Annotated in this window: 62 protein-coding genes (1 of these 62 running past the window's edge); 22 read left to right on the top strand and 40 right to left on the bottom strand. The window is 37.0% G+C overall.

Annotated features, from left to right (window positions below; translation table 11 throughout):
- The 4 genes from ES948_RS01340 to ES948_RS01325 form a co-directional block, all read right to left on the bottom strand.
- On the bottom strand, positions 1-1064 hold the 5' portion of the coding sequence (locus ES948_RS01340; RefSeq protein ID WP_152183130.1) for an efflux RND transporter periplasmic adaptor subunit. Its footprint begins 22 nt before the window's first position; the window shows 1064 of its 1086 coding nt (coding positions 1-1064); it begins with the start codon at positions 1062-1064; its stop codon lies off the left edge, out of view.
- Entirely contained in the window at positions 1054-2223 is a 1170-nt protein-coding gene (locus tag ES948_RS01335; RefSeq protein ID WP_152183129.1) for a TolC family protein, read from the bottom strand. The genes ES948_RS01340 and ES948_RS01335 overlap by 11 nt, the downstream gene beginning before the upstream one ends.
- A gap of 69 nt (positions 2224-2292) precedes the next feature.
- Positions 2293-2607 (bottom strand): hypothetical protein, encoded by a 315-nt coding sequence (locus ES948_RS01330; RefSeq protein ID WP_152183128.1) that lies wholly within the window; start codon positions 2605-2607, stop codon positions 2293-2295.
- Positions 2608-2620: 13 nt separating this feature from the next.
- Positions 2621-3691, bottom strand: a complete 1071-nt coding sequence (locus tag ES948_RS01325) for an SO_0444 family Cu/Zn efflux transporter (protein ID WP_152183127.1) — start codon at positions 3689-3691, stop codon at positions 2621-2623.
- A gap of 69 nt (positions 3692-3760) precedes the next feature.
- Between ES948_RS01325 and ES948_RS01320 the strand changes: the two genes are divergently transcribed.
- From ES948_RS01320 to rpsU, 6 genes are all read left to right on the top strand, one after another.
- The gene (locus tag ES948_RS01320; protein ID WP_152183126.1) at positions 3761-4063 is read left to right on the top strand and encodes an ArsR/SmtB family transcription factor; all 303 of its coding nucleotides are present in this window, start codon (positions 3761-3763) and stop codon (positions 4061-4063) included.
- Between the two features lie 3 nt (positions 4064-4066).
- On the top strand, positions 4067-4666 hold the full coding sequence (locus tag ES948_RS01315) for a Crp/Fnr family transcriptional regulator (RefSeq protein WP_152183125.1): 600 nt from the start codon (positions 4067-4069) through the stop codon (positions 4664-4666).
- Complete coding sequence (locus tag ES948_RS01310) at positions 4647-5273, top strand: Crp/Fnr family transcriptional regulator (RefSeq protein WP_152183124.1); 627 nt, start codon at positions 4647-4649, stop codon at positions 5271-5273. The genes ES948_RS01315 and ES948_RS01310 overlap by 20 nt, the downstream gene beginning before the upstream one ends.
- Before the next feature lie 70 nt (positions 5274-5343).
- Complete coding sequence (locus ES948_RS01305; protein ID WP_152183123.1) at positions 5344-5535, top strand: YgaP family membrane protein; 192 nt, start codon at positions 5344-5346, stop codon at positions 5533-5535.
- A gap of 9 nt (positions 5536-5544) precedes the next feature.
- Positions 5545-5733, top strand: coding sequence for a hypothetical protein (locus ES948_RS01300; RefSeq protein WP_152183122.1), 189 nt, complete (start codon positions 5545-5547; stop codon positions 5731-5733).
- Between the two features lie 44 nt (positions 5734-5777).
- Positions 5778-5990 (top strand): 30S ribosomal protein S21, encoded by a 213-nt coding sequence (gene rpsU, locus ES948_RS01295; protein ID WP_152183121.1) that lies wholly within the window; start codon positions 5778-5780, stop codon positions 5988-5990.
- A 107-nt stretch (positions 5991-6097) separates the two neighbouring features.
- Here the strand turns inward: rpsU and ES948_RS01290 are convergent, their stop codons facing one another.
- The 6 genes from ES948_RS01290 to ES948_RS01265 form a co-directional block, all read right to left on the bottom strand.
- Positions 6098-7324: a DUF481 domain-containing protein gene (locus ES948_RS01290; protein WP_188109414.1), complete on the bottom strand. Its 1227-nt coding sequence runs from the start codon at positions 7322-7324 to the stop codon at positions 6098-6100.
- The gene (locus tag ES948_RS01285; RefSeq protein WP_152183119.1) at positions 7311-8378 is read right to left on the bottom strand and encodes a deoxyguanosinetriphosphate triphosphohydrolase family protein; all 1068 of its coding nucleotides are present in this window, start codon (positions 8376-8378) and stop codon (positions 7311-7313) included. Before ES948_RS01285 ends, ES948_RS01290 begins: the two co-directional genes overlap by 14 nt.
- Complete coding sequence (locus ES948_RS01280; protein ID WP_152183118.1) at positions 8378-8908, bottom strand: PhnA domain-containing protein; 531 nt, start codon at positions 8906-8908, stop codon at positions 8378-8380. The genes ES948_RS01285 and ES948_RS01280 overlap by 1 nt, the downstream gene beginning before the upstream one ends.
- A gap of 151 nt (positions 8909-9059) precedes the next feature.
- The gene (locus ES948_RS01275) at positions 9060-9287 is read right to left on the bottom strand and encodes a hypothetical protein (protein ID WP_152183117.1); all 228 of its coding nucleotides are present in this window, start codon (positions 9285-9287) and stop codon (positions 9060-9062) included.
- Between the two features lie 8 nt (positions 9288-9295).
- Entirely contained in the window at positions 9296-10129 is an 834-nt protein-coding gene (locus ES948_RS01270) for an FAD-dependent thymidylate synthase (protein ID WP_152183116.1), read from the bottom strand.
- 48 nt (positions 10130-10177) lie between these two features.
- Positions 10178-10816 (bottom strand): protein-L-isoaspartate(D-aspartate) O-methyltransferase, encoded by a 639-nt coding sequence (locus ES948_RS01265; RefSeq protein WP_152183115.1) that lies wholly within the window; start codon positions 10814-10816, stop codon positions 10178-10180.
- 378 nt (positions 10817-11194) lie between these two features.
- Between ES948_RS01265 and ES948_RS01260 the strand changes: the two genes are divergently transcribed.
- The gene (locus tag ES948_RS01260; RefSeq protein WP_152183114.1) at positions 11195-12571 is read left to right on the top strand and encodes a DUF3373 family protein; all 1377 of its coding nucleotides are present in this window, start codon (positions 11195-11197) and stop codon (positions 12569-12571) included.
- Between the two features lie 35 nt (positions 12572-12606).
- On the opposite strand, the gene ES948_RS01255 is transcribed toward ES948_RS01260, so the two are convergent.
- On the bottom strand, positions 12607-13347 hold the full coding sequence (locus tag ES948_RS01255; protein ID WP_152183253.1) for a carbon-nitrogen hydrolase family protein: 741 nt from the start codon (positions 13345-13347) through the stop codon (positions 12607-12609).
- Positions 13337-14359, bottom strand: coding sequence for a ribonucleotide-diphosphate reductase subunit beta (locus ES948_RS01250; protein WP_152183113.1), 1023 nt, complete (start codon positions 14357-14359; stop codon positions 13337-13339). The genes ES948_RS01255 and ES948_RS01250 overlap by 11 nt, the downstream gene beginning before the upstream one ends.
- Positions 14360-14432: 73 nt before the next feature.
- Here ES948_RS01250 and ES948_RS01245 point away from each other — a divergent pair, with 73 nt between their 5' ends.
- A complete protein-coding gene (locus tag ES948_RS01245) occupies positions 14433-15449 on the top strand; it encodes a hydrolase (RefSeq protein WP_152183112.1) in 1017 nt (338 codons plus the stop codon).
- Here ES948_RS01245 and ES948_RS01240 read toward each other — a convergent pair.
- Both ES948_RS01240 and typA read right to left on the bottom strand, forming a co-directional pair.
- Entirely contained in the window at positions 15385-15648 is a 264-nt protein-coding gene (locus ES948_RS01240) for a hypothetical protein (RefSeq protein WP_152183111.1), read from the bottom strand. The genes ES948_RS01245 and ES948_RS01240 overlap by 65 nt on opposite strands.
- 125 nt (positions 15649-15773) lie before the next feature.
- On the bottom strand, positions 15774-17582 hold the full coding sequence (gene typA, locus ES948_RS01235; protein WP_152183110.1) for a translational GTPase TypA: 1809 nt from the start codon (positions 17580-17582) through the stop codon (positions 15774-15776).
- Positions 17583-17734: 152 nt separating this feature from the next.
- Between typA and ES948_RS01230 the strand changes: the two genes are divergently transcribed.
- Positions 17735-18979, top strand: coding sequence for a CCA tRNA nucleotidyltransferase (locus tag ES948_RS01230; RefSeq protein WP_152183109.1), 1245 nt, complete (start codon positions 17735-17737; stop codon positions 18977-18979).
- On the opposite strand, the gene ES948_RS01225 is transcribed toward ES948_RS01230, so the two are convergent.
- The 6 genes from ES948_RS01225 to dnaA form a co-directional block, all read right to left on the bottom strand.
- Positions 18953-19441: a hypothetical protein gene (locus tag ES948_RS01225; RefSeq protein ID WP_152183108.1), complete on the bottom strand. Its 489-nt coding sequence runs from the start codon at positions 19439-19441 to the stop codon at positions 18953-18955. The two genes, ES948_RS01230 and ES948_RS01225, sit on opposite strands and share 27 nt — an antisense overlap.
- Before the next feature lie 10 nt (positions 19442-19451).
- Positions 19452-19838, bottom strand: a complete 387-nt coding sequence (gene queF, locus ES948_RS01220; protein ID WP_152183107.1) for a preQ(1) synthase — start codon at positions 19836-19838, stop codon at positions 19452-19454.
- A 12-nt stretch (positions 19839-19850) separates the two neighbouring features.
- Positions 19851-21233: a bifunctional diguanylate cyclase/phosphodiesterase gene (locus tag ES948_RS01215; protein ID WP_188109413.1), complete on the bottom strand. Its 1383-nt coding sequence runs from the start codon at positions 21231-21233 to the stop codon at positions 19851-19853.
- Positions 21234-23555, bottom strand: coding sequence for a DNA topoisomerase (ATP-hydrolyzing) subunit B (gene gyrB, locus ES948_RS01210; RefSeq protein WP_152183106.1), 2322 nt, complete (start codon positions 23553-23555; stop codon positions 21234-21236). It abuts the gene before it with no gap.
- Between the two features lie 111 nt (positions 23556-23666).
- The gene (gene dnaN / locus ES948_RS01205; protein ID WP_152183105.1) at positions 23667-24734 is read right to left on the bottom strand and encodes a DNA polymerase III subunit beta; all 1068 of its coding nucleotides are present in this window, start codon (positions 24732-24734) and stop codon (positions 23667-23669) included.
- Between the two features lie 183 nt (positions 24735-24917).
- A complete protein-coding gene (gene dnaA / locus ES948_RS01200) occupies positions 24918-26225 on the bottom strand; it encodes a chromosomal replication initiator protein DnaA (RefSeq protein ID WP_152183104.1) in 1308 nt (435 codons plus the stop codon).
- Positions 26226-26345: 120 nt separating this feature from the next.
- Here dnaA and ruvC point away from each other — a divergent pair, with 120 nt between their 5' ends.
- Both ruvC and ppnP read left to right on the top strand, forming a co-directional pair.
- A complete protein-coding gene (gene ruvC, locus ES948_RS01195) occupies positions 26346-26822 on the top strand; it encodes a crossover junction endodeoxyribonuclease RuvC (protein WP_152183103.1) in 477 nt (158 codons plus the stop codon).
- 115 nt (positions 26823-26937) lie between these two features.
- The gene (gene ppnP / locus ES948_RS01190) at positions 26938-27249 is read left to right on the top strand and encodes a pyrimidine/purine nucleoside phosphorylase (RefSeq protein ID WP_152183102.1); all 312 of its coding nucleotides are present in this window, start codon (positions 26938-26940) and stop codon (positions 27247-27249) included.
- A gap of 4 nt (positions 27250-27253) precedes the next feature.
- On the opposite strand, the gene trxC is transcribed toward ppnP, so the two are convergent.
- The 8 genes from trxC to purB form a co-directional block, all read right to left on the bottom strand.
- Entirely contained in the window at positions 27254-27679 is a 426-nt protein-coding gene (trxC, locus tag ES948_RS01185) for a thioredoxin TrxC (protein WP_152183101.1), read from the bottom strand.
- 48 nt (positions 27680-27727) lie between these two features.
- On the bottom strand, positions 27728-28933 hold the full coding sequence (locus tag ES948_RS01180) for a PAS domain-containing sensor histidine kinase (RefSeq protein WP_152183100.1): 1206 nt from the start codon (positions 28931-28933) through the stop codon (positions 27728-27730).
- The gene (locus ES948_RS01175; protein ID WP_152183099.1) at positions 28888-29487 is read right to left on the bottom strand and encodes a chemotaxis protein CheX; all 600 of its coding nucleotides are present in this window, start codon (positions 29485-29487) and stop codon (positions 28888-28890) included. The genes ES948_RS01180 and ES948_RS01175 overlap by 46 nt, the downstream gene beginning before the upstream one ends.
- 1 nt (position 29488) lies before the next feature.
- Positions 29489-29842 (bottom strand): response regulator, encoded by a 354-nt coding sequence (locus tag ES948_RS01170; RefSeq protein ID WP_152183098.1) that lies wholly within the window; start codon positions 29840-29842, stop codon positions 29489-29491.
- Between the two features lies 1 nt (position 29843).
- Positions 29844-30230: a flagellar assembly protein FliW gene (gene fliW, locus ES948_RS01165; protein ID WP_152183097.1), complete on the bottom strand. Its 387-nt coding sequence runs from the start codon at positions 30228-30230 to the stop codon at positions 29844-29846.
- An 11-nt stretch (positions 30231-30241) separates the two neighbouring features.
- A complete protein-coding gene (locus ES948_RS01160) occupies positions 30242-30607 on the bottom strand; it encodes a hypothetical protein (RefSeq protein ID WP_152183096.1) in 366 nt (121 codons plus the stop codon).
- Position 30608: 1 nt separating this feature from the next.
- Entirely contained in the window at positions 30609-32975 is a 2367-nt protein-coding gene (locus ES948_RS01155; protein ID WP_152183095.1) for a ribonucleoside-diphosphate reductase subunit alpha, read from the bottom strand.
- 263 nt (positions 32976-33238) lie between these two features.
- Positions 33239-34567 carry an adenylosuccinate lyase gene (gene purB / locus ES948_RS01150; protein ID WP_152183094.1) on the bottom strand — a complete coding sequence of 443 codons (1329 nt, stop codon included), beginning with the start codon at positions 34565-34567 and terminating at the stop codon, positions 33239-33241.
- A gap of 110 nt (positions 34568-34677) precedes the next feature.
- On the opposite strand from purB, the gene ES948_RS01145 reads away from it, so the two are divergent.
- Complete coding sequence (locus ES948_RS01145) at positions 34678-35595, top strand: RluA family pseudouridine synthase (protein ID WP_152183093.1); 918 nt, start codon at positions 34678-34680, stop codon at positions 35593-35595.
- Positions 35596-36007: 412 nt separating this feature from the next.
- Here the strand turns inward: ES948_RS01145 and ES948_RS01140 are convergent, their stop codons facing one another.
- The 4 genes from ES948_RS01140 to hisF form a co-directional block, all read right to left on the bottom strand.
- Positions 36008-36244, bottom strand: a complete 237-nt coding sequence (locus ES948_RS01140; RefSeq protein WP_152183092.1) for a hypothetical protein — start codon at positions 36242-36244, stop codon at positions 36008-36010.
- 260 nt (positions 36245-36504) lie between these two features.
- Entirely contained in the window at positions 36505-37578 is a 1074-nt protein-coding gene (gene rlmN / locus ES948_RS01135; protein ID WP_152183091.1) for a dual-specificity RNA methyltransferase RlmN, read from the bottom strand.
- The gene (locus ES948_RS01130; protein WP_152183090.1) at positions 37575-38117 is read right to left on the bottom strand and encodes a phosphorylase family protein; all 543 of its coding nucleotides are present in this window, start codon (positions 38115-38117) and stop codon (positions 37575-37577) included. Before ES948_RS01130 ends, rlmN begins: the two co-directional genes overlap by 4 nt.
- A 3-nt stretch (positions 38118-38120) precedes the next feature.
- Positions 38121-38885 carry an imidazole glycerol phosphate synthase subunit HisF gene (gene hisF / locus ES948_RS01125; RefSeq protein WP_152183089.1) on the bottom strand — a complete coding sequence of 255 codons (765 nt, stop codon included), beginning with the start codon at positions 38883-38885 and terminating at the stop codon, positions 38121-38123.
- Positions 38886-39202: 317 nt separating this feature from the next.
- On the opposite strand from hisF, the gene ES948_RS01120 reads away from it, so the two are divergent.
- From ES948_RS01120 to fliI, 5 genes are all read left to right on the top strand, one after another.
- Complete coding sequence (locus tag ES948_RS01120) at positions 39203-39688, top strand: CZB domain-containing protein (protein ID WP_152183088.1); 486 nt, start codon at positions 39203-39205, stop codon at positions 39686-39688.
- Positions 39689-39753: 65 nt separating this feature from the next.
- Positions 39754-40527: a 16S rRNA (adenine(1518)-N(6)/adenine(1519)-N(6))-dimethyltransferase RsmA gene (gene rsmA / locus ES948_RS01115; RefSeq protein WP_152183087.1), complete on the top strand. Its 774-nt coding sequence runs from the start codon at positions 39754-39756 to the stop codon at positions 40525-40527.
- A gap of 15 nt (positions 40528-40542) precedes the next feature.
- Entirely contained in the window at positions 40543-42486 is a 1944-nt protein-coding gene (locus ES948_RS01110) for a ribonuclease J (protein WP_152183086.1), read from the top strand.
- A 100-nt stretch (positions 42487-42586) separates the two neighbouring features.
- Entirely contained in the window at positions 42587-43168 is a 582-nt protein-coding gene (folE, locus tag ES948_RS01105) for a GTP cyclohydrolase I FolE (protein WP_152183085.1), read from the top strand.
- On the top strand, positions 43169-44488 hold the full coding sequence (gene fliI / locus ES948_RS01100) for a flagellar protein export ATPase FliI (RefSeq protein WP_152183084.1): 1320 nt from the start codon (positions 43169-43171) through the stop codon (positions 44486-44488).
- Here the strand turns inward: fliI and ES948_RS01095 are convergent.
- Genes ES948_RS01095 through pyrG form a run of 3 tightly spaced genes read right to left on the bottom strand, consistent with a single transcriptional unit; the run spans position 44478 to position 49795 of the window.
- Positions 44478-46601 (bottom strand): WD40 repeat domain-containing protein, encoded by a 2124-nt coding sequence (locus ES948_RS01095; RefSeq protein WP_152183083.1) that lies wholly within the window; start codon positions 46599-46601, stop codon positions 44478-44480. The two genes, fliI and ES948_RS01095, sit on opposite strands and share 11 nt — an antisense overlap.
- Entirely contained in the window at positions 46588-48186 is a 1599-nt protein-coding gene (gene recJ / locus ES948_RS01090; protein ID WP_152183082.1) for a single-stranded-DNA-specific exonuclease RecJ, read from the bottom strand. Before recJ ends, ES948_RS01095 begins: the two co-directional genes overlap by 14 nt.
- The gene (pyrG, locus tag ES948_RS01085) at positions 48176-49795 is read right to left on the bottom strand and encodes a CTP synthase (protein ID WP_152183081.1); all 1620 of its coding nucleotides are present in this window, start codon (positions 49793-49795) and stop codon (positions 48176-48178) included. Before pyrG ends, recJ begins: the two co-directional genes overlap by 11 nt.
- Before the next feature lie 76 nt (positions 49796-49871).
- Between pyrG and ES948_RS01080 the strand changes: the two genes are divergently transcribed.
- The gene (locus ES948_RS01080) at positions 49872-51494 is read left to right on the top strand and encodes a cation:proton antiporter domain-containing protein (RefSeq protein WP_152183080.1); all 1623 of its coding nucleotides are present in this window, start codon (positions 49872-49874) and stop codon (positions 51492-51494) included.
- A gap of 8 nt (positions 51495-51502) precedes the next feature.
- Here the strand turns inward: ES948_RS01080 and pyrE are convergent, their stop codons facing one another.
- From pyrE to secG, 3 genes are read right to left on the bottom strand one after another with little or no spacing between them, the layout of a single operon-like run.
- Entirely contained in the window at positions 51503-52111 is a 609-nt protein-coding gene (pyrE, locus tag ES948_RS01075) for an orotate phosphoribosyltransferase (protein ID WP_152183079.1), read from the bottom strand.
- 4 nt (positions 52112-52115) lie between these two features.
- On the bottom strand, positions 52116-52673 hold the full coding sequence (gene frr, locus ES948_RS01070; protein ID WP_152183078.1) for a ribosome recycling factor: 558 nt from the start codon (positions 52671-52673) through the stop codon (positions 52116-52118).
- A 13-nt stretch (positions 52674-52686) separates the two neighbouring features.
- Entirely contained in the window at positions 52687-53019 is a 333-nt protein-coding gene (gene secG / locus ES948_RS01065; RefSeq protein WP_152183077.1) for a preprotein translocase subunit SecG, read from the bottom strand.
- A 107-nt stretch (positions 53020-53126) separates the two neighbouring features.
- Between secG and ES948_RS01060 the strand changes: the two genes are divergently transcribed.
- Genes ES948_RS01060 through ES948_RS01045 form a run of 4 tightly spaced genes read left to right on the top strand, consistent with a single transcriptional unit; the run spans position 53127 to position 56313 of the window.
- Positions 53127-54062 carry a metal ABC transporter substrate-binding protein gene (locus ES948_RS01060; RefSeq protein ID WP_152183076.1) on the top strand — a complete coding sequence of 312 codons (936 nt, stop codon included), beginning with the start codon at positions 53127-53129 and terminating at the stop codon, positions 54060-54062.
- Positions 54053-54823, top strand: coding sequence for a metal ABC transporter ATP-binding protein (locus ES948_RS01055; RefSeq protein ID WP_152183075.1), 771 nt, complete (start codon positions 54053-54055; stop codon positions 54821-54823). Before ES948_RS01060 ends, ES948_RS01055 begins: the two co-directional genes overlap by 10 nt.
- A gap of 9 nt (positions 54824-54832) precedes the next feature.
- Positions 54833-55630, top strand: a complete 798-nt coding sequence (locus ES948_RS01050) for a metal ABC transporter permease (RefSeq protein WP_152183074.1) — start codon at positions 54833-54835, stop codon at positions 55628-55630.
- Positions 55627-56313 (top strand): methyltransferase domain-containing protein, encoded by a 687-nt coding sequence (locus ES948_RS01045; RefSeq protein ID WP_152183073.1) that lies wholly within the window; start codon positions 55627-55629, stop codon positions 56311-56313. The genes ES948_RS01050 and ES948_RS01045 overlap by 4 nt, the downstream gene beginning before the upstream one ends.
- Here ES948_RS01045 and ES948_RS01040 read toward each other — a convergent pair.
- Complete coding sequence (locus ES948_RS01040; RefSeq protein WP_188109412.1) at positions 56300-56710, bottom strand: thiamine-phosphate pyrophosphorylase; 411 nt, start codon at positions 56708-56710, stop codon at positions 56300-56302. The genes ES948_RS01045 and ES948_RS01040 overlap by 14 nt on opposite strands.
- Positions 56700-57398 carry a Bax inhibitor-1/YccA family protein gene (locus ES948_RS01035; RefSeq protein ID WP_152183071.1) on the bottom strand — a complete coding sequence of 233 codons (699 nt, stop codon included), beginning with the start codon at positions 57396-57398 and terminating at the stop codon, positions 56700-56702. Before ES948_RS01035 ends, ES948_RS01040 begins: the two co-directional genes overlap by 11 nt.
- Between the last annotated feature and the right edge of the window lie 273 nt (positions 57399-57671).

Genomic DNA, 57671 nt, shown 5'->3' with positions numbered 1-57671 from the left:
GAGGATTTTAGCAGGAGTGATTTTGTATAATAACTTTTATCACTCACATACTCCTCTCCCTCACGCAGACCCAAAACACCGACATAATTTTCATCACTTGCTATAATTTGCACAACTTTTAGGCTGTAAGGTACTTCATGATGTTCTTCATCTTCACCATGTTCATCCTCTTTGGAAGGGACAAAAACAACCCATTCATTTTGAAAAAATGAGAGCGCTGATTTTTTGACTGCTACAAAAGAGTCTGCTTGAGCAAAGTAGAGTGTAGCTTTGAGATAAACACCTAAGAAAAGTCTCTGGGTAGGCTCATCAACACTTGAGAGAACAATTACTCTCTGTGTTGTTGCATCTACCTTTGGCATTATCTGCGTTATATGTGATGTCAGTTTTTTCCCAGCATAATCAACAACTATTTTATCTCCAGCTTGTACTTTTGTAGCATATTCCAAAGGAAGATAGGACTTAATATAATAGGCCTGGTTTTTAACGATACTCACAACTGCTTCATCTGTTGAGACAGAAGAGTGCAGAGGTTTGAGCAGTGCTGCAACACGACCATCACTGTGTGCATACAAAATAAAGTTCGATGTTGCTTTATGCAGTTTTTGTGTATCAATTCCCAAGGTTTCAAGTTGTGACTGCAAAGTTGTAAGTTGTGCAGCGATATTGCTCTTTTTAATCAATTCAGCATTCAGCTGTGCCATTGAGCTCATCCCTTTTTCATAAAGCTTTTTAACGGACTCATAATTTTTTTCAGCTGATGCATACTGTTTTTTAAGTGCAATGTACTCTGCGCTCATCCGAGAGAGTTCAATAGACTCAATTAAAGCAATTTTGTCCCCTTTTTTCACATCTTCTGCCGGCTTGACAAAGTACTTCTCAAGATGTCCGCTGACAAGGGAGGTGATGGATTGCTGTGCGTTGGAGAGCTGGATTACTTTGGCATTGAGTGCGAGTGATTTTTTAAAGCTGTGCAGTGTTGCTTTTTGCGTTGGAAGGACTGCCTCATTTGCAAAGAGTACAGCACCAAATGTTAGTAAAACTGTTAGTATCTTATTTTTCATTATATGCTCCTGCATTATAGTTGTAATTGACTATGTTTGTATCTATTTGACTCTGCAATAAAATCGCTTTTTCTTTCGTCTCTATCATCTGAGATTTAAGGTTTTGCAGTTCAATAAGTTTGATATTTGCTATTTTGTACCCATCTTCATACATCGCAAGCATCTCTTTTTGCGCATTGTAAAGCTCTGTTGTTCTGCTTTTAAGTTTCTGAAGTTGTTGTAACTCTTGTTCCATTCGTTTTAGGGCAATAAAGAGCAGTCGTTTTTGGTTTTGTAAAAGGAGGCTGTTTTGTTTTGCTTGAACTCTTGCAAGCGCTTTTTCCTCTTTTTTTGTATTGAAAACAGCTAAGGGAATATCTAAACCAAGTCGTGTGATTTTTTGATCCGGCTCTTTTTCATACTCCATATAGAGATTCACCCACTCTATTTTATTGCCTTGCAGTTTTGCATCTGCCAATGCTTTTTGCTTCTGCGCTTCTTGGTAAGAGAGTTCGGCAGAGTTCTGAAATGAATCAGTTCGCAAAAGTTTAAACTCATACCTACTCTCCAAACTTGGCTCTTCTTCCACACCACTGAGTGCTAGCAGGTCATAATAGGCAGTAACTCTTTGCAGTGCTTTTTGTGCATAGCTATTATCTGCACGTTTTGTATCAAGTTTTGCCAAGAGATATTTTACCTTTGCACTACTGCCTGCTTGGTAGCGCTCTTTTGCAATTGACTCGATCTTTTTTGCAATACCCAGCTCCTCACGTGAGAGCTCTTCTAAGGCAACTGCTTGCTTATAGTCAATATAAAGCAAAGAGAGTCTTTGGATAAAACGTGCACGTTGCAGTGTGAAAAACTCTCTACTCTCTTGTTTCGTAGCAGAAGCTAACATCTCTCTGTCATCACCAACACCCCAAAGGCGCAAAGGTTGTGCTAGGGCTACTCTATAGCCGCCATCACTGCTTAACCCATCAGCTTCAAACCTTGAAGCCTCTAAAGAGAGTATCGGATTTTTATATCGTTGCAGCAGGCTAGCCTCTTCTTGTGCACGCTCAATCGTTAGTCTATTTGCTTGCAGGTAGGGTGATTGTTTTAGTGCTGTTTCTAAAAAATCTTCAAAAGTTTGTGCCTGCAGGCTTATAATCAGTAATAGGGTTATCCATAATTTTTTCATTTATTTCCTTTTTTTGCATACGAAATGCTTTATGCTGTTCATTTTTTACAGAACTATAGGTTGAGAAAATTATGAATTGATAGGTGGTTTTAAGAAGTTATCGTATGAGCTGTACTCATAGATTTTATTACGAGATAGAGGTTTTTGAGAAAAATTTTGATAGCAAAGCTCTATCTGTAACTCCGGAATGATGAATGAAATATGAAAGAAGTGATCTATATGACAGATATCTCCCTCTGAGAACTCCTCTGTTTGGTCACTCATATCATGAACATACTCACTTACTTGACATGCATGTGTATCAAGCGCTTCTATAACAAAAGCGTGTAGAACTGAAAAGCTCATAGAAAACAGCAGTAAAAGTATAAGGAGTTTTTTCTTCATGATTTATTATACCCTAGCTAGAGCAACAACTCCCGTCGCTACACTCTTTCTTTGTAAAAAAAGAGGCTTTGATGACATAATAGAGAATAAAACCCCATAACACTACGGTTGAAGACCACGCAAAGACTCCTGCTTCTTCATCCATATGAACAAGCTCTTTTACATCAACTCCTGCAAAAAGCCCGTCAAGCCCCAATCCAAAAAGAATGGAACCAACGATGATAGTCCCAAGATAGATAATCAGCGTACGAGAGCCTAACATCTTTTTAACAACCCCAATCGTTACTGTATTGGTCGCAGGTCCCGCACTTAAAAAGACAAAAGCAGCTCCCGGGCTCACCCCTGCAAGCATTAGTCCTGCTGCAATAGGAAGTGATGCCGTTGCACAGACATACATTGGCACTGCAATCATAATCACAATGATATACGAAAGCCAGCTGTAGGCAAGTAAAACATCACTCAAGTTCTCAGGAATGACAACAGTAATGAGCGCACCAAACATAAGTCCTAGCAAAAGAGGTGAAGCAATATCTTCTAAAAGCGTACCAAAGGCATAGATAAGTGCTGATTTTATCTTGGACTCTTTTTGTTCACTTTCACAAGAGCTCAAACAACAACTTTCACTCTCACAACTCGAGGCCTTTTCTTCCTCCTGCGTGAGATCTTGCACATTTTGTCCATAAAAATTTGCCAAAACTCCGGCAATAATAGAGATGATCATAGAGGTTACAACTCTGTAAAGTGTAAAAATCCAGCCAAAGATACCATAAGTTGCCAAGATGGAGTCTACTCCTGTAATAGGTGTAGAGATAAGAAAAGAGAGCGTTGCTCCATTGCTTGCCCCACTCTTTTTCATCCCTGCCGCTAAAGGAATCACACCACACGAACAGACCGGCAGAGGAATTCCAAAGAGTGTTGCTTTTATAACCGACCACAGAGAATCTTTCCCCAGATGATTTTTTACAATACTCTGGGGCACAAAAACATGGAGTATTCCGGCAAACAGAAGTCCAAACAAAATATAGGGTGCCATGGCATTGCTTAAATCAAACAGCGCTGTTAAAAAATTTGTGATTACATCCATGCTCTCTCTTTTCTATGCTATAATTCATATAACATAATTGTTATATAATAAAACTTCGAAAGAGATTAGATGGAAGAGTTAGTTCAAATAGGTAAAATAGTCTCGGATATCAATAGAGTAAAAATTTTAGGTCTGATGCACAGAGAGACAGAGCTCTGTGTCTGTGAGATATGCGATACACTCAAACTCTCACAGCCTTTGGTTTCACGTCATCTCAAGCAGATGCGTGAGGCTGGTATTGTCAAAACCAAACAGAGCGGGAAGTGGATGCTCTACTCCCTGCGTGAGAGCAGAATAATAAACTGCTTTTTAGATACAATTCAAGATGAAATTAAAACTTTACCAACAATTATTACATGTACCAAGGAGTAGCAGATGAGCTTAGAGAAATTCTCTTTTTATAAAAAACTAGAACCCCAAGCCATTGAATTTTTACAGCAACATTTAGAAGCTATCAAAGTGCCAAAAGACACCCTTTTATTTGCAGAGGGAGATGTTTGTGATTCGATTTTATTCTTAACATCGGGTGAGGTACAACTACTACAGGAGAAAGGACAAAAAGAACTCTACAGGCTCTATCCAGGTGATCAGTGCATCGTCAATACTGCTTCAATGCTCAGCCAGACACCGGCAATAGCAAGTGCAGTAACACAAACAGAAATAGAAGGGTATATCTTGGATATGTACAGTGTCAAAACCCTTGCACAAAACTCAGAACCTTATCTCTCCTACCTTTTTGAGATCTACTCGCTTAATGTAACAGGACTTGCAAACCTTAATTTTTCAGCACTTCATGATCTTGATGGCAAAATTATCGGACTTATTAGAAGTACAAAAGACAAAAGTATAAAAAATGATGTGAGTGCACTTGCAACGTCATTCAATGTATCAAAAGAGAGTGTTGAGATGATTTTAAAAAGTCTCCAAAACGATGAAATAATCACTATAGACGCAGATGAAATCAAACTCTTGTAATCTAGAAAATTTTTCATTTTATGAAAAGCTTGATACAGATATTTTAAACTTTTTAGATGCATGTCTAAAGCCTGTAAATCTAAAAAAAGGAGCAACACTCTTTTTTCAGGGTGATATTTGTGACTCTATTTTGTTTTTAACCCAGGGAGAAGTCCGTCTCTATATCTCATCAGAATCTGCCGATGAAATCACACTCTATCACTTAAAACCGGCAGAACAGTGTATTGTCAATACTGCTTCAGCACTGAGCCAAACAGAAGCCATTGCTTCTGCTGTTGCAGTCACAGACATACAAGGCTATATACTGCCGACAAAACATGTAAAAAAACTTGCGCAGCTAAGCAGTGCCTATCAGGACTATCTTTTCTCTATCTATACATTGAGAATGGAAAGTCTTGCTCGGCTTGTTAATGACATTAAGTTTAAAACACTTGATGAAAGAATTATGGATTGGCTCAACAGTAAACATACAAAAGAGATACAAACAACCCACGAAACCATCGCAAATGAACTTGGCAGCTCACGTGAAGTTATCTCGAAGGTTTTAAAAAGTCTTGAAAAGAGCGGAATCATTAAACTCTCTCGTGGTTCTATAATGCTTCTGTAACCTATGTTACAGACATGTTAATCGCTTTTAGCCTACAATACACCTGTAAATCAAATTAAAGGATACCGACATGTGTATTAATGTAGGAAAAGCTGATAGAATTATAAGAACAATCATAGGTGTAGGCTTAGTTGCCTATGGGGTCATGACACAAAGTTATATAGTTGCAGGTATAGGGATTATTCCAATTGCGACTGCTACTATTGGATTTTGCCCATTTTATCCTTTTTTCAAATTGAATACAGGGTGTAAGAAAGATTAAGGAATTTTAATGTGCCTGCTCATAACAGTTGTCATTCTACTTGCAGGATATAATTTCTACGACCATGGCCTGCTCACACAGGCCTATATGAGTTTTGGCTTTGCGCTTATCCCTTTTAGTTTCTTTGTTTATCGTCTTATCAAAAATCGTAAATGTATCTTTGGAAACAGTAAAGATTGCAATAAAAAAGATATTTAGCTATACTTCCATTCTAAATTTAAACAGAAAGTGGGTGATGTGATATGCCAGGTATTGTACTACGCCAAGATGATAATTTTGATGCAGCTTACAGACGTTTCAAGAAGCAGACTGACCGTAACTTAATCGTTACAGAAGCTCGTGCTCGCCGTTTCCACGAAACTGAAACTGAAAAGCGTAAGAAATTCAAAATTGCATCTCGTAAGAAAATGCTTAAACGTCTTTATATGATGAGACGTTACGAATCACGCCTGTAAACGAAAAGCCTTCGGGCTTTCGTTTTCTCTCTTGACACTTCAATCTTCAAAAAACATTTCAACATTACAACTATACTCTCAATAGGGGTACAATTAATAAAGAAAATCTAAAACTCTATACCAAGACCGATAAGGAGCTGATAGTCGTTCTTTTTCGGTATAACACCACTCACATCAGACTGTGGAGCATGTACATAGTCCCAAATTCCTGTTATATCAATATCAAGCCAACTTAAAAGTTTATTTTCAAACTTCAAAATCATATGGTGTTTGTAAATACCTGATTCTTTATTTGAGAGTGTTAGTTTGTAGTTATAGGTAAAGTCGGTAATGGATGTGAGCTGCTGCTCATATTTTGTACTGATTTCCAGTGCCGGAGAGTAATTTTCACTTTTTTTACCATCCTCGACCGTATAAAAGCGTGTATAGACAACAGCAGGACCACCTGAAAAATTCCAAAAGATATCTTTTGTGTCCACGACTGTATATCCAAGCCCCATACCTACTGTGATTTGCTCTCTGATATTTTTATATTTATCTGTGTAAAATTCACTAAAAACAGGTGTCCAGAAAAAATAACGTGTTATATATCTGTCATATTTCTCATTGACACGATGATCATTTGCTATCTCTTCATTATCTTTAAAAGAGATACGACCAAGATAATCAAGAGAGAGGCTAGAGACGGCTGTACGACGTTTTAAGTTTGCCTGTGCTGCATAATCAAACTGATCAGTATTACCGCTTCGTAGGTCAAAATTAAGTGTAATTTTTCCTGACCAGTAGTTTTTTTCCAGCTCGGCATCAGGAGCAAAAGAGACGATATCAGATTTTTTAAACTCATACTTCTCTTCCCCTTGAATGATGGTAACCTTATCTCCATTAAGACGTAATATACCTGTAATAGAGGCAAGGTTCTCTACGTTTACACTGATAAGTTGATAGCTTTTAATCATTATAATATCATCAAAGTCAAAGGTATGAAGCCCTATCTCATCACTGTCAAACTCTAGTTTATCATCATAAAGTGCTTTTATCTTACCGCAAAACCATTCACCTGATTTCGTTCGTATCCAGTCTCTCTTTATAGGTGTTGGAGAGAGCTCTTCCCATCGAACTTTTCTATGGAGTTTTTTCTGCTGTTCTTTTTTATCTATCTTTTTTGCAATTTGTCTGACCTCATCTTCTGAAAGACCCGAAGTGTCTTCTATCTCTATCAGCTCATTAGAATTTACAACAGTGGTGTTGGTATCCTCTGTTGTCTCAGCTGCCAAAAGAACAACATTTAAAAGTAATAAAGAGAAGAACAGTCGTAACAAGCTATAACTTCCCATACATTTCGTTATGAAAATTGAGTGCATATCTGTCACTCATACTTGCGATATAATCTGCAACAACACGATGCTTTGGACGAATATCTAACTGTTTATAATAAAAAGAAGGGAGCATCTTTTCTTCTTCCATCAGACCTTTATAGAGACCTTTTACAGCCTGTTTACCGGCATACATACGTCTAACAATATTTTTATGCTGGTACATTTTATGAAAGAGTAGTTTTTTGAGCTTTTTGATTTGTGTCTCTAAGGCCTTGTCAAAACCAATGGGCATCTCCTCTTTATCATCCACTCGCTCTTTGGAGTAGTCCAAAAGTGAATAAACGAGATGATTGATAAGGTGTGAACTAAAACGATAACGAAACATCTCATCATTTGCATCTGTTACACCTTCAGCTTCAACTTTTTGCAGTATCTCTACAGCCAACTCACTCTCACGCAGATCTTCAAATGTTATAAGTCCGGAGTGCACACCATCATCTATATCATGACTCATATAAGCTATCTCATCAGCACGGTCAACCACCATCGCTTCATATGTAGGATGTTTCTGTAAGTCAAACTGTTTGTCGATATTCTGAGGTAAAAATGCTTTTTTATAAGGATAAGAGTGCTTTAGAATGCCTTCTAGAGTGGCAAAAGTAAGATTTAAGCCGTCAAAACCGCTATAACGTTTTTCCAGTTTTGTTACAACACGAAAACTTTGAAAATTATGCTCAAACCCATTGCTATAACCATCAGCTTTGAGACACTCATCTAATGTATCACCACCAACATGCCCAAAAGGTGTATGTCCCAAGTCATGTGCCAAAGCAATTGCTTCTGCTAAAGATTCATTGAGCCCAAGCTGGTTGGTAATGGAGCGAGCGATTTGAGAAACCTCTATAGAGTGCGTAAGACGTGTTCTAAAGAAATCACCCTCATGGTTTAAAAAGACCTGTGTCTTATACTCCAGTTTTCGAAAACTTCCTGAGTGAATAATTCTGTCACGATCCCTTGCATAAGGGTTTCTAAAGTCATTGTCTATTTTATAAAAACGCTCGTATGGCTGCATTATGCTTTTTTAATAAATTCAGTTTTTATGAAGATTTTTGTTCCGTTAACACGACCTTCGACATGTGTCGGGTCATTTGGTGCTAAAGCGATACGCGTTACAGTGGTACCACGTTTTGCAGTAAAACCTGCACCCTTAACCTCTAAATCTTTGAGTATTACAATAGAATCACCTGCGTGAAGTTCAACACCGTTTGCATCTTTATAGACAAGTTTGTTAGCATCAGCATGAATTGCCTGCTCAGCAAGTTTCAACTCATCTTCTTCGAGATACATCATATCAAGCATATCTTGACGACCGAGCTTGTTCCATAAGATATAAGCCATTACCTTAACAGCAGGAACTTCCGACCACATTGCATCATTTAAACAGTTAAAATGTGTCTCATCAAGATCACCGCTCTCAATTTGAGCTTTACAGTTTGTACATACATAAACACTTTGATCTTCACTTCCATCACTTACCGGTAACTCCATTAAAGTTACATCTTCACTACTGCCACAAAGTTCACAAACTTCACTTCTTGCCATCTATTTCTCCTTTAATTTTTTCAACAATTTAAGGGAACCTCTTCCCTCTATCATAACGCCAAAGGAAGTAATTCCTTTGACTACGTTAACACTAGGTTCTCCTCGGCGGAGTGCCCTCACACCCTGGTGCTCTAAATTTTTTTGAATTATACTACTTTTCTCTACTGAATTCTATATCTTTATCAGATACTTTTTTCTCTTCAATTACTTTATTAAACGCTTTGTCTGCCTCTTCTTCATTGTAGTCTCTACACTCTTGCGGTATCTTCGGTGCAGTTGGGTCTGAAGCAATCTGGTCACACATGGTTGCATTTACTTCTATCTGTGAACAAGCACTAAAGGCAAAAAACGTAGCAAAAGCTAATAAAATTTTTATCATTATTTATCCTATTTCTGTTTAATAATCAAATCAAGATATTTTTTTGGAGTAACTTTCATCATCTCTTGAGCAAGCCAGCGAATCTGAAAATATGCTGCTCCACTCTCACGCAGATTAAAATAGTTTTTAAGACTTCTCAAGTTAAAAGTAACCACCATATCTACTTTGACATTATCTGTAATGATATGCTTGAACGCATCACCAACATTACGTTTTTTCTTTCCAGCCTGCAGTGCCTCGTAGAGCTCTTGTGGTCTACCATTAAACTCTTCTAAAAGAGGCAAGGAGCTTTTTGCAACTGCACTAGCATAAAAATCATCTACTTTTTGTTTTTGAAAAAGAAGTTTGTCATACATCGCTCCAATTTCCAAGCGGTTATAATCCCTGTCTGCTGTAACAAACATATCATACGACTCTACAATATCAATAAAGAACTCTCTATCTCCACCATGTTGTGCAGCAACAAAGGCATTGATAATCCCACTCATTGTATAACGGGTTGAACGAACAGAGATAGCTTGAATACGATGACGGGCATGCTCTTGAAGCACTCCACGTGAGGTACCACGAACTAAGTAAGAGAGGTTTGCATGTTCAAGTATGGAGTGATGAAAATAGGTCCATGCCAGATCTTCTAAAAGAGCAGAGTCCTCTATCTCATTGAGCATATCACACATACTTGCATCAGGCAGTTTATGCTCTAACTCTTTTATAACACCATTTTCACTGTTAGAAAAACTGTCATAACAGGTACGTGCTGCGGTCTCTGCTACACCGATTCCTGTATCTTGTAGTAAAACAACCTGTGGCCGGCTGTATTTTATACCGTACATCTCTTCCATCTCTATGCCCTCTTCTTAAGTGTTACTCTATTTTACTATAATGAAGCTTTATTTTACAACACCATCAAGAACCGGTACAAAATCACAATCTTCAAGCTCTTCTTCTATGATTCTCTCACCCTCTTTTAAAAAGCGAGTAATTACCTGCTTGCCATCTTTCTCTATCGGTGCTACAAGGATACCACCATCAGCCAACTGCTCAAAGAGTTTAGGAGGGATTGATTTGGCTGTTGCAGAAAAAAGAATCCTGTCATAAGGCGCATACTGAATCCACCCTTTTTGTCCGTCATCCGTGCGGGTATGAACATTGTTGATACCAAGCTGGCGAAAACGCTTTTTTGCTTCTAGTATTAGCGGCTCGATTCTCTCAATCGTAAACACACCACGAAAAAGATGGGAAAGTACTGCTGCCTGATACCCACTACCACAGCCTATCTCTAAAACTCTGTCTGCTCCACGAGGAAAAAGATACTCTGTCATCTTTGCTACTGTCAAAGGAGAGCTTATATATTGATCTGCTCCGATTGGCAATGCATCAAGTTTGTAAGCCTGATGACGAAACCCCATCGGTACAAACGCCTCTCTATCTGTCTTTGCTATCGCCTCTTTTATCTCTGGAGAGAGTGGAAACTGTGCATTACACTCCTCCGCCAAACGTGCCGTCTTTGTCGCTTTTAATCTATCCAAATTACTCTGTTCCTGTAGCCGTGTTTCATTTTATGATAGGGATTATACCATAGTGAAGGTGAAAAGCTTAATGCTCATCATTCCTCTTTTTCATAAATATAGTTATAGACTCCAAAAAAACTCAATAATAACAGATAAGAGACTCCAGTTAAGTGACAACGAATACAGAAGTATCAAAGAACTTATAATATTCATGTAAAAGTTTTGTTACTTATCTGTAAAGTATGATTTTCATCTAATTTGATAAAGGCTTCATCATCGCAAGTGCAAACCCACTTTTACACAGCTAAAAAAGTGATAAAAACATATTAACAAATTTAGTGTATTTAAAGTTATTTTAGATACTATTCGCGATTAAAAACAATAACAAGGATTAAATTGAAACAAAATACAATAAAAAAGATGTTCTTACTTCTTGCAACAACATCACTACTACAAGCTGAAATAACAGCCTCACTGGAAGAGAGAGTTTCAAAACTTGAACAAAACTCAGCGATTTGGGAGCATCTCAAACTTGGTGCCGATTATCGTTTTTCTTATGACAATATACGTTATAAAATGGCTAACGGAGATACAAAAAAGAATGATTCTCTACTAACAAACAGATTATGGCTCATTATGGATTACAAACCGGATACACATGTCCATTTTTATACAAAACTTGCATTTAACAAAGTATTTGGACAGTCAAATGTGTCAGAGAGTATAGCTTTTGATCAGTTTGACTGGTATGGTGCAACGACAAATACAGATAATCAGCTGCGTGTAAAAGAGGCTTATATTGATTATCAAGGATTTAATACTTTTGGTAGTGATATTCCATGGAATTTTGGAGTTGGAAGAAGACCTACATCATACAACAAACTAGCAAGCTTACGTGATGATGAGGCGGCTAGCTCTCCTTTGGGACATATTGTTGCAGCTGAGTTTGACGGAGGACATCTAAAGTTTGATTTCTCCCACATCACTTCTATTCCAGGCCTGGCTGTGAAATTTGCACTTGGTCGTGGTATGAGCAGTATCTCTTCATCAAAATCATCGCCTACACCTCTTGCAAAAAGCGGAGAAAATATCAATATGTATGGATTTAATTTCATTCCATACTCTACTAAAAAGCTTCATTTAGAGCTTCAGATTTTAAAAGCAACAAATCTTGTAGATATTACAAATGCCGGCTTTGACAATGTAGGAAACTACAATCCAAATAATTACGACCCAACACTGCAAGTTGTCGGAGATATGAACATGGCGAGTGCAATGGCAATGTATACGATGGAGTCTTGGAACAAAACAACACTGTTTGCTTCATATGCCTACACACAAACTGATCCAAATGCAAACAGCACAATGCTTGGCAGTCAGGATAAAAAAAGTGGTCAAGGATACTGGGTAGGCGTCCAAACTGCTTCACCTCTGTCTGAAAATGGAAAATGGGGTCTTGAGTTTAATCATGGAAGCAAATACTTCAGACCTTTTACTTATGGAGAAGACACTGCAGTCGGTTCTAAACTTGCAACACGCGGAAATGCATATGAGGCCTACTTTACAGAATATATCCAAAAAGGCCTAAGTGTTCAACTTCGTTATACTTATCTTGATTACAAGTACAGTGGAAGTAACGGCTTTTTCGGTTCACAAACAGGAACACCGATGGATATAGAAACCATCAAATCACAACTAGGATCAAGTGACCTAGCAGCAAATGTTGCTGAGAGTGCACAAGACATCCGTCTCTATCTTCGCTACAGATTCTAGCTGCTTGCCTGCTTTAGGCAGGCATACCATAAAAATTACTCTATTCCAACATCCATATAGCGCCGCATCAAACGAATCTCTTTTTGACTATAAGGTAGACATAAACAATCTTTTTCTTCGTTACGCACTGCCTCACCTTGCGGGCTAATAATACCACTCATAGCTGTGCACTCTTCATTTAAACTGTCACTTGCTACCACATAACACTGATTTGTAAGAGCTAAAGCTTGTGTGAAGATTTTAAAATGCTCACGCCGCAGTACTCCCCACCAAGAAGGAACGGCAATCACATCTGCTCCTTCACTCTTACACCACAGCTCTTTAAAACGAAGCTCAAAACAGATAAAAACTGCTATTTTGATACCATCAACTTCTACTATTTTAAAATCTTCAACACTTCCCTCTTGCATATACTTATGCTCATCACCAAAACGAAAGAGCTTGGCTTTTGCACGCTCATACACTAGCTCACCATTGTGAAAAACTTTTGCGAAGTTAAAAACCTCATCATTACGTCGTTCTAAAATTGTCAAAATAATTATTTTATTGTGTGAAGCCTTTTTTATTGCTTCTATTGCGTGAGGAGCAAAGTCTAAAACAGCTTCAAAATTATCATAGTCATACGCCGTTAAACAAACTTCAGGAGCAACTATAAGAGAGTTTTCCTCTGCTTTATTTACAAGAAAAAGAAGTGTCTGAAGGTTTTGTTCATAATCAGAAGTTGTTTCAAACAGGAGCGAGCAAAGTGTATGCCCAGCTCTATTTTTAGAAGTCATCGTCAAAAGAGAGAGAACCTTTTGAGTAGTTTGTTACTGTACCTTCAAAGAAGTTTGTTTTTTGATCATTGAATTTTGCAAAGTCATCAACCCATTTGATTGGATTGGAAACATTATACAACTTCTCAAATCCTACAGAAGTAAGTCTGTCATCTGCTAAGTACTTGATATACTGTTCAACTATCTCATCGGTAAGACCTAAAATTTGTCCCTGTGTGATGTATTTACCCCACTGACTCTCAAGATCTACCGCTTTTTCAAACATCTTAATAACATCTGCTCTGAGTTGATCTGTAAAGAGGTCCGGACGCTCTTTTCTCAGGGTATTGATAAGATTTTGGAAAAGAACAAGGTGTGTTACCTCATCACGCTGGATAAAACGAATCATCTGCGCAGAACCAAGCATTTTTCCTGCACGTGCAAGTGTATAGATATATGTAAAGCCGCTGTAGAAGTAGATTCCTTCTAAAATCTGGTTAGCAAAACATGCTTTTAAAAAGTTCTCATCTGTCGGATTTTCAGCAAGTTCTTGATAGACTGCAGCAATAGCATCATTTTTGTGTTTAAGCATCATATCTCTACGCCACAAATCATAAATCTCTGCAGAGTTTGTAGAGATACTGTCAACCATAACAGCATATGATTGTGAGTGAAGTGCCTCTTCAAAAGATTGACGTACCAAGATAAGATTTATCTCCGGAGACGTGACATATGGATTGACATTGTCAATCAGGTTGTTAGTCTGAAGTGAATCCATAAAAATAAGTTGTGAAAGTGCTTTATCATAAGCAGTTTTTTCAGCTTCCGTGAGGTTTTTGTAGTCATTGACATCACGTGTCATATCAACCTCTTTTGGAAACCATGTATTGTTAAGCATCATCTCCCAAAGGTTGTATGCCCATTGATACTTGATGTTGTTAAGTTCAAAAATTCCTGTTGGATTACCACCAAAAACCTTCCTGTCATTGACATTTTCAGTTGAATCTGGATTATATATCTGTTTTCTGTTCATTGTGGCTCCATTTTGATTATAATTATTGCATGATTATAGCCATCTCTATATAAAACTTTGATAAGATTACTCTATGAAATTTCAACCATCTTTTGGACTCAAAAACAGACATATTCAAACTGTTTATGCGTCCCTTTTTCGAAAGCTCCCTAAACTCGATATTACAACAGAAACCTTTACTCTTAGTGATGGTGATTTCATCGAAGCCTATTGGTATAAAATAACAAATCACACTAACACAACCCCAATTGTTATTCTCTTTCACGGACTTGCAGGCTCTTTTGAATCACCTTATATCCAAGGAGCTATGCAGGCACTTGATAAAGCTGGATTTTCTTCTGTTTTAATGCACTTTCGAGGATGCTCCGGCAGAGACAATCTCAAAGCCCGTTCCTATCATAGTGGAGATACTGGGGATGCATTGGAGTTTATCAATACTGTAAAAAAACGCTATCCTCAAGCCAAGCTTTTTGGAATCGGTTATTCTCTTGGAGCAAATATGCTGCTAAAACTTCTGGGAGAAACAAAAGAAAATGCTCCTTTTGATGCAGCTGTTGCCATATCAGCACCTATGCTTTTGGATGTTTGTGCAAATAAGATGAAGCAGGGTTTTTCAAAGTTTTATCAGAACATTCTCTTAAAAGATCTGCGTTTGGCACTGGATAAAAAATATGACAAGCACGATATGCAAAAACTATTAGGCCTTAAACGAGAAGATATAAAAAAGCTACAGGATTTCTGGCTCTTTGATGCAGCCTATACTGCAAAAATCAATAGCTTTGCATCAGCGCAGGATTACTACACCAAAAGCTCTTCAAAACAGTACCTTAAAAAAATCAAGATACCAACGCTCATCATTCATGCAAAAGATGACCCTTTTATGACACAAGAGGTCATTCCAAAGCAAAAAGATGTATCAAATACTATTATCTTGGAGATTTTAGAGCATGGTGGCCATGTCGGTTTTATTTCAGGCTCACTTTTCAAACCAAAATATTGGCTTGATAAAAGAGTGGTTACATTTTTTAATGCTCAACTTGCTCTTTCATTTTCTCAGGATCAAAACGTTCAATTCCCTTTCGCTCATTAAATCCCTCTGCTTCTTCATCAATAGAATTAACAACCTCATTTTTAAACTCTGTTGCAGTATGTCCTGTAGTATGTGAATAAACAATATAGATTCCAATGACAACTGTAATAAGAAGCAAACCTGTACTGTTATGCTGAAAAAACATATATGCCAAGCCTATAAGCAGTACCAACACTCCATAATATAACATTCCATCCATCATATACCTCTGTTATAAGTTTATGTCAAACAGTTTTGACATAGAAAATTATTATAATCATAGCATAAATCAGTCTTTAATTTTTGAGAGAGGGAAGAGAACGATACCCAAAAGGGTATCAGAAATTATTTTGCTTTACGAGAATGACGTTTACGCTCAGTCTCAGTAAGGAATTTTTTACGGATACGGATATTTTCAGGAGTTACTTCAAGAAGTTCATCATCTTCGATCCACTCTAAAGCACGCTCTAAAGACATCTCACGTGGTGGAACAAGTTTAATAGCCTCATCAGCTCCACTTGAACGTACGTTTGACTGTGCTTTTCCTTTGATAGGATTAACAACGAGGTCATTACTACGTGAGTGCTCACCAATAATCATACCTTCATATACTTTTGTCTGAACACCGATGAAAAGTACACCTCTATCCTGAATACCAAAGAGAGAGAATGCTAAAGTCTCACCATCAGTCATAGAGATAAGTGCTCCGTAAGAGCGTGACTCAACAGAACCAGTAAATGGTCTAAACTCTAAGAAAGAGTGATTCATTACACCCTCACCTTTTGTATCTGTCAAGAACTGTCCACGGAAACCGATCAGTGCACGAGCAGGAATCTCAAACTCGATTCTCTGGAAACCCTGTCCCATTGGAAGCATAGATTTCATCTCAGCCTTACGTTTACCAAGACGCTCAATAACTGTACCGCTTAAATCTTCAGGAACATCGATTACAAGGTGTTCGAACGGCTCACATTTTACACCTTCAATCTCTTTAACGATAACTTCTGGTCTTGAAATTGAGAATTCATAACCTTCACGACGCATATTCTCAGCAAGAACAGTAATCTGAAGCTCACCACGTCCACTAACTTTGAATTTACCTTCACCGATAGTCTCCAACTTCATCGCAACATTTGTACGCATTTCAGCTTCAAGTCTGTCTTTGAGTTTGTTTGATGTTACGTGTTTCCCTTCTTGACCAGCAAGTGGAGAGTCATTTACAGCAAAAACAACTGTTAAAGTCGGCTCTTCAATGTGCATAGGATCAAGTGCTACAGGGTTCTCAGGGTCTGCAATAGTATCACCAACGTCTACTGTTTCCATACCGGCAAATGCTACGATATCACCAGCTTCTGCTTCATCAATTTCCATACGGTTAAGACCATGGAAACCGATAAGTTTAGAGATTTTACCCTTCACCATCTCACCGTCAGATTTTGCAAGCATTACATTGTCGCCTTTTCTAACAGTACCGTTAAAGATACGGCTGATTCCGATTTTTCCTACGTAGTTGTCGTAGTCAAGTGTGAAAACCTGTGCTTGAAGTGGATTGCCTGCATCACCTTCTGGCTCTGGAACTTCATTGATGATAGTCTCGAAGATACATTGAAAATCTCCACCCTCTTCATCCATATCTAACTTTGCAATACCATCACGTGCTGCTGCATAGATAACCGGGAAGTCTTGCTGCTCATCCGTTGCACCCATATCTGCAAAAAGGTCAAACATCTCGTCAACTACACGATCAGGCTCAGCTGAAGGTTTATCAATTTTATTGATAACAACGATAGGCTTTTTACCAAGTGCCAACATCTTCTTAACAACGAACTTAGTTTGAGGCATAACACCCTCATAGGCATCAACAAGTACTAAAACACCATCAACCATTTTAAGTACACGCTCAACCTCTCCACCAAAATCAGCGTGACCCGGAGTGTCGATAATGTTAATTTTGTAATCTTTGTAACGAATAGCTGTATTTTTAGAAAGAATCGTAATTCCACGCTCTTTTTCTAAATCATTACTATCCATAGCTCTTTCGTCATGGTGCTCATGTGAACCAAAAGTACCAGACTGTTCTAGTAGTCCATCAACCAGTGTAGTTTTACCGTGGTCAACGTGTGCGATAACCGCAATGTTTCTAATCTTTTGCATTAGGGGTTTCCTTCTTGGGAAAATTTTTCGCGATTATACCCAAATAAATGTTATATCCTCGTAAAATAAGTGATATACTTATAGAGTAAGTTCTCATTGTTTCCATGTACTAGCACCTAAAAAGAGCTATTTATACTATAAAAAGTGATAAAATGTTTGAATATCCAAATAAATTAAATATTATCTTTGATAAATTAAATCAATACCATATAAGAGCAATTATTGTCGGTGGATATGTAAGAGACTACTTTTTAGGGATAGAATCCAAAGATATAGACATAGAACTTTATAATGTAGACTCTTTGGAAAAAGTAGAGAAAATATTGCGTGAATTCGGCAAAGTGAACAGTGTCGGAAAGAGCTTCGGTGTTGTCAAACTTCTTTACGGGAATTTGGATCTGGACTTTTCACTCCCGCGAAGTGACAGTAAAACCGCAGCTGGGCACAAAGGTTTTGAAGTAGCTATTTATACCGATCTTGATTTCAAGTCAGCTGCCAAACGAAGAGATTTTACAATGAATGCTATCGGCTATGATGTCATAGCTAATGAGATTCTTGACCCTTACAACGGCATCATCGATCTAAACAACAGGCTCTTAAGAGCTGTTGACCTACAAAAGTTTCCAGAGGACCCCTTGCGGGTTTTACGAGCTGTTACCTTTGCTACCCGGTTTAATTTGAAAGTTGAAGAAGAACTCTTTTTACTCTCAAAAAAGATGATAGAAGCAGGTATTTTAAAAGAACTTCCAAAAGAGCGGATTTTTGAGGAGATAAAAAAACTGCTTTTAAAATCAAAACAACCTTCCAAAGGTATCAAACTCTTAAAAGAGCTCTCCGGATTTAGATTTTTTGATGAACTACAAAGTCTGCATAAGAGTGTATTAAAATTTATTTATTCCTCACTGGACAGAGCAGCATCTTTTTCTCTAGAAAGTGAAAAAGAAAAACTGCTACTTATGCTGGCACTACTGACATCACAATTTTCAAAAGAGAAGCAACGCTCTTTTTTACAAAAACTGACTAACGAAAAAGAGGTTTTACAAAGAGTAGAAAAACTAACAGATATCTCTTTTGACCTAAGTAAGCAGACAAACTACTCTGTATACAAGTTAGCAACACAAACAGAGATAGCTTTTTTTTCATACTATCTTTTAGCACTCTATCCAAAAGAACAGACAAACATAACAAAGCTCACGCAAAGAGCCAAACAGCTTGGTGTTTATCATAAAGCACTACCACCACTTATAGAAGGAAAAGATCTTATAGCACTGGGGCTAAAGCCTTCAAAAGAGTTTTCTAAAATATTGAATGAAGCGTATGAAAAACAGATGCGTGAGGAGTTTCACACAAAAGAAGAAGCAATGCAGTACTTAGATGGAAGTGGTATTCTCTCCTAAAACATCCATCTTATTTTTTAATGCTGCTTTTTCATTTATATTTGCAAGAGCAAGATTAACAGCATCGATCAGACGTGAGCCATATATCTCTTTATGCTCTCTGTCATACTCTGTGATGATATCTTTATAAACCTCAAGAAACTTCTGCATCAGATCAACGACAGTAAAGTTTATCTTCTTACTCTCTGCAATCGCTAAAATCAGATCAAAAGCTTTTTTCTTTTTTGTGTCCATATCATCACTTTTGAGATAGTATGTTTTTGTCTTCTTATCTTCCATAGTAAGTCTCTGCATAACCTCTATGAGTCCATCTTCAGAGACTTCGAAATCTTTGATCTTGTTTTTGATATAAGAGCGCATTTCAGTAAGATTCATTTTCGATATTTTCTCAACCAGTGCTGCATGAACCTCATCTTTTTGGGAATTATCTTCTTTTTTTCTTCCTAAAATATTGCCAAACATATCAAACTCCTTATTTTTTTACTATCTTGGAGCTATCTATCTCTATAACAGTGTGTACATTCCCGCGTGGGTTAAAATCAGCAGTTATCTTCATATATTTTGGCTTGAGTTTTTCTTCTAAAACACCATAAATCTCATTTGCTGTATTTTCATGAGAGATATGTCTGTCACGAAAAGAGTTGATATAGAGCTTGATAGCTTTGAGCTCTACTACCCATTTATCAGGAGTATATTCCAGATAAATAGTTGCATAATCAGGATACCCGCTTCGTGGACATAAACAAGAGAACTCCGGAAGTGTCATCTTTATGAGATACTCTCTTTCATGCTCATTTGGCCATATTTCCAAATCTTTTTCCACATTAAATTCACTTACAATTTTTTCACCATATTTCATCTATTTTCTCCTCTATTTTATCTCTTCTAGTTCACTCAGGTATCTACCTTGTATATAGTCTATATTCAGATCATTAACAAGTGCAAAAGTTGCTTCATCTTCAATATTTTTTATCCAGGTTTTTATCCCTTTTTCATATGCTATAAGATTAAAACCCTCAATTATACTACGATTTTTCTCTATCTTCTCTTGACGGGAATAATAGGTATCAAATCGAATCAGATCAATATCAAGCTCACGCAGATATAAAAAACTCGTGTGAATAGATGCAACTCTATCTATACAAAACGTAACCCCATACTCTTTGAGAGCATTTATGATAGAGTTGTATCTGCTAATATGTGAATAGTATTCCATCTCAAACAAAACAAATATTACTTCTCTTTTGTTCTCTTTTAAAAGCTCTTTCGCACGTGATAAGAACTTTTCATTTCTCAGTGATGTCGGTAGTATATTTATAGCAAAACGTTTCTCTTTACAGCCTTGCAGTACCATCTCTAAAACAGCCAAATCAAACTCTATACCAAGACCCAGTTTATTGATAACTTTCAAATAAGTTTTCGGATAAATAACTTTACCATTTTGAGATTTCAACTTTACAAAACACTCATTAAAAACAACGCTCTCATGCTCATAAACATCCTGTGACATTATGATTAGCTCTCTGTTATGTATGGCATTAATAATTGCTGATTCCAATTCATTCGGGCTTAACTCTTCAACATTATCCTTTTGTCTTGAACTTTTATTTTTTTCTACTGTTTCAAAAAGGTTTTCTATCAAATAATCAAGTTCATGTGAATAACTTGTATCTGTGATAGCACCTGAAATTTTAACCTCTATATCACCGACCTTAAATTCACTCGACTTTAGACACATCAACTCTAAAATAGTCGTATATTTTGTTTTGAGGCCATTTAAGCCCAGAACAAAATCACCTCCTTTGATATGCCCCATCGGAAAGTTTTCAATTCCTTCAATTTTTAAATATTTACCTATCCAAAGAACAACCTCACGCAGGACCTTATCTCCATTTTTTATTCCGTAAAGGTTGTTAATATCATTTAAATTGTCGATCGAAATAAGAATAAGAGTATACTCTTTTTTCTCCTGAATCTCTTTTTGAATATACTCATAGAGATACTCACGGGTAAAGGTTTTTGTCACATCATCTGTAATTTTTACGCTAAAACCATTATAGATAAGGTAGAAGATAAAATAGATACTTATTAAGATAATTAAAACAGCTTCAACATAAAAAGAGCTGTGCAAATTCTGATAGTTTGTTATAAAAGTGTGTGAAATAAAGGCAATAATAAGTGCAAAGATAGGAAGACCGATACGCAGTGCAAGCCTAAAACGGTACTCCCTCTCTTTGGTTTGTGGTAACAGCATCTAAACGTCTAAATGTTTTACATCTTTTGCATGTGTCTCAATATAGTTACGGCGAGGCTCAACCTCATCACCCATAAAGAGTGTAAATGCATCGGAAGCTGCTTCAGCATCTTCTATATTAATCTGTAAAAGTACACGGTTTTCAGGGTTCATTGTAGTTTCCCAAAGTTGTTCAGGGTTCATTTCACCAAGACCTTTGTAGCGTTGGATATATGCACCTTTTTTCGCATACTCTTTGACATCTTCAAGAACTTCAATGAAGTCTTTATCAAAAGAAACATCCCACTCTTCAATCTTTTTATAGACAAAACTTGCTTCTGCAAAGTGTGGTGCAGCAAAAAGTTCATCATTGATAAGCAGCTCTTCCATACCACCCTCAGTCTGAACAAACAGATGAATTTCGTTTGTCTCTTCATTGATAGTATATGTCAAAATATTGTTATTGATAGAATCTAAAAATTTCTTAATTTCTTCAAACATTGATGAAGCGTCAAGTGAAATAATGTCAGGATTCTCCACAAAGTGACGAATCAGTTTCACAAGTGAATAACGACGCTCCAAAGCTTCAAGTGAAGCAGCATAGTGGTCAACCATTCTAAAGTAAGCCACAAGGTCATCATGTCCAATGCCATCAACTTCCAAAAATTCTACACCGTTATCGATAAGATAGTCATTCATCGCTCTGTCATCTTTAAAATAGATCTCTTTTTTCTTACCCTTTGCATAACGGTAAAGAGGTGGTTGCGCAAGATAAAGATATCCTTTTTCTACGATATCACGGAAATAACGGAAGAAGAATGTGAGCAGAAGCGTTTGAATGTGGCTTCCATCAACATCGGCATCGGTCATAATGATGATTTTATGATAACGGAGTTTCTCTTCGTTATACTCTTCACCGATTCCACAGCCCATAGCTGTAATCATATTCGTAATTTCATCAGATTTTAAAATCTTCTCAAGACGTGCTTTTTCAACATTTAAAATCTTACCTTTCAGTGGTAGAATTGCTTGAAAAACACGATCTCGTCCCATTTTTGCAGAACCGCCCGCAGAGTCCCCTTCCACTAGGTAAAGTTCACAGATGGAAGCATCTTTACTTTGACAATCTGCAAGTTTACCAGGAAGCGTTCCTACTGTCATATTATCTTTTCTACGTGTTAGTTCACGTGCTTTTTTTGCAGCCTCACGACCTCGTGCAGCCATCAAAGCTTTTGCAACGATTGCTTTTGCTTCAATAGGGTTCTCTTCAAAGTATTTTGAAAGGATTTCATAGGTCTGTTTTTGTACCAAAGGACGTACATAAGTATTTCCTAGTTTTCCTTTCGTCTGACCCTCAAACTGTGGCTCAGGTACACGTGCTGAAACGATGGCAATAAGACCCTCACGCACATCATCACCGGAAATTTTTATATCTTTTTCTTTAGCAGCACCATTTTTAGCATTATAGTTAGAGATAACACGTGTTAGCCCTGCTCTAAAACCAGCTTCATGCGTACCACCATTTGGAGTTCGAATATTGTTAACAAACGATGCAAGTTTCTCTTCATAAGAGTCATTGTACATCAATGCAATATCAAACTCGATATCTTCAACTTTTGCAGAGAAGCTGTAAACATTTGCAACAACCTGCTTTTTATTCATATCAGTTACATACTGAGCGATTCCACCTTCAAAATGGTAAATTTCTTTTGTCCCTGTACGTTCATCATTGAATTTTATAGTAATAAATGGATTTAGATATGCAAGTTCTTTAAAACGACGTGCTAGATACTCAAACTCAAAGGTTACTGTTTCAGTAAAGATGGAAGGATCAGGAAAAAACTCGATTGTTGTTCCTGTTTTTCTCGTATTTCCTGTAATTTCAAGTGGACCTTGGGGAATACCCATTTTAAAAGATTGCTGATGAATTTTACCACTGCGATAAATTGTCATATTCAAATCAGCTGAGAGAGCATTTACAACAGATACACCAACCCCATGCAGTCCACCGGAAACTTTATAAGTATCTTTGTCAAACTTACCACCGGCATGAAGAACTGTTAAAACAACAGTTGCTGCACTCATATTTTCAGTCGGGTGCATATCTGTCGGAATACCACGACCGTTATCACTGACTATACACGAACCCTCTTTTGTCAATGTTACTGTGATTGTATCACAATGACCTGCCATTGCTTCATCGATTGAGTTGTCAATAACTTCATACACCAGGTGATGAAGACCACGATGTCCAGTATCTCCAATATACATACCAGGACGTTTACGAACTGCTTCTAAACCTTTAAGGACTTTAATATTACTTGCGCCGTAATTTTGTTCCATCAATAGACTCCATTTATTGCCATAATGGCATAATTAGAGATATTCTATCTAAATTAATATAAAAAGAAGTTTTGATATGTAAAATTGCTTTAAAAAAGAGTTACCAACAGTTTAAATAACTATTGGCATAACGACTGTAATGAAGTTTTCATCACGAAGAATAAATGGAAGATTTCCTTCATTTAAACCTATGGTAAATTCCGAAGTATTAATAGAATTTAAAAAGTCTAGCAAGTATCTGGAGTTGATTGCTATTGAAAAAGTCTCACTAAAATTTGTAGGATAGTTTACTTCTGTTTTTGCTTCAATATTATCATCACTCAAACTCTCAAATGTGATTGTATCATTTAAAAACGAGATTTTTACATCTGTTGAAATCGTTGTGATCTGCTTGAGTGCATCAATTATTATAGCTTTTGGAAGAAGCAGGTTATGTGCTATCTCTTTCGGAATGATACGTGAGTACTCTGGAAACTTACCATTGATGAGTTTTGTAAAGAATGTATATTGTTCAGAGTGGATTATAAGATTTGTCTCATCATAATAGAGTTCAATATTGTCAAAAAAGAGCTTTTGGATCTCAATGATAGCCTTTTTAGGAATGATAATAGAGAGTTCTTTGTCACTTTTGTTATTCACAGTTACAACAGCCAATCTTCTTGTATCTGTTGAAGCAAAATTAATAAGATCAGTTTTAATATCAATGAGTGCACCATTGAGTTCAAATTTAGGATTATTTGTGTCAATTGCCGGTGTGATTTTCTTGAGTGATTCTATAAGTGTATGCGATTCAATAGAGATACGTGCTTTATCTTCATAGCTAGGGAATTCAGGAAACTCATTGTAAGCAAATGTCGGTAGTTTGAAGTTTGAACTGCCTTGTGAGATATGAAGTGTGTCTTTAACAACTTCAAGATTGATATCCCCATCTTTTAAAATTCTGACAATATCAAGAAACTTTTTACCGTTAGCAGTAACAGTACCCTCTTCAATAGTTGAAATATTATCAGTAGAGACACAAAATCCTATCTCATAATCAGTTGCTTTAACAGTTAGTTTTGAGTTACTAGCATTTAGATAGACATGAGAAGTAATTTGTGAAGTATCTTTTTTTTCTAAAAAAGGTCCTGCATGAATTAAGATATTTTCTATGACTGATTTAGCTATAGTAATCTTCATTTTTTAAATCCCTATTATATTTAATAATTTTAGTATGTAGTAGTAGGGGGGAGTGAATAGGTGAAAACTCTACTCAAACCCTTGATACAGCATACTTTTTGATGTGATGAAGCACTGAAGTAGCTTTCACATCTATTCACTTTTACAATTATATCTTTTTTTTTAAACTTTTTGCGACAAAACTTAAGAAGAAGCTGTTATTTTGTTTGTTAACTCTTCTATTTTTACTCTAAAGTCCTCATCATCTTTGATGAGATCATTGATTTTTTTGATGGTATGACTGATGGCAGTATGATCTTTCATACCAAAGTATTGTGCAAGTTGTGGCATAGTGTTTTGTGTCAGCTCACGGCAGATATAGATAGAGATGCGGCGTGCATAGACTATATTTTTACTACGCCCTTTGGAACGAATCTCACTTGGTTTGATATTTAAATCTTTTGCAACAACCTGTGTGATTTTATCCATTGTAAGATTTTCACGGTTTTCATTCATCTGATCTTTTAAGACATTTTTTGTAAATTCCAGATCGATATCAACATGCATCAGTTGTGAATAGGCATGGAGTTTTGATAAAATTCCCTCTATCTCACGTACATTACTCTCAATGACTGTTGCAATGTAATTAACGATATCTTCAGAGAGTTTTACTTTGTTTATCTCACATTTTTTCTTGATAATGGCAATTTTTGTCTCTAACTCCGGTGGTTGAATGTCAGCTACAAGTCCCCACTCAAAACGGCTCTGCAGTCTTGCTTCAAGGCCACCTATCTTTTTAGGATGTTTGTCTGCTGTGAGTATTATCTGTTTTCCTGCACCTTTGAGTGCTTCAAAAGTGTGAAAAAACTCCTCTTGGATTCCCTCTTTGTTCGAGAGAAACTGAATATCATCGATAAGCAGTACATCACACTTACGGTACTTCTCCTGAAAACGCTCCATTGTTTTGTTACGAACATGACGGATAAAGTCATTTAGAAATTGTTCTACCGTTGTATAGATAACAACTTTACCTGCATTTTGGAGTACATTCCCTGCTGCTTGCATCAGGTGGGTTTTTCCAAGGCCGACACCACCATAGATAAAGACAGGATTGTAAACTTTTCCAGGATTTTCACTGGCACTCTTTACTGCTGCATAGGCAAACTGATTAGACCCACCTACCATAAAGTTGTCAAAAGAGTGTGAAGGGTTTAGAAGTGAAGAACTTTGTTTAACTTCTGTTACTTTTTTACTCTTTCTCTTTTCAACAGAATTTTTCAGTGTAATTTGAACTGTAACCTTTGAGCCGTTTTTCACTTCAAAAAGGTGTGCTATTTTATCTTTGTATTTATTTTTGATCCAGTTTACAACAAGCGCGTTTGGTGCATAAAAAATTGCCAAATCACCTGTAGATTTTTTACTGTCATATGTAAGATGTTTGATATAACGGTTATATTCTATCTCTGTTATCTCATCTTTGAGAGCTTCTAAAACTTCTTGACCTATATTCACATAAAAACCTTGTTTATTCATTTATATGTGAATAATACTCTACAAATCCATAATTTTGGGTTAAAAAGATGTGAATAGTAGAGAATTCTCATAAGTGAATATCTTTGCTATAATGCGATTATGACAATTTTAGGAATAGATCCGGGAACAAGAAATCTCGGATATGCACTGATATCACTACAAAATGGAAAAATAGCTCTTATTGAGGCTGGACTCATTAAGATGAAAGCTGAAAATCTGCAGTTTCAAATACCGCAGATGGTAGAAGGAATAGAGATGCTTTTTTCAAAACATACAATAGATGAAGTGGCAATGGAAGATATCTTTTACGCACATAATCCGGCAACTACGATAAAACTAGCACAGTTTCGAGGAGCAATTATGCTAAAGCTGCTCCAAGAATTTGGGCAGTTTCATGAATATACTGCTTTGCAGGTGAAAAAAGCACTCACAGGCAAAGCAAAAGCACAAAAAGAGCAGGTTGCCTTTATGGTCAAGCGACTGTTAGGCATAAAAAAAGAGATAAAACCGTTTGATATTACAGATGCTATGGCTGTGGCCATTACACATTCACAAAGAGTGAAATTAAAAAAGTAGAGTGAAATTTTTAAGAGATGATTTTATCTAATTGTTTTAGAGGACAAGTCCTCCCATTTGGTATGAGCTTCCAAAACAATTAGATAAAATCATAAAAATATTAAGGAAAAAATCTATGACAAAATTTGACAACGTAACAGTAGTAAAAGAGGCAAACATCTATTATGATGGAAAAGTAACAAGCAGAACAGTAGAGTTTAGTGATGGGAGTGTGAAATCTTTAGGGATTATGCTTCCGGGTGAGTACACTTTTAACACAGCAGATAAAGAGATAATGGAGATGATGAGCGGTGAGCTTGAAATCAGACTCCCAGGAGAGGAGTGGAAAACACTTTCTACTCCTGAGACTTTTGAAGTACCTGCAAACAGCTCGTTTGATCTAAAGATTAAAACACCTACAGACTACTGCTGCTCTTACATTAAGTAGTCTGTTAGTTAGCGTATCTTGCAGCAAGTGATGCGAGAGCGTTAATATCCAGTGCACCGCTAACACGATCCACTTCACGTCCCTCTTTAAAGACGATAATAGTCGGAATAGAACGGATTCCAAAACGTGCTCCTAAATTTTGTTCGTTTTCTGTATTTACTTTGGCAAATCTTGCTTTGAGTGGAAACTGCTCTGCAGCACGTTCAAAATTAGGTGCCATCATCTGACATGGTCCACACCACGGAGCCCAAAAATCTACAATAACAGGAATGTCGCTGTTAGCGACAACTTCATCAAAACTTCTTTCATTTAATTCCATCGGTTTTGTATCCAATAGGGAATTTTTACATTTTCCACAGTTGGCTTTTTTGTAGGAATCTTTTTTCGGTACATTATTAACTGCCAAACAGTGGGGACATACAACTCTCATAATTTCTCCTTTTTCAATAAATAATTATGTTAAAAATCTAATAGTCTTCTATATCTTTTTTGGTAATTTTATTGCTACTTTAGTTCCATTGTTCTCGGAGGTGATACTGATTTCTCCATGAAGATGTTCATAAATGATGACTTTACACATATAAAGACCAAGACCTGTTCCGTTTTTATTTTTTGTAGAGAAGTAAGGTTCAAATATTTTTTCTAAAATGCTTTCATCTATACCACCAGCATTATCTTCGATAATGATTGAGATATGATAAGTAAATTCTTGGATGGATACTTCTATTTTTTTATCTTCAATGTCACTGTTTTTAAATGCATCAATAGAGTTTTTTATAATATTGATAATAGATTGTAAAAGTTCATTTTTATAGGTTTTTATTGAGAGTTGTTTGTCAATATTGATTGTATATTCTATATTGTACTGATTCATCTCATCTTTGAGAAAAAAGATAGATTTGTTAAAAAGTTCACTCAGTTTCAGATCAGATTTTACTTTGTTTGGTTTGAAATAATCTCTAAAATCATTAATAGTGTCAGAGAGATATTTAACAGTATTTTCAATTTTTCCCAAAGAACTCTCCATGTTTGCTTCATCAAGGGTTTGCAACTCTTTTTTTATCTTTATGTTTGTAAGCAGTGTTGTTATGAGTGAAAGTGGTTGTCTCCATTGATGCGCTATCATACTTATCATCTCACCCATAGCAGCACTTCTTGAGTTTGCAAGTAGCTGTTTATGTTGCATCTCTGTGAGCTCTTTCTCACGCATAAGCTGTTCGTTCAGTTCTTTGATCTTTGCTACATGAGCATTAAGCAGTGCATTGATATTTGCCATATTTGTTTGGTCTGTTAGTATGAGAACAACGAGCTGGTTTTGAGCGTCAAAAGGGACAATACTGACATCTTGTTGCATATAGGAAAAAAAAGAGTTTTTAATCTGGTTTGTTTTAATAGGGATAAGATAGTGAGAGGTAGTAGCTGTATAAAATGTTGGTGTTTGCATTCGCAATGCTGTTTTGACTTTACGGAGTAGAGTTTTTTCTTTAATAGTATCAAAAAGCTCTGTTAGTTTTTTTCCAAGAGCATCTTTTTCTTTTATGTGAGTGTGAATTTCCATCCACTTGTTATAGTGGTGAATAACTAGGTCACTGTCTAAGATTATGATGCCATTGTCAATGGCTGAAACAATTTTTTTCTCTAAAGAAGTTGTTCTAAAATTGTGTTGAGCTTCGTTTTGAGCCATGAGATTGATTCATCTTTTGTAAGTATAAATATTTTACCATTAATTTTTTGATCTTCAAAATTAAGGTCTGTATCAATAACAATTACCTGTGAATAGAGTTGAAAGGTTACTACATCTTCTATCTCTTCAAGTGGAACTTTGAGGATATTTGGCAGTGAAAAACTTACTTCTGTCTCCATCTCCTGAGCAAGTTTTGTTGTGAGTGAGGATGTAAGTACGTTTGTTAGCTCCAAGATAGCATCATCAAGATCATCTCTACTCTCTAACTCTAAATGTTTTGCAAGGTTATTTGCGCTCTCTTCATTGATAAAAAAGGCGCTCTCCCCGTTAAATTCGCCACTAAAAGCTTGAGTTGAGAAAAAATAGCTTGAGTTTTTAAGTGCAGCAAATGTTTTAAAAAGCTCTTCTGTAGTCATTATTTTTATATTTGGAATGCTCAGTGATGCAAATGCTTCAAGCATATCAGCAACAACTGCTGTCGCACTGCCGTAAGCAATGTTCATTAACTCTTGAAGAACATCCTTTTCATCTTCTGTAAGTACTAGGTTATTCATTTTAGAGAGCTTCCAAAATTTCTTTCATTTTGACAGGATTGATAGGCTTTTCTATGTGTAGCATTGCACCAAGAGAGAGAACTTTCTCTTTTGCTTTTTCCTGAACATCAGCCGATACTACTATGATTTTTGTTTCTGGATTGATATCAAGAATTTTTGGTATTGTCTCATACCCATCCATTACAGGCATTGTCAGGTCTAAAAAAACAATATCTGCTTTTTCTTTGAGGAGAATTTTAAGTGCTTCAAGTCCATTGCATGCTTCAAAGACATATTGTTCATCAACATACTCACAAAGAGACTTTTTTAAAACCTTACGTGCCAGTTTTGAATCATCTGTAACAAGATATTTCATTCTATTTTTCTTTAAATGATTCTATGGTCTCTGCCATACCATAATCAGGGTGCTTTTTAGGGTCAAGTATAACCTGTGCTAAAACTTTTTTATCAAGGTTTATAACGATTGGAGCTAAAAAGTTGATCACTGATTTTTCTAAAGGTTTTTGAATGATTAAAATATTGTAAACACCTAGTTGAGAATCTTCATCAATCTCAAGTAGTTCTTTTACATCAAGAGGTATATCAATACTGTAATCTCTCAATAGAAAAGGATTGATCAAAGTGAAAGAGATATTTTCATTTTTACTATCTAACATTGTTGAAAAAAGAGGATCTATTTCATTGATTTCCACCTCTTTTGTATCTTGAAATCCTAAGATCTCACCTTTTACTTTGTAACTCATTGTTTTTCCTTTTAAAATGCACCTTCATTATACTTGATATTTTGACTTATGATGTAGAGTTGCGCATCTTTTAATGAAGAAATATTCTGATAACGCCCCAAAGCAAAAGCAAAATTGTTTCCTTCTTTTATAATGCTCACTCCATCATCTAGATCAATATAGGCAAGTTTACTCTCATCTATCAGTTTAGCATCATTGACACCACTAAAGAGTATGCTCAGTGTTAACCAATCATATGCACGTGCTTTGTCCTGTGCTGTAAGTGTTATTTCTATTTCTGTCGGTGATATAATTTTTAAAGAGTGTATTTCACTCTCTTTAAAATCGTCAAATCGTTCTAAAAATTTAGTTATTTCTGAATTATGAAGAGGTTTCATTCTATTGACAACCTACACACTCCATTGATCTGTCTTCAACATCATTTGCCATCTCCGGAGATTGACTTCTGAGATAGTAGGTAGATTTAAGACCGAGTTTCCATGCAAGCATATAGATTTCATTTAAATAGCGTCCACTTGCTTTATCAAGTGTGATAAAGATGTTGAGCGATTGTCCTTGGTCTATCCATTTTTGACGAATTGCTGCAGCTTTGATAAGTACAGTCTGGTTTAAATCATACGCAGGCGTATAGTAGCTCCATGTCTCAGGAGAGAGTTTAGGAACAACAACAGGGATAAGACCAGATAAGTTCTCTTCAAACCATTTACGTTTAAATACTGGCTCAATCGCCTGTGTCGTACCTGTAAGAATTGAGATAGACGAAGTTGGTGCAACGGCCATTAAATAACCGTTTCTCATACCCTGTTTTTTCACACGTGCGCGAAGTTCATCCCACTCATAGGTTGAAGCAAATAGACCACCACGGTCAACAAGATTGATAACATCTGCATTTGCATGGTCTTGAGGGAAGATTCCTCGACTCCACTTACTTCCTTCAAACTCAGGATAGCTACCTTTTTCAACTGCCAAATCAGAGGAAGCTTTGATAGCGTTATAACAAACAGACTCCATCACTTCATCTATCTTGTCAAAGTGCTCTTGGCTCCCCCATGAAATACCGGCTTCTGCTAACATTTGTGCTTCACCCATAACACCAAGTCCGATTGAACGGCTTCGCATGTTAGTACGTTTTACTTTCTCAACAGGGTAGAAGTTAAGATCAATCACATTGTCCAAACATCTAATAGCTGTTGGAACAATACGGTCGATATCCTCTTTTGTATTGATACGTGAGAGATTAATAGAAGCGAGATTACAAACAGCAGTAGCTCCGTCAATTTTCTCTTTCTCAACAACAAAGATTGGCATACCGCCAAGAGAATCAAGTGCAGTAACCTTTTTAGCCGGTTTTGTTATACCACTGTCAACAGTTACCATCTCATCTTCTTCATAGCTGATGCTATCACCGTTTTCAAAGATAAACTTGATACGATAATGGTTAGGCTCTGTGTTTTGGAAGATCTCTGTACAGAGGTTAGAACTGCGAATAACACCAAAGTGATCATTTGGGTTTGCACGGTTTGCATTATCTTTAAAACATAAGAATGGCGAACCTGTCTCAAAATAAGATGTAAGAATCTTTTTCCAAAGATCTTTTGCTTTGACACGCTCTTTTATAAGTGTCTCATCCTGTTCTAATTCCAAATAACGTTTGTTAAATTCTTCTCCATAAAGGTTCGTAAGTTCACGTACATCATAAGGATCAAAGAGTGTCCAGATGCCATCTTCTTGAACTCTTTGCATAAATATATCATTGAGCCACATTGCAGGAAAGAGGTCATGCGCACGACGACGCTCTTCACCGGAGTTTTTCTTCAGGTCCAAAAAGTCATTGATATCTATATGCCATGGTTCAAGGTAAACCGCGATGGCACCCTTGCGTGTTCCAAGCTGGTCAACAGCAATGGCGATGTCATTTGTTATCTTTAAGAACGGAATCGTTCCACCTGCTGCATTTTTATGCCCATCAATAAAGCTTCCCATTGAGCGAACCTGCGTCCAGTCCCAACCGATTCCTCCACCAAATTTAGAGAGCATTGCCATCTCTTTGTAAGCATCAAAGATCCCTTCGATATTATCCGGAGTTGAACCGATGTAACAAGAGCTTAGCTGGTGTCTTGCTGTTCTTGCATTTGAGAGTGTTGGAGTAGCGAGCATCACTTCAAATTTACTTATCATGTTATAGAACTTGATAGCCCATTCTTCTTTTTTCTCTTCACGTTGTGCTAAGAACATTGCGATTGCCATAAACATATGCTGAGGCAGTTCTATCGGATCACCATTTCTGTCTTTGATAAGATAACGGTCATAAAGTGTTTTAATGCCAAGATAGTTAAACTGCAAGTCACGTTCAGGTTTGATGTGCTTCTCAAGCTCTTCAAGGTCGTACATATCACGAAGTCCTAAAAGGATACGTCCCTCTTTCTCACCTCGCTCAAAATACTTCTCCAATGAGCAATACCCTGTAAAACCGTTTACTTGATGATAAAGATTGAAGAGGAAAAGACGTGATGCAACAAAGGTCCAGTTAGGCGCATCAATATCGATCTTGTCAACAGCAGTTTTAATGAGTGTCTCTTGAATCTCTTTGGATGTTATACCGTCACGGAAGTGAATCTGTGCGTCAACTTCAAGTTCACTTTGACTAACGTTTGTTAAGTCTTTTACTGCTGCAGAGGTATATTTTTGTATTTTGGAGATATCTAGGGGCTCTGTTCTACCGTTTCTTTTAATCACTGTAATCATAAATTTTCTTCCTGACCATATAAAGAATTTTTTACATAAATATTTTAAAAAACAGTTATATAAAAAATTACAAAATATTGTTTATTTAGGTAGTTGATTTTAACTAATGTTTGTAGTGAGAATTATTAAAGTTACAAAATAATTTGGAAAGTTTTAACGATTTGTTACGTCTTGAAAAGTATAAGAAAAACTAATAGTTAAAATAAGGGAAAAGTTTGGGAAACTAGGAGTTTTTACATCTGTAAAAACTCACTAATTCCTTACTATTTAAAAACTCTTTTGAAGATGGCATCTACATTTTTCGTATAGTAGTCATAGTTGAAACATTCACGAATCTGTTCTTCAGAGAGTTTACTGCGAAGCTCTTCATCTGCTAAAAGATGGTTAAGGTAGAGTGACTCTCCTTTTTCATTTGTAGTTGGACGACCCTGTTGAATCTCTTCCCAAACTTTCATAGCATTTCTTTGTACGATTTTATATGCATCCTCACGTGAGACACCCTGTAGTGGAAGTTCAAGAAGTACACGTTGAGAGAAGACAAGTCCACCTGTGAGGTTAAGGTTTTTCATCATATTTTCAGGATAGACTGTGAGATTTGCTATAACATTGTTCATACGGTGGAGCATAAAGTCTGATGTTACAAATGCATCCGGTAACCAGAAACGCTCAGTTGATGAGTGAGAGATATCACGTTCATGCCAAAGTGCAACATTTTCCATTGCAGGATTTGCATAAGCACGAATCATACGAGCAAGACCTGTAATGTTCTCTGTAAGAATAGGATTACGTTTGTGTGGCATTGCAGAAGAACCTTTTTGCCCTTTTGCAAAATACTCTTCACACTCATAAACTTCTGTTCTTTGCCAATGACGAACCTGAACAGCAAACTTCTCAATTGAACTTGCCATTAAAGCCAGTGCAGTTGCTAGATGAGCATATCTATCACGTTGGATTACCTGATTTGATGCAGGTGCTGGTTTAAGACCCAGTTCTTCACAAGTATACTCTTCAAGCTCTAGTGGAGCGTGAGCAAAATTTCCCATAGCACCACTTACTTGACCAACAGCGATAACATCCATAGTTTGCTCTAAATTCTCTAAGTGACGAGCCATCTCATCATACCAAACAGCAAGTACAAGTCCAAATGTAATCGGCTCACCATGAATACCGTGAGAACGTCCAACCATAAGAGTCATCTTATGCTCCATTGCACGTTTTTTGATTGACTCCATCAACATCTTTACATCTTCAATGATTAATGCAAGAGAATCTTTCATCTGAAGTGCAACTGCTGTGTCAATTGTATCAGAACTTGTCATACCATAGTGAAACCATCTGCTCTCTTCACCAAGACTCTCTGCAACTGAAGTTGTAAATGCAATCAAATCATGACGTGTTACTGCTTCGATCTCATCAATACGCTTGATATCAAACTTTGCATTCTTAACAATTTTGTCTGCATCTTCCTGTGGAATCTTTCCAAGTTTTGCCCAAGCTTTTACTACTGCTTTTTCTACATCCAGCCAAGCTTGATATTTTGCTTGGTATGTCCACTTTGAAGCCATCTCTTCACGTGCATATCTATCTACCATTATTACCCTTTTTCATTAAGCACTGTATTGTGCTAAAATTCGCTTTAATATAAGTATGACATTTTACTCAAATATTCATAATATAGTAATTAAATCTATAAGGACCCCTTTTGCCGTTTGTAAAAAGAAAATTTTATGTAGAAAAAAAACAGAGAGCTTTTCTCTATTTAATGAGAGAACTGGGCTATACACAAAAAGAAGCACAACGATTAATTGCAAAAGGAAGATTACTGATAAATGGTGAACCGCTTACAAAAGCTGGAGCTGATATAGAAGGTGCATTTGAGTTTATCTATTTTGAACCAATTACAAAAGGACTCAAACCTACTTATGAAGAAGAGTATTTTGTTGTTTTTGATAAACCAAGTGGTGTACTTATTCACCCACAAAATAGAAATACTCCCTACTCTCTTATTGATGAATTAAAATATCAGTTTGGTAAAGATGCAAATATTGCACACAGAATCGATCAAGAGACGAGTGGCTTGGTTTTATGTGCAAAAAATAAAGAGAGTGAACGTGATATAAAGATGATGTTTCAAGAACGAGATATGCAAAAAACATATCTGGCTTTAGTACATGGAAAGTTTGAGAAGGAGTTGTGTGTAGAGGCTCCACTTCTAAGAGCTGTTGATGAGAGTGCTATTGTTCGCATGGTTGTTAAAGTTCATGAAAGTGGTAAACCCTCCATGACTGATTTTCAACCCATAGAGTATTTTCCTGAATATAACGTAACTTTAGTAGCATGTAAACCACATACAGGTAGACAACATCAAATAAGGGTCCATCTGTTTCACGTGAAACATCCGATTGTTGGTGATCCAATTTACGGACAAAAAGAAGAGGATATTGTACGGTTTTTAGATAGAGAGCTATCTATAAAGGAGAGAGTAGACAATACTGGTTCACAAAGACTGCTTCTGCATGCCAGCGAATTGGAGTTTGAGCTTTATGGTAAGAAGTATCATATAAAAAGCAATATTGATTTTAAAGAAATAGCTCTAAATAATATCTATATGCGTGACTAATTGCTCAGTTTTTAGGCATCAATGTGAATAACTTTTTATATAAATAATAAAAATTATGCTCTTTATGAGTGATTTTTTTTCACTGAATTAAGAATCCCTAAAAATAGGGCTTTAGAGAGTTCTGAAGAAATTTGTAATGTTACTTTCAGTTATTATTTATATAAATAATTTCTTAAAAAAGAAAAAAATTTAGTAATTTATTTGAAAAAATACAATATGATATTCACAAGTTAGAACACTGTGTGAATAATACACATTTTAGAAAAATTTTGTAATTTTTTTAGCATTATAATTTTATTTAAGAGAATAAAATTAAGTTTTTAGTAATTCATAGAAAGGATGGATTTTTTTAAGATTAGTAGGGTATTATTACACTCATAGACGACCTCCCTGGTGTGTTGGTCGTCACTTTTTATACTGCATTATATCTTTTAATGATCTTCTTTACACGATTTCTTAATTTTTTAAGTGCTTCAGTACTTGTTGTACCATCAGCCGTAAGATTTTCAAAGCTGTCACCCAACTGTGCTTTTGCTATCCAACCGATTTTATTATGATATTTGACACCAACAAATTGTACATCACCAAAGTGGCCTTTTGTCAGTTTATAAATCTCTTTTATTCTATCTGCATCTGTTTTTTGAGACATTACATACCTTTGATTTGAATTTGATTGAAATCATAGATAGATTATAGCATGACTCTGTTGCAAAATGATTACGCTACTTCTATATGCGAAAAACTGTTAGTCTTCTTTTGTCGCTGCCCAGATAAATCCACCTACGCCAACGGCAAACACAACAACAAGTAAAATAATTTCACTAATATCTACACCACTCATAATTTTCCTTGATAATTTTGGGAAATTATACTCCTCAAATTGTTTGCCATCTGTTTATTGGTCTTTATTTATAGTTCACCTTCAGTTTTCTCTTTGAGTTGACCACATGCTGCTGAGATATCTATGCCTTTTGAATCACGAATCGTAGCTAAAAGACCATGTTTGACCAGATACTCTTGAAATGCAAACATATCTTCATAACTTGGACGCTCATACGGCGTTCCAGGATAAGGGTTAAAGTAGATAAGGTTTACTTTTGCTTTGATACCTGAGAGGAGCTTTACAAGCTTCTTCGCACTTCCTAGGTCATCATTTTTGTTTTTAATAACAAGATATTCAAACATCACACGTTTACGTGTGTCAATCGGAAAGCGTTTTACAGCTTCTATGATAGAGTCAATGTTATGAGCTTTGTTCATTGGAATAAGCTCTGTTCGGAGTTCATCATCAACTGCATGAAGTGATATGGCAATGTGAACGCCTAAATCCATTGCACCGAGCTGATCTATTTTATTGCTCAGTCCACTTGTACTAACGGTTTGTCTTTTTCCTGAGATGGCAAGACCCTCTTCTTTTTTAAAAATCTCTATAGCCTTTGCGAGATTTTCAAGATTATCAAGTGGTTCACCCATTCCCATATAGACAATGTTGATTTTACGATTGTGTTTGTGTTTGTTATCACGTTTGAGAGCTACTACCTGCCCTACAATCTCTCCAGCACTCAAGTCTCTGGTAAAACCACCCTTTGCTGTTAGACAAAATGAACAACCTACTTTACACCCTACTTGTGTAGAGACACAGATGGTATATTTTGCTTCTTGGACAAGTTTTCCATCTTCATGGATTTCATCTTTCATTTTTAACCAAACTGCTTCTACTGTTTTACCATCCTGGAGTTCAAAAAGATACTTTATTGTTCCATCACTTGCTACTTCTTTTCGAATGATTTTCATAGGGTTGACAAGATACTTTTGACTCAATTCTTCTTTCATAGCTTTTGGAATATTTTTCATTGCATCATAACTATCGGTATATTGATGATAGAGCCAACCATAGATCTGTTTTGCACGAAAAGATGGTTTTACAAGTTGTGTTAGCTCCTTGAGTGTAAAGTCAAGCAGGGAAGGTTTGAGTTGGTTCATCGTGATGTAAGTTCCTTGATTCTTTTTTTGACATGCTTTTCTAATAACTCTTTTGCCTTGTCATGGTTTTTGAGAAAGTCTGTATGTGCATCTTGGTTTGTATAATTTGTTATACAAAAAACGCCACCGGCTGGAATGTCAAACTCTTTGGCAACTGCTAGAACAGAGAAAAATTCCATATTTTCAATACCTACTCCAAAGTTCAAAAACTTTTTTGTTAGCGATTCATTTGTCGAGATATAATTAGAAGAGTTAACAATAATATCCTTTTTATCTGTTAGATTTGTAGAGATAACGTTTTCCAAAGGTGTGTATGCATCTTTATTTAAAAATGCAAGTTCGATGTTTGTAGCAGTTTTACTCTCGATGATGTCAAATATCTTAGCTTCTCCATACGAACCGGCTGTACCTACAAAGAGTAAAAACTCCGGTTTGTCAAACAAACAGAGCCTTGTGAGGTTCATGGCAGTCTCAATAAGTCCCACTCCCATAGGTGTTGCAAAAGAGAAGTTTTCAGAATTTCCCGCACAGATTATCATCTCTTACAGCCTTACTGGAATATGGTTGTCATGCAGATAGTGTTTGAGATCCATAATATCTATCTCTTTATAGTGAAAGATCGAAGCAGCAAGTGCAGCATCTGCACCATGTTCAAAAGCCTCTTTTATATGCTCCATAGTCCCTGCTCCGCCACTCGCTATTACAGGTACATTGACAGCTTTGGAAATTTGTTCAGTGATATTTAGCTCGAAACCAGCCTTAGTACCGTCTGCATCCATAGAGGTAAGGAGTATTTCACCACTGCCACGTTCTACTACTTCTTTCGCCCACTCTAGTGCATCAATACCGGTGTCAACTCGTCCACCGTTAAGGTAGACATTGTAAGAACCTTTTTCATTACGTTTTACATCAATAGCAGTGACAATACACTGAGAGCCAAAACGTTTTGCTCCTTCATCTATGAGCTCTGGGCGTTTGATAGCCGCTGAGTTTACACTGACTTTGTCACAACCTACATTTAAAAGCTTGTAGATATCCTCAAGTTTGCGAATACCACCACCAACAGTAAGAGGAATGAATATCTCACGTGCTACTCGTGCGACAATATCTACAATAGTATCGCGATTGTCAGATGAAGCAGTGATATCTAAAAAAGTAAGTTCATCAGCGCCCTCTTCATTATATCGGCGCGCAACTTCAACAGGATCACCTGCATCTTTCAGTCCAACAAAATTCACACCTTTTACAACGCGCCCATCTTTTACATCTAAACAAGGGATTATTCTTTTAGCAAAGTAGTTTTTCATATCTTTCTCTATCTTTATAATATAGTGCAATTATACTTAAAGTTGCTGTAGCTGGGTTTAATGGTTTGTCTTTAGATGTTATTTTGTACTCTTACTCCTTTGAAATAGTCTTTAGCGATCTTTCAGAGATCATCTGTGGTTTTTTCCTTTCATGTTCAGACAGTCCTCAGCGGTCCTTTGGACATCGTCTGTGGTTCCAACCCTAAAAACGATAAGAAATTATTGTTTTCTTAACGGGTTTCACGTGAAACATTTTTTTTTGAGTTTATAGTTGTTTAATATAGTACATACTATAATGTATAATAATTTTTAATGAAATGAATGAAATGAAAAAAGAAGAAATTATTGAGAAATTACAAAAAGCGAAGCTTTCTGATTTACAATGGATTGACAGGGTAAAAAATCTAATTGCCGGAACCAAAAATGACACCGGGATACCTCCTGTAAAAGCAAAAGAGAGCGAATTTGGCAAATGGTTTTATAATGAGGGTCAGAAGCTCAAAAGATTATCAAACAATCCGTTGGAGTGCATGAAAAATATTGAAGTGCTCCATGAGCAGCTACATAAGAAATATCTTGGGATTTATCATATCTATTTTGCAGAAGAGAAAAAAGCAGGTTTCTTTTCTAAGCTCTTAGGTGCGAAGCGACAAGAGTTAAGTGAAGAAGAGAAAAACGCAGTAGATAATCTTTTGCGATCTATGGAAAATGATGCCAAAGAGTTTGTTAGAGAGGTAGAGCGTTTAGAGAGACGACTAGAAGCTGTCGCACAAGAAAAGATAGATTCTGTCATGAAAATGTAAAGAAATTATGCAATTTCTTTGCTTTGTTACCTTTTTATAAGTATTTTTAGTATAGACTAGCTTTTATGAATAGAGAAAGTGTTGTAGCAAAGAAGAAGTTTGGACAAAACTTTCTAAAAGATGAGTCCGTTTTAAGAAAAATCGTCGAAGCGATGCCCAAGAATGACAATAAAGTCGTAGAGATTGGACCTGGCTTAGGTGATTTAACTAAATTTTTAGTTGATGTCAAAAGTGTAGAAGCTTTTGAGGTAGATACCGATTTATGTAAACTGTTACAAAATACATTTGAAGAAGAGATCATTACCAAGCGACTCCACTTACATTGTGGGGATGTTTTAGAAGCTTGGAAGAATACTTTGATAGATGAGCCGTATGACTTAGTGGCAAACCTGCCTTACTATATAGCTACGAACATCATACTCAAAGCACTCGCAGATCCAATGTGTAAAAATATACTTGTAATGGTACAGCTTGAAGTAGCAGAGAAGTTTTGTGCGACAAGTGGAGAGAAAGTATTTGGTTCTTTGGGCATTATTGCTCAAAGTGTGGGAGAGGCAAAAATTGTCACAAAAGTTCCACCAACTGCATTTGATCCACAGCCTAAAATAGACTCTGCTGTTTTTCTCATACAAAAGAGTAGAGATAGAAGTGATAAAGCGTTCGAGGATATGCTTAGAGTTGCATTTACGCAGCCTCGAAAAACTTTAATGAAAAATCTCTCTTCTAAGTATGAGAAGGCAAAGCTGCAAGAGGCTTTTAAAGAGCTAGATCTTACATTGACGATTCGCCCTCATCAAGTTAGCACGAAGGACTATCACCAACTCTATAAAATGATATAAATAAAAGGAGTTTGGATGGCAGAAGAGAAACAAGAGGTAGCTCAGCAGAGCAAACCTCAAACAGACCGCAAACCAAATAACAGAAGAAACAACAATCGCAGACCAAATAATCAAAACAGAAACTCTGGCGATAAGAACAATGCAAACAGCAATCAAAACAAATCCAACAATCGTAACAAAAACCGTAATCGTCACAAAAGAGGTCCTGCCCCTATTGATGAGCAGTTAAAATCATTTGTTGTTAAAAATCAAGAAGCTCATAAGCAAAGACTTAACCCACATTATAAACTAGATCTGAATTCTAAAGCAAAAGTACGTATTACACCACTCGGTGGACTCGGTGAAATCGGTGGAAATATTGCTGTATTTGAGACAGAAAAAGAGGCAATCCTTATCGATGTAGGAATGAGTTTTCCAGATGATGAGATGCACGGTGTAGATATTTTAATCCCTGATTTTTCATATATCCGTGAGATTAAAGATAAAATCGTCGGTATTATCATTACGCATGCTCACGAAGACCACATCGGTGCAGTACCATACCTCTTTAGAGAGATGCAGTTTCCGATCTATGGAACACCGCTTCCACTTGCAATGATAGGCAATAAGTTTGATGAGCATCATCTAAAAGAGCATAGAAAATATTTCTGCCCGGTACAAAAACGTGAAATTTATAAAATAGGAAATGATTTTGAAATTGAGTGGATGCATATGACACACTCTATTTTAGATTCGTCATCTATTGCCATTACAACAGAAGCAGGAACGATCATTCATACAGGTGATTTCAAAATAGACCATACACCAGTTGATGGCTATACGGCAGATTTGCATCGTTTGGCATATTATGGAGATAAAGGAGTACTTTGTTTACTGAGTGATTCTACAAACTCACACAACCCGAACCCTACTCCATCAGAGTTAAGTGTTGCTCCTGCACTTGATCGTGTATTTTCTAAGGCTGAAGGGCGAGTAATCCTTTCAACGTTCAGTTCAAATATTCACCGTGTTTATCAGGCTATTCAGTATGGTATTAAATATGGACGTAAAGTATGTGTCATTGGTCGTTCAATGGAGAGAAACATTGAAGTTGCACTGCAGTATGACTATATCCGTTTTCCAAAAAATATCTTTATTGATGCGGATGAAGTCTCACGTATGAATGACAAAGAGATTCTTATTGTTACAACAGGTTCACAGGGTGAAGCAAACTCGGCACTTTTTAGAATGAGTATAGGCGAGCATAGACATGTAAAAATCAAGCCAAATGACTTGGTTGTTCTTTCCTCTCGTGCTATTCCGGGGAACGAAGGAAGTATATCTCAAATGCTGAACCACTTACAAAAATGTGGTGCAAAAATAGCAATGGATAAAGATATTCATGTTTCAGGTCACGCTTCAATCGAAGAACAAAAGTTAATGCTTCGTCTTGTAAATCCTAAGTTCTTCTTACCAGTTCACGGTGAATACAACCATGTTATGAAGCATAAAGAGACTGCCATGATGTGCGGTGTTCCAGAGAGAAATATTCTGCTCATGACAGATGGTGAGCAGATAGAAGTTGCACCAAAATATATGCGAAAAGTAAAAACTGTTAAGACCGGCAAAACATATATTGATAATCAAAACAATTATGAAATTGAAGATGATATCATTCTTGACCGTCAAAAACTTGCAAATGACGGTATCGTTATGATTGTTGCTCAAGTGAGTGAACAGACTGCTAAAATGATGGATAAGCCAAAGGTAACAACATTTGGTATCGTCGCAGATAAACGAGATAAAGCTTTTGCAAAAGAGATGGAAGATATCATTGAAAACTTCCTTATTAATATGAAGCCGGGACTTATCGGCAATCCAAAAACTTTAGAGGGAGACCTACGTCAGGTAGTGAGAAAACATATCTACCGTAAGATGAAAAAATATCCTCTTATCGTTCCACATATCTTTATCCACTAAAAAGTTCTCACCTCTTGGGTGAGCTACTTCTTCTTACAAATCATTTTCTCAGCAAACTCTTGATATCCTATCATCAATAAAATCACAAAAGGCAAAAAACTTGTCAAATAATAATGAAGCATTTGAAAATGCAGTAAAAACTATGATGGAACACGTTGGAGAAGACCCCTCACGTGAGGGATTGCTAGATACTCCAGAGCGTGTACGTAAGTCATATGAGTTTATCTATGGTGGATATAAAGAGGACCCCGAAGCGATTTTAAAAAAGGCACTTTTTACGACTAGTAATGATGAGATGGTGCTCGTTAAAGATATAGAGTTCTACTCAACTTGTGAGCATCATCTACTACCAATTATAGGGCGTGTACATGTTGCCTATATTCCAGATGGAAAAGTAGTAGGGCTTTCAAAGATTCCCCGTGTAGTTAATGTTTTTGCACGCCGTATGCAGATTCAAGAGCAACTCACTGAGCAGATTGCCGATGCTATCATGGATACTATCACACCAAAAGGTGTGGCAGTTGTTATTCAGGCACGTCATATGTGTATGGAGATGCGTGGAGTTGAAAAGATAAACTCTACAACAACATCTTCTGCGCTTCGAGGTCTTTTTAAAAGTGATGAAAAGACGCGCGCAGAGTTCTTTTCTCTCATTAACTCTCCAACAGGAAGCAGATACTAAATGCCACTCTCTTCTCTAAAAGAAAAACTCTCACACAAGAACTATTCAGTGGCTTTTGGAGAAGTAGTAAAAATTAATGCAACTGTTATTACGGCAAAGGGCCTAAATGTAAGCATCGGTGATATGGTGAAAATTGTCTCAAATGAGACGGATTTAGAGACTGTTGGCATGGTGACAGAAATCGACGGTGCAGTCTTTTATATCACACCCTTTTCATTTGTAGAAGGATTTCGTTCAGGGGACAGAGTCTTTTTGGACTCTACGGGACTCAATATTCCAGTAGGAGATTCACTCTTAGGTCGTGTGGTTGATCCTTTTATGCGCCCTATTGACGGTAAAGGTCCGTTGAAGTCTTCAAAACTTACTCCTATTATAAAAGCACCGATTGCTGCGATGAAGCGGGGTATGATAGATGAAGTTTTTTCTGTTGGTGTTAAGAGTATAGATGGACTCTTAACCTGTGGAAAAGGGCAAAAGTTAGGTATTTTTGCCGGAAGTGGTGTTGGTAAATCAACGTTGATGGGGATGATAGTACGCGGTGCTGATGCACCTATCAAAGTTGTAGCACTTATTGGTGAACGCGGACGTGAAGTTCCGGAGTTTATCGAGAAAAATCTTGGTGGCGATTTGACAAATACCGTCATTATTGTAGCAACATCCGATGATTCTCCCTTAATGCGTAAGTATGGAGCCTTTGCTGCAATGAGCGTGGCAGAGCACTTTAAAGATAAAAATCAGGATGTGCTCTTTATTATGGACTCTGTAACACGTTTTGCAATGGCGCAGCGTGAGATTGGACTTGCTCTTGGTGAACCGCCAACCTCTAAAGGATATCCACCATCTTCATTGACACTTTTACCACAACTGATGGAGCGTGCAGGAAAAGAGGATGGTAAAGGGAGCATTACTGCCTTTTTTACGGTTTTAATCGAGGGCGATGATATGAGTGATCCTATTGCCGATCAATCCCGCTCGATTTTAGATGGACATATTGTTCTCTCACGTGAGATGACAGACTTTGGAATCTATCCACCTGTACATATTTTAAACTCAGCCTCACGTGTGATGAATGATATAATTTCTCAGGAACATTTTCAAGCGGTTATGAAATTTCGCCGTCTCTATACACTGCTCAAAGAAAACGAAACACTTATTCGCATTGGTGCTTATGTACAGGGAAGTGATGCCGAACTTGATGAAGCGATAGAGAAAAAAGATGCAATGATGCGATTTATTGCCCAAGGAGCAACATATATTGTCCACTTTAATGAGGCAGTTAAGGAGCTCATTGCCATTATGGGTATAGAAACTAATTCATAATATCTGAAAGAGTCCAAGCATTTCGGTCTTTATGTTTTTTTTGCATAAATGTAATGGCGAGTTTTGTGTGTGAAGTCTTCTCAAAACTTCTCATCAACTGTTTTACCTCACTGTCCATTCCAAAGATATCGATGTAGGAGTAGATTATATTTTCTGCACTTTTGTAGTTAGGGCGGTCTAACTCTTTTTTTATCTTTGCATGGAAACTAACGCGAAGCAGATCACCGATTTTCTCTCTACGAGTGTTTATGTGAATAAGCTCTCCAAGTGTCTCTTTTACTGCTTTAAAATTGCCTTCTAGTGCAAAGAGTTCACACTTCTTTATACGCTTTTTCCAGTGATCCTCAAGCAGTTGTGCCAGTTGCATAGACTCAAGCTCACTGTTGTCATCCAGTGTTTCATAGCATTTGACAAAATTGTTCTTTTCATAATAGTTGAGTAGTTTTTTTGCCTCTTGCGTGAGGTTATAAAGCTTGTAGAGATTCTCTTTGAGCACAGAGATATGCTGGAGTTTCTTTATCATCTCTACTGCTTCAGTGAGCTTTGCATCTGCAATCAGTTTATAGATATCTTCTATATGCTTATCAGTCTCCTCAAGAAGTGCTTTATAGGAGGGTATTTCTTGAAATACCGGGCTTGTTTTAACAAGTCTATCCACCTCTTCATAGTTTTTATCGCCAATAGCTTTTATAAATGCCAAAAACTCTTTGTTTTGTCGTAAAAGAAGCTGTGTCATAGCTCGTTTTGAGCTGATGGTCGCAAAGGGTTCAAGGAGTGCCTTTGCTTGGCCTGGTCTTTGCAGGAGTAGCTGTTTTTGAGCCAAAGTAAAACTTTTTGTATAGGTACTTTCCATTTTTTTATACGGAGGAGTGAGTTGCAGTGCAGGAAATTTTTCACAAAGTGCATAAGCAAGGGCATATTTATGCTCGCTATAAAAGCTTTGCAGTTTTGGATAGTTTTCATAGGCAAGTAGCAGATTTTTGATACTCTCTTTTTTTGATTTCACTACTTCAAAGGGTTTTAGTCTATCTAAAAGTTCCTCTTTTTTTGATGTTATCAATTCCAAAAGCACTTTACTATATAGCTTTTTATATAGTTTTTCAGCTTCTTGTGCTTCAGGAGTTTTTTCAAGCATAGGATTGGACTCTACCAGCTTGAAAATCTCAAGAAGTTCTCTTTTTTCTAAAAGTTCACGCAGCACTTTCTGTGAGCCAAGATATATCTTGTGAACACTGTTGTCTGCAAGAGTAACGAGCAGTATATCTTTACTTAAAAGCAGAGCAGTGCGAACATTTGCATCAAAACTTAAAAAGTTTCTTTTAATGATTTTTTTTGCTCTTATATCAAAGAGCATAATATTGCTAGACTTCGCAATAATCAAAAGATAATTACTTTGAGGCACTTTCAGCAGTTGCAGAATATCTCGCGTATGTGTATTTACTTGCGTAATATGAGCATTTTTCCTTATTTTTGCCATAAAGAGCATGCCATCGACATTGGCAAAGATTATATGTTTATCTTCTGTAAAAGTGATGGCATTGACTTTTGTTTTGGAACTCTCAAAGCTGAACTTTCTTGTCTGGGAATGAAATTTTACAAGAGTAACAGCACCGCCATAGCCGCTTGCCGCAATATACTCAGCATTATAGGCTATAGCACTGACATAATTGTTGTTTAGACTCTTCTTATAAGTAACGGAAGTATAGGGAAAAGAGCAGAGTCTTGCGATGTGAATTTTGTCTTCATATCGGTATTGTATGACTCTGCCGTTTTGTGTTCCACTGATGAGATAAGGTTCATTTTGCATAAATGAGAGTTTTTCAATCACGCCATCATGGGTAATGATGGTTTGTAGAATATTTCGCTTGTTGATATCTAAGATATAGAGTATTTCACCATTTGCTATTGCCATAAGTGGTAGTGAGGGATGAAAGGTCAGTGCAGTTGTTTTTGCCTCTAAAAGCTCAAAATAGATATTTTGTTCTATTTTTAAAGGCTCAATGGAAGCTATTTTTATATTTTTGAGATGGCTGGCAATAGCAATGAACTCTTTATTTACTTTTTCAAGCACAAAAATATCTGTATGAAGTTTCAGTGCTTCAAGATACTGCATTATAGATCTTTTTGACTAAAAGCTGAGGGGATACTCTGCCATTAAATTCATTTTTTGTAACTGTATAGGAACAGCTTATTTTTCTATTTGCAGGCATCTCAAAAACGGTTCGAAAAGCAATGAGTTCAACTGTTTTTCTTTGGTGTGGATATTGCCTTACTTCGATGCGTGAGTGTGATTTGTCAGCTCCCATAAGTTTAATGCTGACAACTTCAGCTTCATGTAGTAGAAAGCTAGGCTTTGTGTTGGCCTCCCCATAAGGCTCAAAACGCTCCAAAAGCTTCAACAGCTCTAAATCAATATCATCCGTTGCCAAGATACCGGTAAGTGATTCCACAGGTAAAAAATCTTCAGGGGCTATCTTTTGCGCACTTTTGTTGATAGCCTCTCTAAAAGGCTCAATATCTATCGTCTTAAGCCCTAGTCCGGCAGCCATTTTATGCCCGCCAAACTTAGTTAACAAGTGTTCATTTTCTTTTATAAGCTCGTAAATACTGATATCTCCAATACTTCTAGCACTCCCTTTTGCACTCTGACCATTTATACTCAGCACAATGGCAGGCTTTTCAAATCTGTCAACCAAACGTGAAGCAGCAATACCGACAACACCTTCATGCCAATCTTCTCCTGCTACAACAATAATGCTGTCTTCTTCTCTCACGCATGCTATCGCCTCTTTTGTTGTTTGAGCCTCTGTCTCTTTTCTCAGCTCATTGAGTTGCCCTAAGAGTTCAAACTGTTTGTAGGCACTGTGTGTATCTTGCGCGGTAAAAAAATCAAGTGCAATGGAAGCATCTTCAAGACGCCCAGCGGAATTGATGCGAGGTGCTATCTGAAAGGCTATATCTTCACTGCTGATAGTTGATTTATTGAGAAAATCCCGAATGATGACAGAAGCAGGCCGTGAAGAGTTTTGTATCAGTTTTAAACCCTCTTTTACAAGCGTTCTGTTGATATCAATAAGCGGCATAATATCTGCAATAATAGCAATCGAGAGTATGTCTAAGAATTGGCGCATATCAATGCTGAGTGAGAGCTCTTGTTTGAGTAGTGCTAAAAGCAGCCATGCAACCTCTGCTCCGCATATCTCCTCAAAAGGATAGTTACACTCTGAGAGTTTTGGATCAACAATCGCATAGGCATCAGGAAGCTTATCTCCTGGCGTGTGATGATCTGTAATGATAAGATCAATGCCTCTTTGTTTGCAAATTTCTGCTGCTTCAACAGCGGTAATGCCATTGTCAACTGTAATGATAAGATTAGCTTCAATACGCTCTAGTACAGTTGGACTCACTCCATAGCCATCACTAAATCTATTTGGGATGATAGCATCAAGCGGGTAAGGGATACGCTTGAAAAAATCAACCATAATGGCTGTGGAGCTGACACCATCAACATCATAGTCCCCTACAAGTGTAATACGTTCATTCTTTTGTATTGCGTGAGCAATACGTTTTGCAGCTTTACTTGCATCATGTAAGAGAGATGGATTTGGAATTTGGGAGAGCTTTTTATCACTCTCAAACCTCGAAGAGAGAATCTCAAAGAGATCTGATTTTGTTATAAGAGGAAGTTTACTCAGCATTCAAACTAGCGTTTACAAACGCAAGTATAGATGGGTTTGGAGTTTGCAGGCGTGAAGTAAACTCAGGGTGAAACTGTACGCCTAGGAACCATGGGTGGTCTTTCACCTCTACTGTTTCAATGAGCCCGTTAGATTCTCCCGTTACAATCATTCCTGCTTTTTCAAGTGCTTCACGGTAAGCAGGATTTGCTTCATAGCGGTGACGGTGACGCTCATAGATTGTTTTGGCACCGTTGTATGCCTCACGCAGGATTGAACCCTCTTTCGTATCACACGGATACTCTCCAAGACGGAGTGTTCCACCCATTGGAGATTGATGTGTACGAAGCTGCATTCCACCGCTTTGATCTAAGAAATTATCGATAAGATAGATCATAGGGTGTGGTGTATTTTCATCAAACTCTACAGAGTTTGCACCCTCAAGACCAAGTACATTTCTTGCATACTCTACAAGCGTGAGTTGCATTCCAAGACAGATACCAAGGTAAGGGATTTTATTTGTACGAGCATATTCAATTGCTTTGATTTTACCCTCAACACCGCGGCTTCCAAAACCACCGGCAACAAGAATCCCGTCACAGTCACGAAGCAGTTCTTCTGCTCCACGCTCCTCTATCTCCTCAGAATCCACCCAGCAGATCTCAACACGACTGTCAAGGTGTGCACCTGCATGAATAAGTGCTTCTGTAAGTGACTTATAAGACTCTTTGAGGGCAAGATATTTTCCAACAAAACCGATAACAACACGCCCTTTTGGTTGTACGATTTTCTTAACAAGATTATCCCACTCCTCCATGTCTGGAGTGAGCTCACCGAGTTCGAGCTCTTTGGCAATAGGCTTTAAGATATTCTGGCGTAAAAAACTCATAGGAACATCATAGATACTTGCAGCATCAAGTGCTTCAATAACACTATCATTTGGTACATCACAACTCATTGCAAGTTTTTTCTTAAAAGTTTTAGGAAGTGCATTTTCGCTTCTTGCAATGATCATTTGTGGCGTAATTCCAATACGGCGAAGTTCTTGAACAGAATGTTGTGTTGGCTTAGATTTCATCTCTCCAGCTGCTTTGATGTAAGGAATAAGTGTTACATGGATGAAAAATGTGCCTGCTACTTCATCATCATGTTTCATCTGGCGAATTGCTTCCATAAACGGGAGCCCTTCGATATCACCAACTGTTCCACCAAGCTCAACAACTAAGATATCATGTCCCTCACCCGCTTTTTTAATACGTGAGACAATCTCACCAACAATATGAGGAATAACTTGAATCGTTTGACCTAAATAACCACCTGCACGTTCACGCTCTATTACAGAAGAGTAGACCTGCCCTGTTGTAAAGTTAGAGCTTTTTAAAAATGAGGTATCAAGAAATCTCTCATAGTTTCCGATATCAAGATCAGTCTCAGCTCCATCTTTGGTAACAAAGACCTCTCCATGCTCTAAGGGACTCATCGTTCCAGGGTCGACATTGATATATGGATCGATTTTTAACATCCCAACATTTTTACCAGAGTGTTTGAGTAGTGTACCAACACTGGCCGCTGTAATCCCTTTTCCAAGAGAGCTTAGAACGCCTCCGGTAACAAAAATGTATTTCGTCATATAAAAATCTCCATAAATCGTAATTATTATCGCGATTATAGTATATAATGACTTATTAAATTATGAAAGCTTTTAAATGGAACATATTTTATTCTATATTATTGTCGCATTAGGGCTCTCTATCATTATCAATATTTTTCTCAAAAAGATAGGGATCTCACAGATCATCGGCTATATTATCACAGGTACTATTATTGTTTATGCTTTTGATCTGCGTGAGGCTGGACACTCTCATGAGCTAGAGATGATAGCTGATTTTGGAATCGTTTTTTTGATGTTTACGATAGGGCTTGAGATATCACTTGCCAAGATGGGAAATATGAAAAAAGATATCTTTGGGAATGGCTTGATGCAGGTTGGTTTTACCTCTTTGGTCGTTTATGTTGTAGCACATTACTTCTTTGAGTTGCCAAGTCAATCTTCTTTGATTATTGCACTTGCATTTTCTCTCTCATCAACGGCAGTTGTTCTCTCCTATCTTAAAGCTTCCAAAGAGATATATACGACATATGGGCAGAGTGCGACAGGTATTTTGATATTTCAAGATATTGCCGTTATCCCTATTCTCATTCTGATCGGTTTTTTAACGACAGAGGGAAATGAGAGTGTCAGTACAATTTTATGGCATACGCTCAGTTCTGCAATTATAGTTGTAGGAGTGCTCTTAACAGTGGGAAAAAGAGTAGTCGCATGGTTACTGCATTTTTCCGCCTCTTCGGATGTCGATGAACTTTTTATGGGCTCTGTTTTGTTTATCGTCATTGGAGCCTCTCTTTTTGCTTCTTCTATGGGGTTTACCCACTCTTTGGGTGCTTTTGTAGCAGGGATGATTATTGCAGAGACGAAGTACCACCATAAAGTTGAAGCCGACATTGCTCCTTTTAAAGATATTTTACTTGGTACCTTCTTTGTTGTTGTGGGGATGAAGATTGATGTCTCTCTTTTTCTAGAGCATGCTGATGAAGTTATAGGCTTTTTCTTTTTGGTTTTGGTTGTCAAGATGCTGATTATGTTTTTACTCCTCCGACTTACATCCAAGAGCACTGACTCTTTAAAAACCGCTATGTTTCTCTCTCAGGTCGGTGAGTTCTCTTTTGTTATCTTTGCTCTTGCAGAATCAGGAGGTATAATTGCAAAAGACCTGGCCTCTTTGTTAGTGTTAATAGTTATATTTTCTATGATTGTTACTCCGTTTTTTATCGCTCGCATTAGTCCTATGGTTGACAAATGGATAAAAGAGAAAGATGTTGTAACAGATTTCTCCGGACTTGCAGGCAGAGAAAATCATGTTGTAGTCTGTGGGTATAGTGTTGTTGGTAAGTTTGTGACAAAATATCTTGAAGATATGGATGCTCCGTTTGTAGTTATAGACAACTCAAACAAGCATGTAAGAGAGGCTTTAAATGATGGGATAGAGTGCTATCTTGGAGATGCTTCAAAATCTTCTATCGTTGAGGCTCTGCATGTAGAAAAAGCTTCTGCTATCATCGTCACACTGGATAATATTACCAAAAAGAGACTTATTTGTGAAGCTGTACTAAAAGTTGCAAAAAATGCGAACTTGATTGTAAAAGTAGTTTCACTTGAAGAGAAAGAACAGTTAAATGATTTGGATATTACAACGATTGTTGATGGAAAAGTAGAGGTTGCACGAGTTCTTGTTGAGCGCATGATATCATGCCAGCTCAACTATAAGTAAAGAGGTTTTTAGTTTCCGCGTGAGCCCGGTTTGATAGCTTCGCTGCCATCTTTACAAAGAGGACACGCATCTGGAGCGTACATTTCAAATGTAAAGTCAGCAAGTGCAAAAAACGGAATATCTTGAGGAAGTTTACAGTTTACTTTTGTCTCGATATCACTGCCTTCTCTGTGACAAAAACCACGATTTGCCAGTGCTGCCACACCAACAATCTCACCACCGAGCTCTTTTACAACAGCTGCTGCTTCCATAGCGCTCCCACCTGTTGTAATGATATCTTCACACATAAGCACTTTTTCACCCGGTTTTATCTCAAAACCTCGACGAATAGTCATCTTACCATCAACACGTTCGGCAAAGATAGAACGAACATCAAGAGCAGTTGCTAGTGCAAAACCGGCAATGAGCCCACCGAGCGCAGGAGCACATACAGTGTCAATCTCCAGTCCGCTTGCTTTTATCTGTGTTGCTAGTTCATCAGCCAAAAGCTTTGCAGTTTTTGGGTCTTCTAAGACTTTTGCAGATTGAAGATAAAACTGTGAGTGATTTCCAGAACTAAGCTTGAAATGCCCTTCCAAAAGAGCATCTGCATCCATATATATCTGTTTAATATCCATTAGATTATACTTTTAAGATTTCAGCTTCTTTGTCTTTTAAGATGCTGTCCACTTTTGCAATATATTTATCTGTGATTTTTTGGATGTTGTCTTGAGCAGATTTAGACTCATCTTGTGTGATCTCTTTCTCTTTCTCAAGTTTTTTCACTTTGTCATTTGCATCACGTCTGTCATTTCTGATAGAGACTTTTGCTTTTTCACCCATTCCCTTCATCTGCTTTACAGCTTCTTGACGCTGCTCAACTGTCATTGGAGGGAAGAAAAGTTTAATTTGATCACCATCATTATTTGGATTCACACCAATATTTGCAGCTTGAATTGCCGCTTCAATATCTCCAAGAAGATTTTTTTCCCACGGGTTGATAACGATAGTTGTTGCATCTGTTGCAATAACAGAACCAACCTGATCAAGTGGTGTTGGAGTTCCATAGTAGTCGATTTTTACATTATCTAAAACAGAAGTGGTAACTTTTCCAGTTCTCAGTGTTTTGAACTCTCTTTGCATGTGCTCGATAGCACCTTGCATCTTTGTTTCACATTCGTTAAATATCTCTTCTAGCATACTCTATTTCTCCCTATTTTGAACTATTTTCTTCTTTAGCAGCAGGTGCTGCGATTGGTAGTGCAGGTGCAGCAATATTTGTATCTTCTACAACCTCATCTACAACTGAAGATTGTGCAGCTTGTGAGTACATGTAGCCTAAAGTAATTGTATTGATAACAAATAAAAATCCAATCGTAAAAGTAGCTTTGGCAAGAAAGCTGTTTGGACCTTTTGCACCAAAAACAGATTCATTAGAGCCACTGTACGCGCCAAGACCGATGCTTGAGCTTTTTTGTAAAAGTACAGCGATTACCAAGATGATAACGAGTACGATTTGAACAATAAGTAAAAGACTTGTAGTCATATATATTTCCTATAATAAAGTGGCGAATTATATCTAAAAAAACTTATATTATCAAACCGATGCAATTCTAGGGTATAATTGCATTATTAATATGAGTTGGAGAAAAAATGAAAAATTTAAAAATAATAGTATCTGTTTTAATAGCAGCAATGGTGATTTTATTCTTTTTCATCTCCAATAATGATACAAAGCCGATCCTTAAAAAACCAATAGTCGCAGTTAGCACTTTTGCGCTTTATGATATTGTCAAGCATATTGCCGGAGATACAGTAGAGAGTGTAAATATCTTGCCTTTTGGTGTTGATTCGCACAGTTTTGAACCGACACCACAACTCATGGCCAAGATTGAAAAGAGTGCTTTGGTTATTTATAGTGGAGCAGGGCTTGAGCCATGGGTGCAAGGGTACCATTTTAATGCCAAAGCGATAGATATCAGTAAGCATGTAAGACTTCGCAAGCTTGATGCTGATGAACATGAACTTCATAATCATCATGATGAACATGGCACACATAATACTATAGACCCACACTATTGGCTTGATTTTTCAAATATGAAGATAGCTGCTGATGTTATTACAAAAACCCTTGTAGAGTTGTTACCGCAAAATAGAGCATTGTATGAGCTAAATCAAAAAAGATATAACACGATGCTAGAAAAACTTGATAGTGCATATAAAGAAAGACTCTCCTCTTGCAAAGCTGACACTGTAGTAGTAAGCCATAATGCACTTGGGTATCTCTCACGCAACTATGGGTTTCATGTAGAAGCGTTGACAGGACTCTCTCCTGAAGCTGAGCCAAGTGCAAAAGATGTAGCAAGAATTATGGATGATATAAAGAAAGAGGGAGTAACGACGATCTTTTTTGAACATTTTGTTAATGACAAAGTGATTAAGCGAATAGCAAAAGATACACATATCAATATTGATGTTTTTCAAGCACTTGGCAATATTACAAAAGATGAGGCCCAACAACATCTTACATATGAAGATATTATGCAACAAAATTTAGAAAAACTCTCTAAGGCTCTTGTGTGCAACTAAAGTTCAAAGTTCCTATCTTTGATATAAAAAATCTCAGTTTTATTGTACGTGGACAGACAATCTTACAACATATTACATTTCAGATTTTTCATGGTGAATATATCGCTATTATCGGACCAAACGGTGGTGGTAAGACAACACTTATTCGTATGCTTTTAGGACTTGAAAAGCCAACAAGCGGAGAGATTCGTATCTTTGGAAAGAGACTCAAGGATTTTAAGGAGTGGCATAAAATTGGTTATGTGCCACAACGTGCATCTCATGTTGATGCAAACTTTCCGGCAACAGTTGAAGATATTGTTAAGATGGGACGTATTGCTAAAAGAAACCTCTTTGCCGTAATGAGTCAAGAAGATAAAGCAATGGTTCATGATGCAATGGTGAAGATGGACATTCTTGATTTGAAAGACAAAATGGTCGGTACACTCTCCGGTGGTCAGCGTCAGCGGGTAATGATAGCACGTGCTTTGGCATCATCACCGGAGATTTTGATTCTGGATGAGCCAAATACAGGAGTGGATGTAAAATCACAACAGCGATTTTATAAGCTCCTTGCAAAACTAAATAAAGAAGAGGGTATCACTATTTTATTTATTACACATGATATCGGAGTGATTGCAGATGATATTGGCAGACTCTTTACTATCAATCAAAAAGCAACTATCTGTAACAATCCTAAAGAGGTGCTCTCCTGTGAAGAGATGTCAGAGCTTTATGGAATTGAAGCACATCTTATCCATAATCACAGACACGAGCATTAGGATGGTTTTATGCTAGAGATGTTTGAATATGAGTTTATGCAACGAGCCTTTATCGCAGGTATCTTTATCGCTATCTTAGCATCACTGAGCGGTACCTTTATTGTTCTACGCAGATATTCACTTATCAGTGAGACACTTGCACACTCTGCACTTGTCGGTGTGGCAGTAGGTTTGGTTGCTGGGTATAATCCTCTTTGGATGGCTGTTATTGTTGCTATTGCTTCTGCATGGCTTATAGAGTATTTACGGAGTTCCTTTGCTCTTTATTCTGATGCGATTTTAGCTATTTTACTCTCAGGTTCCCTTGCTGTTGCAGTTATTATTGTCTCACTGGGCGGAGCATTTAACAACTCACTCTTTTCCTATCTCTTTGGTTCCATTTTATCTGTCAGTGACAGTGATGTGATGACGATTATTATTTTTGGCTCTCTATCTTTGCTCTTTTTACTACTTTTTTCAAAGGAGCTCTATTTTATAGCCTATGATGAAGAGGTGGCAAAGACAAGCGGTGTGAAGGTCAAGTTTTTAAACTTCTTACTGGTTACAGTTGTAGCTATCATCATTGCTCTCTCTATCCGTGTTGTAGGTTCATTGCTTATTGGTGCACTGATGGTGATTCCGACTGTTGCGGCACTGCAGTATAGAGTAGGCTTTCGTGCTACGATGTTGATATCGCTCTTTTTTGCTCTTTTTAGTGTTGTGTTTGGTATGATGCTCTCATACTACTTTTCACTACCTTCTGGAGCAACTATCGTGCTTGCTGTTATTACTATCTTTATTATTTCACTCTTTATCAACAATAAATGAAAGTAAGTTCAGAGTTTTCGAAGTACGCCGCACACTATGGCTTTTATAATGTGATTCAAAATAGAGTTGTGGAAAAACTACTCTCTTTTGTTCAAGGAAAACCAAAAAATGTTTTAGATTTAGGCTGTGGCAGTGGTGCGGTTTTAAAAAAGATAGAGTGGAAACTACAGCATTTTGTAGGTGTTGATTTTGCTCCGGGAATGCTTGAGTTGCATCCAAAAGGCAAACATATAGAGTGTGTTTATGGAAATTTCAATGATGCGATGCTTTTTGAACATCTCCAAACCTACAGTTTTGATTACATTATCTCTGCTTCTGCGCTGCAATGGGCTGATAATTTGGAGCGTGTATTTCAGCATATTGCAGCTTTAAACGCTCCTGTGGCACTTGCTATCTTTACATCAGGCACCTTTAAAACACTCAATGAAACAGCAGGACTTGAACCGCTTCTATGCTCACGTGAAAGAGTAGAAGCTCTGCAGAAACAATATTTTCCTGATGCAAGATTTGAGGTTATTACTTATAAATTAGAGTTTGAGAGTGTCAGAGATATGTTTCGTTATATTAAAAAGAGTGGGGTAAGTGGCTCACGCAGAGTACTTTCATATAAAGATACGAAAAAACTGATGCATGCATATCCTGTGAACTATTTAGAGTTTGAAGTGGCTTTTATTGCTCACTGAGAACTATCTCTTTTTCCAGATTATAAAGCTCATAACGGATAGTTTTAAAATTTTCACTCTGCTCTATATCTTCGAGTTTAAATATCTCTTCTAAAACTCTGGCAGACTCCTCTGCCCTTTTAAAATTGGCTGTTAGAATGCTTGTAATGTCAGAACGTTTTTGCTCGCTTTTTGTAGAGCTGCGTAATACATCATTGATACTGTCACGATTTTTTAGGAGTTCTAGAGTTTTGTTGATTTTTGCTTTGTGGCGAAGTGATTTTAATTTTGATGAGAGTTCTTTGTTATTGTCTCGATAACGCATAATGTCTTCGACAACACGAATACCTTCTTTAAGACGGTTGAGATTGGCATCAATCACCCGATAGATTTCGGGTGATAGAGAGCTACTCTTCATTTCCGAAGATGCCAAAAAGCTGGAGCAGTGCTATAAAGATATTTAGAAAGTCTAAATAAAGAGCGATTGCACCATCGATTGGAGTTTCATACGCTCCATTCATAATGTTCTGTGTATCATAGATAACCAAGATGCTAAAAAGAATTACCACTGCACCTGCAATGATAATTTGAAACATCGGGTTACCAAGAAACATATTAAGAATTGAAAAGCCGATGATTACAAGAAGAGCGATCAATAACGGTTTTCCATATCCTGTAAAGTCTTTTGTGCTCTTAATAGCAAAGAAGCTCATAGCACCAAAGACAACTGCGGTCATTGCAAAGGCATTACCAACGATGACCCCGCCACCTACCATACCTAATGTATATGCAAGAAGTGGTGCAGTAGTGAGCCCTGTCATAAAAACAAAAGCAAACATAACCACAAGATTAATGCCTGGCTTGTTCTTAGCAAACTGTAGACCGATCAAAAGACCTATCTCCAAGAAGAAGAGAGGCCATATCATTGATGATATACTAGCAGCAAGTGGTACACCCACATATGCTCCCACAGCACCTGCCATCATAGAAGCAGCAAAAAGTTTGTAAGTCTCTTTTACAAAAGATACAATCTGTGCTTCAGAACGATGTGCTGTTTCGTAAGCATAAGAGTTGCCTCTTGCATAGTCACGATCATAAAGTCCCATATTTTTTCCTTTTTCAAATAATCTTATTAGATATTTTTTATTTACTGAATTTTATACATAAAGAGTTAATGGATAGCAACGTTTGGTAAACAGAAAAAATGCTTACATAATAATATAAGATAATATAAGAACAAAAAAGAGATATTAAAATAAGAAAAACAAATTCCAAAGTAAACATTTCATAAAAAAATGTAAAATTTCTCCTAAAAACTATTGACATTAAAGATGAAATCTCCTATAATTCCCATCCACAAACGGAGACACTTCGAGTTG

It is taken from the genome of Sulfurimonas indica (assembly GCF_009192995.1).
Classification (GTDB): Bacteria; Campylobacterota; Campylobacteria; order Campylobacterales; family Sulfurimonadaceae; genus Sulfurimonas; species Sulfurimonas indica.
Note: the sequence above shows the minus strand (reverse complement) of the source record. Positions and strands in the feature narration are given on the sequence as shown.

Coding starts and splice junctions, on each gene's coding strand:
- ES948_RS01335 (WP_152183129.1), bottom strand. CDS start 2,223: ATGAAAAAATTATGGATAACCCTATTACTGATTATAAGCCTGCAGGCA.
- ES948_RS01330 (WP_152183128.1), bottom strand. CDS start 2,607: ATGAAGAAAAAACTCCTTATACTTTTACTGCTGTTTTCTATGAGCTTT.
- ES948_RS01325 (WP_152183127.1), bottom strand. CDS start 3,691: ATGGATGTAATCACAAATTTTTTAACAGCGCTGTTTGATTTAAGCAAT.
- ES948_RS01320 (WP_152183126.1), top strand. CDS start 3,761: ATGGAAGAGTTAGTTCAAATAGGTAAAATAGTCTCGGATATCAATAGA.
- ES948_RS01315 (WP_152183125.1), top strand. CDS start 4,067: ATGAGCTTAGAGAAATTCTCTTTTTATAAAAAACTAGAACCCCAAGCC.
- ES948_RS01310 (WP_152183124.1), top strand. CDS start 4,647: ATGAAATCAAACTCTTGTAATCTAGAAAATTTTTCATTTTATGAAAAG.
- ES948_RS01305 (WP_152183123.1), top strand. CDS start 5,344: ATGTGTATTAATGTAGGAAAAGCTGATAGAATTATAAGAACAATCATA.
- ES948_RS01300 (WP_152183122.1), top strand. CDS start 5,545: ATGTGCCTGCTCATAACAGTTGTCATTCTACTTGCAGGATATAATTTC.
- rpsU (WP_152183121.1), top strand. CDS start 5,778: ATGCCAGGTATTGTACTACGCCAAGATGATAATTTTGATGCAGCTTAC.
- ES948_RS01290 (WP_188109414.1), bottom strand. CDS start 7,324: ATGGGAAGTTATAGCTTGTTACGACTGTTCTTCTCTTTATTACTTTTA.
- ES948_RS01285 (WP_152183119.1), bottom strand. CDS start 8,378: ATGCAGCCATACGAGCGTTTTTATAAAATAGACAATGACTTTAGAAAC.
- ES948_RS01280 (WP_152183118.1), bottom strand. CDS start 8,908: ATGGCAAGAAGTGAAGTTTGTGAACTTTGTGGCAGTAGTGAAGATGTA.
- ES948_RS01275 (WP_152183117.1), bottom strand. CDS start 9,287: ATGATAAAAATTTTATTAGCTTTTGCTACGTTTTTTGCCTTTAGTGCT.
- ES948_RS01270 (WP_152183116.1), bottom strand. CDS start 10,129: ATGGAAGAGATGTACGGTATAAAATACAGCCGGCCACAGGTTGTTTTA.
- ES948_RS01255 (WP_152183253.1), bottom strand. CDS start 13,347: ATGACTTCTAAAAATAGAGCTGGGCATACACTTTGCTCGCTCCTGTTT.
- ES948_RS01250 (WP_152183113.1), bottom strand. CDS start 14,359: ATGAACAGAAAACAGATATATAATCCAGATTCAACTGAAAATGTCAAT.
- ES948_RS01245 (WP_152183112.1), top strand. CDS start 14,433: ATGAAATTTCAACCATCTTTTGGACTCAAAAACAGACATATTCAAACT.
- ES948_RS01240 (WP_152183111.1), bottom strand. CDS start 15,648: ATGGATGGAATGTTATATTATGGAGTGTTGGTACTGCTTATAGGCTTG.
- typA (WP_152183110.1), bottom strand. CDS start 17,582: ATGCAAAAGATTAGAAACATTGCGGTTATCGCACACGTTGACCACGGT.
- ES948_RS01230 (WP_152183109.1), top strand. CDS start 17,735: ATGTTTGAATATCCAAATAAATTAAATATTATCTTTGATAAATTAAAT.
- ES948_RS01225 (WP_152183108.1), bottom strand. CDS start 19,441: ATGTTTGGCAATATTTTAGGAAGAAAAAAAGAAGATAATTCCCAAAAA.
- queF (WP_152183107.1), bottom strand. CDS start 19,838: ATGAAATATGGTGAAAAAATTGTAAGTGAATTTAATGTGGAAAAAGAT.
- ES948_RS01215 (WP_188109413.1), bottom strand. CDS start 21,233: ATGCTGTTACCACAAACCAAAGAGAGGGAGTACCGTTTTAGGCTTGCA.
- gyrB (WP_152183106.1), bottom strand. CDS start 23,555: ATGGAACAAAATTACGGCGCAAGTAATATTAAAGTCCTTAAAGGTTTA.
- dnaN (WP_152183105.1), bottom strand. CDS start 24,734: ATGAAGATTACTATAGCTAAATCAGTCATAGAAAATATCTTAATTCAT.
- ruvC (WP_152183103.1), top strand. CDS start 26,346: ATGACAATTTTAGGAATAGATCCGGGAACAAGAAATCTCGGATATGCA.
- ppnP (WP_152183102.1), top strand. CDS start 26,938: ATGACAAAATTTGACAACGTAACAGTAGTAAAAGAGGCAAACATCTAT.
- trxC (WP_152183101.1), bottom strand. CDS start 27,679: ATGAGAGTTGTATGTCCCCACTGTTTGGCAGTTAATAATGTACCGAAA.
- ES948_RS01180 (WP_152183100.1), bottom strand. CDS start 28,933: ATGGCTCAAAACGAAGCTCAACACAATTTTAGAACAACTTCTTTAGAG.
- ES948_RS01175 (WP_152183099.1), bottom strand. CDS start 29,487: ATGAATAACCTAGTACTTACAGAAGATGAAAAGGATGTTCTTCAAGAG.
- ES948_RS01170 (WP_152183098.1), bottom strand. CDS start 29,842: ATGAAATATCTTGTTACAGATGATTCAAAACTGGCACGTAAGGTTTTA.
- fliW (WP_152183097.1), bottom strand. CDS start 30,230: ATGAGTTACAAAGTAAAAGGTGAGATCTTAGGATTTCAAGATACAAAA.
- ES948_RS01160 (WP_152183096.1), bottom strand. CDS start 30,607: ATGAAACCTCTTCATAATTCAGAAATAACTAAATTTTTAGAACGATTT.
- ES948_RS01155 (WP_152183095.1), bottom strand. CDS start 32,975: ATGATTACAGTGATTAAAAGAAACGGTAGAACAGAGCCCCTAGATATC.
- purB (WP_152183094.1), bottom strand. CDS start 34,567: ATGGTAGATAGATATGCACGTGAAGAGATGGCTTCAAAGTGGACATAC.
- ES948_RS01140 (WP_152183092.1), bottom strand. CDS start 36,244: ATGTCTCAAAAAACAGATGCAGATAGAATAAAAGAGATTTATAAACTG.
- rlmN (WP_152183091.1), bottom strand. CDS start 37,578: ATGAACCAACTCAAACCTTCCCTGCTTGACTTTACACTCAAGGAGCTA.
- ES948_RS01130 (WP_152183090.1), bottom strand. CDS start 38,117: ATGATAATCTGTGCGGGAAATTCTGAAAACTTCTCTTTTGCAACACCT.
- hisF (WP_152183089.1), bottom strand. CDS start 38,885: ATGAAAAACTACTTTGCTAAAAGAATAATCCCTTGTTTAGATGTAAAA.
- ES948_RS01120 (WP_152183088.1), top strand. CDS start 39,203: ATGAATGAAATGAAAAAAGAAGAAATTATTGAGAAATTACAAAAAGCG.
- rsmA (WP_152183087.1), top strand. CDS start 39,754: ATGAATAGAGAAAGTGTTGTAGCAAAGAAGAAGTTTGGACAAAACTTT.
- ES948_RS01110 (WP_152183086.1), top strand. CDS start 40,543: ATGGCAGAAGAGAAACAAGAGGTAGCTCAGCAGAGCAAACCTCAAACA.
- fliI (WP_152183084.1), top strand. CDS start 43,169: ATGCCACTCTCTTCTCTAAAAGAAAAACTCTCACACAAGAACTATTCA.
- ES948_RS01095 (WP_152183083.1), bottom strand. CDS start 46,601: ATGCAGTATCTTGAAGCACTGAAACTTCATACAGATATTTTTGTGCTT.
- recJ (WP_152183082.1), bottom strand. CDS start 48,186: ATGCTGAGTAAACTTCCTCTTATAACAAAATCAGATCTCTTTGAGATT.
- pyrG (WP_152183081.1), bottom strand. CDS start 49,795: ATGACGAAATACATTTTTGTTACCGGAGGCGTTCTAAGCTCTCTTGGA.
- ES948_RS01080 (WP_152183080.1), top strand. CDS start 49,872: ATGGAACATATTTTATTCTATATTATTGTCGCATTAGGGCTCTCTATC.
- pyrE (WP_152183079.1), bottom strand. CDS start 52,111: ATGGATATTAAACAGATATATATGGATGCAGATGCTCTTTTGGAAGGG.
- frr (WP_152183078.1), bottom strand. CDS start 52,673: ATGCTAGAAGAGATATTTAACGAATGTGAAACAAAGATGCAAGGTGCT.
- secG (WP_152183077.1), bottom strand. CDS start 53,019: ATGACTACAAGTCTTTTACTTATTGTTCAAATCGTACTCGTTATCATC.
- ES948_RS01060 (WP_152183076.1), top strand. CDS start 53,127: ATGAAAAATTTAAAAATAATAGTATCTGTTTTAATAGCAGCAATGGTG.
- ES948_RS01050 (WP_152183074.1), top strand. CDS start 54,833: ATGCTAGAGATGTTTGAATATGAGTTTATGCAACGAGCCTTTATCGCA.
- ES948_RS01045 (WP_152183073.1), top strand. CDS start 55,627: ATGAAAGTAAGTTCAGAGTTTTCGAAGTACGCCGCACACTATGGCTTT.
- ES948_RS01040 (WP_188109412.1), bottom strand. CDS start 56,710: ATGAAGAGTAGCTCTCTATCACCCGAAATCTATCGGGTGATTGATGCC.
- ES948_RS01035 (WP_152183071.1), bottom strand. CDS start 57,398: ATGGGACTTTATGATCGTGACTATGCAAGAGGCAACTCTTATGCTTAC.